The organism is Bradyrhizobium erythrophlei, from assembly GCF_042430365.1.
Classification (GTDB): Bacteria; Pseudomonadota; Alphaproteobacteria; order Rhizobiales; family Xanthobacteraceae; genus Bradyrhizobium; species Bradyrhizobium erythrophlei.
The window spans coordinates 594-41,157 of the sequence record NZ_JBHMET010000138.1; the positions used below are offsets into that span (position 1 = coordinate 594).

At 63.2% G+C, this 40,564-nt stretch carries 44 protein-coding genes, 2 tRNA genes and 1 pseudogene; 24 read left to right on the forward strand and 23 right to left on the reverse strand.

Going from position 1 to position 40,564, the window contains the following annotated elements:
* Positions 1-152: 152 nt before the first annotated feature.
* From ACFFWD_RS20440 to ACFFWD_RS20455, 4 genes are all read right to left on the reverse strand, one after another.
* On the reverse strand, positions 153-998 hold the full coding sequence (locus ACFFWD_RS20440; protein WP_376968291.1) for a carbohydrate ABC transporter permease: 846 nt from the start codon (positions 996-998) through the stop codon (positions 153-155).
* 1 nt (position 999) lies between these two features.
* The gene (locus tag ACFFWD_RS20445; RefSeq protein ID WP_376968292.1) at positions 1,000-1,815 is read right to left on the reverse strand and encodes a carbohydrate ABC transporter permease; all 816 of its coding nucleotides are present in this window, start codon (positions 1,813-1,815) and stop codon (positions 1,000-1,002) included.
* 116 nt (positions 1,816-1,931) lie between these two features.
* Positions 1,932-2,969 carry an ABC transporter ATP-binding protein gene (locus tag ACFFWD_RS20450; protein WP_376968293.1) on the reverse strand — a complete coding sequence of 346 codons (1,038 nt, stop codon included), beginning with the start codon at positions 2,967-2,969 and terminating at the stop codon, positions 1,932-1,934.
* Positions 2,970-3,128: 159 nt separating this feature from the next.
* Positions 3,129-4,523 (reverse strand): ABC transporter substrate-binding protein, encoded by a 1,395-nt coding sequence (locus ACFFWD_RS20455; RefSeq protein WP_376968294.1) that lies wholly within the window; start codon positions 4,521-4,523, stop codon positions 3,129-3,131.
* 848 nt (positions 4,524-5,371) lie between these two features.
* Here ACFFWD_RS20455 and ACFFWD_RS20460 point away from each other — a divergent pair.
* The gene (locus ACFFWD_RS20460) at positions 5,372-6,370 is read left to right on the forward strand and encodes an aldo/keto reductase (RefSeq protein WP_376968295.1); all 999 of its coding nucleotides are present in this window, start codon (positions 5,372-5,374) and stop codon (positions 6,368-6,370) included.
* A 186-nt stretch (positions 6,371-6,556) separates the two neighbouring features.
* On the opposite strand, the gene ACFFWD_RS20465 is transcribed toward ACFFWD_RS20460, so the two are convergent.
* Both ACFFWD_RS20465 and ACFFWD_RS20470 read right to left on the reverse strand, forming a co-directional pair.
* Positions 6,557-7,789, reverse strand: coding sequence for a lytic murein transglycosylase (locus tag ACFFWD_RS20465; RefSeq protein WP_376968296.1), 1,233 nt, complete (start codon positions 7,787-7,789; stop codon positions 6,557-6,559).
* Between the two features lie 54 nt (positions 7,790-7,843).
* The gene (locus ACFFWD_RS20470; RefSeq protein ID WP_376968360.1) at positions 7,844-8,422 is read right to left on the reverse strand and encodes a MarR family winged helix-turn-helix transcriptional regulator; all 579 of its coding nucleotides are present in this window, start codon (positions 8,420-8,422) and stop codon (positions 7,844-7,846) included.
* A gap of 94 nt (positions 8,423-8,516) precedes the next feature.
* Between ACFFWD_RS20470 and ACFFWD_RS20475 the strand changes: the two genes are divergently transcribed.
* The 3 genes from ACFFWD_RS20475 to ACFFWD_RS20485 all read left to right on the forward strand — a co-directional run bounded on the left by ACFFWD_RS20475 (position 8,517) and on the right by ACFFWD_RS20485 (position 10,097).
* Positions 8,517-8,999, forward strand: coding sequence for a carboxymuconolactone decarboxylase family protein (locus tag ACFFWD_RS20475; RefSeq protein WP_376968297.1), 483 nt, complete (start codon positions 8,517-8,519; stop codon positions 8,997-8,999).
* Between the two features lie 49 nt (positions 9,000-9,048).
* Positions 9,049-9,549 carry a cupin domain-containing protein gene (locus ACFFWD_RS20480; protein ID WP_376968298.1) on the forward strand — a complete coding sequence of 167 codons (501 nt, stop codon included), beginning with the start codon at positions 9,049-9,051 and terminating at the stop codon, positions 9,547-9,549.
* 125 nt (positions 9,550-9,674) lie between these two features.
* Complete coding sequence (locus ACFFWD_RS20485; RefSeq protein ID WP_376968299.1) at positions 9,675-10,097, forward strand: chorismate mutase; 423 nt, start codon at positions 9,675-9,677, stop codon at positions 10,095-10,097.
* 51 nt (positions 10,098-10,148) lie between these two features.
* Here the strand turns inward: ACFFWD_RS20485 and ACFFWD_RS20490 are convergent, their stop codons facing one another.
* Positions 10,149-11,732 (reverse strand): M23 family peptidase, encoded by a 1,584-nt coding sequence (locus tag ACFFWD_RS20490; RefSeq protein ID WP_376968300.1) that lies wholly within the window; start codon positions 11,730-11,732, stop codon positions 10,149-10,151.
* Between the two features lie 42 nt (positions 11,733-11,774).
* The gene (gene efp / locus ACFFWD_RS20495) at positions 11,775-12,341 is read right to left on the reverse strand and encodes an elongation factor P (protein ID WP_376968301.1); all 567 of its coding nucleotides are present in this window, start codon (positions 12,339-12,341) and stop codon (positions 11,775-11,777) included.
* Between the two features lie 507 nt (positions 12,342-12,848).
* Here efp and epmA point away from each other — a divergent pair.
* From epmA to ACFFWD_RS20510, 3 genes are all read left to right on the forward strand, one after another.
* Positions 12,849-13,901, forward strand: a complete 1,053-nt coding sequence (epmA, locus tag ACFFWD_RS20500) for an EF-P lysine aminoacylase EpmA (protein WP_376968302.1) — start codon at positions 12,849-12,851, stop codon at positions 13,899-13,901.
* Complete coding sequence (locus tag ACFFWD_RS20505; RefSeq protein WP_376968303.1) at positions 13,898-14,989, forward strand: lysine-2,3-aminomutase-like protein; 1,092 nt, start codon at positions 13,898-13,900, stop codon at positions 14,987-14,989. Before epmA ends, ACFFWD_RS20505 begins: the two co-directional genes overlap by 4 nt.
* Before the next feature lie 247 nt (positions 14,990-15,236).
* Positions 15,237-15,485, forward strand: coding sequence for a hypothetical protein (locus ACFFWD_RS20510; protein WP_376968304.1), 249 nt, complete (start codon positions 15,237-15,239; stop codon positions 15,483-15,485).
* Positions 15,486-15,551: 66 nt separating this feature from the next.
* On the opposite strand, the gene ACFFWD_RS20515 is transcribed toward ACFFWD_RS20510, so the two are convergent.
* The 3 genes from ACFFWD_RS20515 to ACFFWD_RS20525 form a co-directional block, all read right to left on the reverse strand.
* Positions 15,552-16,637: a 3-deoxy-7-phosphoheptulonate synthase gene (locus tag ACFFWD_RS20515; RefSeq protein ID WP_376968305.1), complete on the reverse strand. Its 1,086-nt coding sequence runs from the start codon at positions 16,635-16,637 to the stop codon at positions 15,552-15,554.
* Between the two features lie 232 nt (positions 16,638-16,869).
* Positions 16,870-17,448 carry an HdeD family acid-resistance protein gene (locus tag ACFFWD_RS20520; RefSeq protein ID WP_376968306.1) on the reverse strand — a complete coding sequence of 193 codons (579 nt, stop codon included), beginning with the start codon at positions 17,446-17,448 and terminating at the stop codon, positions 16,870-16,872.
* A gap of 49 nt (positions 17,449-17,497) precedes the next feature.
* On the reverse strand, positions 17,498-18,535 hold the full coding sequence (locus ACFFWD_RS20525) for a PrsW family glutamic-type intramembrane protease (protein WP_376968307.1): 1,038 nt from the start codon (positions 18,533-18,535) through the stop codon (positions 17,498-17,500).
* Positions 18,536-18,822: 287 nt separating this feature from the next.
* On the opposite strand from ACFFWD_RS20525, the gene ACFFWD_RS20530 reads away from it, so the two are divergent.
* Both ACFFWD_RS20530 and ACFFWD_RS20535 read left to right on the forward strand, forming a co-directional pair.
* On the forward strand, positions 18,823-20,697 hold the full coding sequence (locus ACFFWD_RS20530; protein WP_376968308.1) for an autotransporter family protein: 1,875 nt from the start codon (positions 18,823-18,825) through the stop codon (positions 20,695-20,697).
* A 215-nt stretch (positions 20,698-20,912) separates the two neighbouring features.
* Positions 20,913-21,818: a sulfite exporter TauE/SafE family protein gene (locus tag ACFFWD_RS20535; RefSeq protein WP_376968309.1), complete on the forward strand. Its 906-nt coding sequence runs from the start codon at positions 20,913-20,915 to the stop codon at positions 21,816-21,818.
* 22 nt (positions 21,819-21,840) lie between these two features.
* Here the strand turns inward: ACFFWD_RS20535 and ACFFWD_RS20540 are convergent, their stop codons facing one another.
* Complete coding sequence (locus tag ACFFWD_RS20540) at positions 21,841-23,073, reverse strand: Zn-dependent hydrolase (RefSeq protein WP_376968310.1); 1,233 nt, start codon at positions 23,071-23,073, stop codon at positions 21,841-21,843.
* Positions 23,074-23,753: 680 nt separating this feature from the next.
* Here ACFFWD_RS20540 and ACFFWD_RS20545 point away from each other — a divergent pair.
* Complete coding sequence (locus tag ACFFWD_RS20545; protein WP_376968311.1) at positions 23,754-24,104, forward strand: hypothetical protein; 351 nt, start codon at positions 23,754-23,756, stop codon at positions 24,102-24,104.
* Between the two features lie 781 nt (positions 24,105-24,885).
* On the opposite strand, the gene ACFFWD_RS20550 is transcribed toward ACFFWD_RS20545, so the two are convergent.
* Positions 24,886-25,338 carry a hypothetical protein gene (locus tag ACFFWD_RS20550; protein ID WP_376968312.1) on the reverse strand — a complete coding sequence of 151 codons (453 nt, stop codon included), beginning with the start codon at positions 25,336-25,338 and terminating at the stop codon, positions 24,886-24,888.
* Positions 25,339-25,414: 76 nt separating this feature from the next.
* Positions 25,415-25,489 (reverse strand) — tRNA-Glu (locus tag ACFFWD_RS20555).
* A gap of 238 nt (positions 25,490-25,727) precedes the next feature.
* On the opposite strand from ACFFWD_RS20555, the gene ACFFWD_RS20560 reads away from it, so the two are divergent.
* Positions 25,728-25,985, forward strand: coding sequence for a PilZ domain-containing protein (locus ACFFWD_RS20560; protein WP_376968313.1), 258 nt, complete (start codon positions 25,728-25,730; stop codon positions 25,983-25,985).
* Between the two features lie 31 nt (positions 25,986-26,016).
* On the forward strand, positions 26,017-26,262 hold the full coding sequence (locus tag ACFFWD_RS20565) for a hypothetical protein (RefSeq protein WP_376968314.1): 246 nt from the start codon (positions 26,017-26,019) through the stop codon (positions 26,260-26,262).
* 12 nt (positions 26,263-26,274) lie between these two features.
* On the opposite strand, the gene ACFFWD_RS20570 is transcribed toward ACFFWD_RS20565, so the two are convergent.
* A complete protein-coding gene (locus ACFFWD_RS20570; protein WP_376968315.1) occupies positions 26,275-26,919 on the reverse strand; it encodes a glutathione S-transferase family protein in 645 nt (214 codons plus the stop codon).
* Between the two features lie 179 nt (positions 26,920-27,098).
* Complete coding sequence (locus tag ACFFWD_RS20575) at positions 27,099-27,551, reverse strand: VOC family protein (protein ID WP_376968316.1); 453 nt, start codon at positions 27,549-27,551, stop codon at positions 27,099-27,101.
* 101 nt (positions 27,552-27,652) lie between these two features.
* Between ACFFWD_RS20575 and ACFFWD_RS20580 the strand changes: the two genes are divergently transcribed.
* Positions 27,653-28,201, forward strand: a complete 549-nt coding sequence (locus tag ACFFWD_RS20580; RefSeq protein WP_376968317.1) for a hypothetical protein — start codon at positions 27,653-27,655, stop codon at positions 28,199-28,201.
* 115 nt (positions 28,202-28,316) lie between these two features.
* Here the strand turns inward: ACFFWD_RS20580 and ACFFWD_RS20585 are convergent, their stop codons facing one another.
* Positions 28,317-28,697, reverse strand: a complete 381-nt coding sequence (locus ACFFWD_RS20585) for a hypothetical protein (RefSeq protein WP_376968318.1) — start codon at positions 28,695-28,697, stop codon at positions 28,317-28,319.
* 272 nt (positions 28,698-28,969) lie between these two features.
* On the opposite strand from ACFFWD_RS20585, the gene ACFFWD_RS20590 reads away from it, so the two are divergent.
* Complete coding sequence (locus tag ACFFWD_RS20590; protein WP_376968319.1) at positions 28,970-29,155, forward strand: hypothetical protein; 186 nt, start codon at positions 28,970-28,972, stop codon at positions 29,153-29,155.
* Positions 29,156-29,627: 472 nt separating this feature from the next.
* Positions 29,628-29,930, forward strand: coding sequence for a hypothetical protein (locus tag ACFFWD_RS20595; protein ID WP_376968320.1), 303 nt, complete (start codon positions 29,628-29,630; stop codon positions 29,928-29,930).
* Between the two features lie 69 nt (positions 29,931-29,999).
* On the opposite strand, the gene ACFFWD_RS20600 is transcribed toward ACFFWD_RS20595, so the two are convergent.
* Entirely contained in the window at positions 30,000-30,161 is a 162-nt protein-coding gene (locus tag ACFFWD_RS20600; protein ID WP_376968321.1) for a hypothetical protein, read from the reverse strand.
* Positions 30,162-30,332: 171 nt separating this feature from the next.
* Between ACFFWD_RS20600 and ACFFWD_RS20605 the strand changes: the two genes are divergently transcribed.
* The 5 genes from ACFFWD_RS20605 (at position 30,333) to ACFFWD_RS20625 (ending at position 33,110) form a co-directional block, all read left to right on the forward strand.
* Positions 30,333-30,569 (forward strand): hypothetical protein, encoded by a 237-nt coding sequence (locus tag ACFFWD_RS20605; RefSeq protein ID WP_376968322.1) that lies wholly within the window; start codon positions 30,333-30,335, stop codon positions 30,567-30,569.
* 86 nt (positions 30,570-30,655) lie between these two features.
* The gene (locus tag ACFFWD_RS20610; protein ID WP_376968323.1) at positions 30,656-31,417 is read left to right on the forward strand and encodes an SIR2 family NAD-dependent protein deacylase; all 762 of its coding nucleotides are present in this window, start codon (positions 30,656-30,658) and stop codon (positions 31,415-31,417) included.
* A 199-nt stretch (positions 31,418-31,616) separates the two neighbouring features.
* The gene (locus tag ACFFWD_RS20615) at positions 31,617-32,282 is read left to right on the forward strand and encodes a cold-shock protein (RefSeq protein ID WP_376968324.1); all 666 of its coding nucleotides are present in this window, start codon (positions 31,617-31,619) and stop codon (positions 32,280-32,282) included.
* 118 nt (positions 32,283-32,400) lie between these two features.
* The gene (locus ACFFWD_RS20620) at positions 32,401-32,880 is read left to right on the forward strand and encodes a DUF192 domain-containing protein (protein WP_376968325.1); all 480 of its coding nucleotides are present in this window, start codon (positions 32,401-32,403) and stop codon (positions 32,878-32,880) included.
* A 153-nt stretch (positions 32,881-33,033) separates the two neighbouring features.
* Positions 33,034-33,110 (forward strand) — tRNA-Pro (locus ACFFWD_RS20625).
* 336 nt (positions 33,111-33,446) lie between these two features.
* On the opposite strand, the pseudogene ACFFWD_RS20630 reads toward ACFFWD_RS20625, so the two are convergent.
* Positions 33,447-33,599, reverse strand: a pseudogene (locus tag ACFFWD_RS20630) (SAM-dependent methyltransferase); the annotation flags it as partial.
* Positions 33,600-33,685: 86 nt separating this feature from the next.
* On the opposite strand from ACFFWD_RS20630, the gene ACFFWD_RS20635 reads away from it, so the two are divergent.
* Entirely contained in the window at positions 33,686-34,462 is a 777-nt protein-coding gene (locus ACFFWD_RS20635) for a cyclase family protein (RefSeq protein WP_376968326.1), read from the forward strand.
* 122 nt (positions 34,463-34,584) lie between these two features.
* Here the strand turns inward: ACFFWD_RS20635 and ACFFWD_RS20640 are convergent, their stop codons facing one another.
* Entirely contained in the window at positions 34,585-34,857 is a 273-nt protein-coding gene (locus ACFFWD_RS20640; protein WP_376968327.1) for a hypothetical protein, read from the reverse strand.
* Between the two features lie 367 nt (positions 34,858-35,224).
* On the opposite strand from ACFFWD_RS20640, the gene ACFFWD_RS20645 reads away from it, so the two are divergent.
* Positions 35,225-37,048 carry a carbamoyltransferase family protein gene (locus ACFFWD_RS20645; protein ID WP_376968328.1) on the forward strand — a complete coding sequence of 608 codons (1,824 nt, stop codon included), beginning with the start codon at positions 35,225-35,227 and terminating at the stop codon, positions 37,046-37,048.
* Between the two features lie 38 nt (positions 37,049-37,086).
* Here ACFFWD_RS20645 and ACFFWD_RS20650 read toward each other — a convergent pair whose 3' ends face one another.
* On the reverse strand, positions 37,087-38,235 hold the full coding sequence (locus ACFFWD_RS20650) for an OpgC domain-containing protein (RefSeq protein WP_376968329.1): 1,149 nt from the start codon (positions 38,233-38,235) through the stop codon (positions 37,087-37,089).
* Positions 38,236-38,458: 223 nt separating this feature from the next.
* On the opposite strand from ACFFWD_RS20650, the gene ACFFWD_RS20655 reads away from it, so the two are divergent.
* Entirely contained in the window at positions 38,459-38,764 is a 306-nt protein-coding gene (locus ACFFWD_RS20655) for an ETC complex I subunit (protein WP_376968330.1), read from the forward strand.
* 9 nt (positions 38,765-38,773) lie between these two features.
* Here the strand turns inward: ACFFWD_RS20655 and ACFFWD_RS20660 are convergent, their stop codons facing one another.
* On the reverse strand, positions 38,774-39,271 hold the full coding sequence (locus tag ACFFWD_RS20660; RefSeq protein ID WP_376968331.1) for an Lrp/AsnC family transcriptional regulator: 498 nt from the start codon (positions 39,269-39,271) through the stop codon (positions 38,774-38,776).
* 5 nt (positions 39,272-39,276) lie between these two features.
* Positions 39,277-39,927, reverse strand: coding sequence for a TetR/AcrR family transcriptional regulator (locus ACFFWD_RS20665; protein ID WP_376968332.1), 651 nt, complete (start codon positions 39,925-39,927; stop codon positions 39,277-39,279).
* Between the two features lie 193 nt (positions 39,928-40,120).
* On the opposite strand from ACFFWD_RS20665, the gene ACFFWD_RS20670 reads away from it, so the two are divergent.
* A partial coding sequence (locus tag ACFFWD_RS20670; protein ID WP_376968333.1) for an acyl-CoA dehydrogenase family protein occupies positions 40,121-40,564 on the forward strand: 444 nt, incomplete at its 3' end.

A 40,564-nucleotide genomic window follows, 5' to 3' on the forward strand; every position in this document is an offset into this window, starting at 1 on the left:
GCGTCATTTCGGTGCCGCGCGGCAACCACGCCGCTCTAGGAGTGACGCGGACATCAGCTCCGGCACGTCATACCAGCCGAGTGATCCACCGCGTCCGCATTGCTGTCGGCGGCCCCGGATGAGGTTAGTTGCTCGGCGTCGGAAACGGCCGACTATTTGACGGCGCCGCCCGTGATGCCGCTGATGAATCGGTCCAAAAAGAGATTATAGGCGATCGCCACCGGGACGCTGGAAATAAGCGCCGCCCCCATCAATTCGCCCCAATAAAAAATATCTCCGCGGATCAAATCTGTCGCGACTCCCAAAGTAACGGGCTTCTCGCTGGAAGAGGAGATGAAGGTCAGCGCGTACACGAACTCTTGCACCGTCAGCGTGAACGCGAAGATCACCACGGTCAGAATGGCAGGCACCGAAAGAGGGAGGACCGTTTTCACGAATGCCCCCACGACAGTGCAGCCGTCGACGATTGCGGCCTCCTCGATCTCCCGCGGCACCGACTTGAAGAAGCCCATAAGCAGCCAGGTGCAGAACGGGATGGTGAAAGTGGGATAGACGACGACAAGAGCCCACATGCTGTCCTGCAATCCGAGCAGCGTAACCACTCGCGCGAGAGGCAGGAACAGAAGCGTCGGCGGCACTAAATAGGTCAGGAAAATGCCGATGCTCAGATTTTCACCGCTACGGCCCGGCATGCGCGCTAGTCCATAGCCGGCCGGCAGGGCCACGAGAAGAGTGATAGCCACGACACAAAGCCCGATAAGGGCGGAGTTGGACAGCCACTGCACGAACAGCGTGTCTTCAAACAAATACTTGAGATGCTCGACCGTAGGCGGCGCGTTGAACCAATAAGGGATGGACTTGAGATTGTAGAGGTCGCCGTCCGTCTTGAAGGTGGTAATCAGCATCCAATAGAAGGGAAACGCGGCGAATACAACCAAAGTAACCACCGCGCCATAAAACGAACCCTGCCCAACTATTTTTCCGGCAAGGCGCGGCATGTCAAATCTCCCGCCGCCGCAGCGACCGCAAGAGCAGGATCACTGCGACCAGGAGGAAGGGGAACAGGAACAGACAAATGGCCGCTCCGTGAGCGACATCGCCCGAGAGGATGCCCACCTGAAACGCAAGCGTGCCGAGCACCTGCGTGCTATTGATCGGTCCGCCCTTCGTCAGCAAATAGACGACGCTGAGATCCGTGAAGGTGAACACGGTGCCAAAGATCAGAGCGATCATGATGATCGGGGCGATGATTGGCAGGATGATTTGATAGTTGCGGCGCCAGAAGCCCGCACCGTCGATCGTGGCGGCATCGAGCACATCCTGCGGCACCGACGTAAATCCGGCAAGGAAGATCACGACGCCGAAAGGAAACAATCGCCACGCATGCACGGTCGCCACGGCAATCATCGCCAAATCCTCTTGCCCCAGCCATTGTGGCCGGTGTGCCGGATCGATCAATCCTGCCGCCACCAGCGTCCAGTTGATGACGCTATAGAGCGAGTCGAACATCCACACCCAGGCCAGCGTCGCCAGTGACACCGGTACTGCCCAGGGCAGAACGATAAGCGCACGTGCAAGCCCGCGCCCCGGGAACTTTTGCAAGAGGAGCATGGCGCCGATCTTGCCCAGCAGCAGGCCGATGATTTGGGAACTGATCGTGAAGATGAGAGTATTGGCCAGCGTCCGCCGGAAGATCTCGCTGTCGATTACCTCACGGAAGTTCCTCAACCCGACAAACGTCCAGCTCGGATTGAAGATGCTGTAGGCGCTGACGCTGTAATACAGGGCAAGCAGGAATGGCAGTCCGACGAGCACGACGACATAAAGGATCGCGGGGATGATGAACAGCGGCCCCAGCACCTCGAGCCGATCGAACGCGGCAAACCGCGATCGTGTCGGTCGACGGGGCGCGGTTGCCTCGGCGATCGCGCTCATCGAGCTTGCTCCTTGGGGCTCACGGTACACCGACCGTCCCGGTCGAAATAGCGCAGCTCGGCTTCCCGAACGGCAAATTTGTGCCATCCACCTGCGCGGATACCCGACAACGGAACGTGGGCGGGCAGCTTCGCCGTGACTTCGCGCTTCGCCTGGAAGCCATCCAGTGCGCCGTACAAGATGCGCTCCGATCCGAGATACTCCATGCGATCGATGCGGAAGGACAGCTCGGAGAGAGCGGCTCCGTCGAGCATTTCCCGCGGCAGGAAATGCTCTGGCCGAAAACCCAAGAGTCCATCGTTATGTTCGACCAAGTTCATGGGCGGGGTCCCGAGGAAACCCGCGACAAAATCGTCAGCGGGATGGTCGTAAATCTCGCTTGGAGTTCCGACTTGTCGGAGCTTGCCATGGTCGATAACCGCGATGCGATCGCCCATGCCCATGGCCTCGACCTGGTCGTGCGTGACGTAAATGGTGGTCGTTCCCACCTTCTGCTGGAACTGCTTCAGCTCACTGCGCGCGCTTGCCCGTAGCTTCGCGTCGAGATTGGACAGCGGTTCATCCAGCAGGAACACGGTTGGATTGCGTACGAGCGCGCGGGCCAGCGCCACGCGCTGGCGCTCGCCTCCCGAAAGCTGGCGGGGACGCCGGTGAAGCAGATGGTCGATGCCGAGCAGGCCGGCGGCCCAATCGACCTTGCGCTTGATCTCGGGCCGTGGCGTACCCTGCGTCCTCAGCGGAAATGCAATGTTGTTGGCGACAGTCAGGTGCGGATAGAGGCCGTAGCTCTGAAACACCATTGCGACCCCACGCGCGCGCGGCGTGATGTCATTGACGATTTCGTCGTTGATCAGGACGTCGCCGGACGTTTGCCGCTCAAGACCGGCGATGATCCTCAGGAAGGTAGTCTTGCCGCATCCCGATGGACCGAGCAGTACCTGAAACTCGCCGTCGCGGACCGATAAGCTCACGCCATCGACGGCAGCGACATCACCGAAATCCTTCCTGATTTCTTTGGTAACCACCGCGGCCATCTCGACTTCCTCCTTGCCTTGGGCAGGGAGCGCCTAAAGCTGCCCTCAGCGGCCGGCAGGCTGCAATTGCCTTGCCCGATCGATACCAACGTTCGCCAGCATAGAAGCCCTGACGTTTCGCGAGGCGAGCAGCTCTATCCGCCCGCCCCGCTGTTGGGTTCACAATATCTCCGACCACTTCTTGTAGATCAGCTCGATCTCTTTCTGCGCCCAGGCGACCGCTTCCTCTGGCGTCGCTTTGTCGGTTGCGGCCTTGGCCATCATGTCGACGACGATGAAATTGTCCGCGACCTCGTCCGAGGCCGGTCCGGCCGGTCCCGGATAGCCATAAGTAGCGTGCCACTCATTGGCGGTCTCCAGCACCTGCAGCTTGTCGGCGGGGTGCGAGGTTGGGTCGTTCGACAAGATCGGCATGGGCTTGGGCACGATGTTCTCGAACAGCGGATGATTGTAGCCCGTGCTCGCTTCGAAGGAGGCCACCCAATTGTCAGTCCAGTAGCGCAGGAACTCGATTGCCGTGTCCTTGTTGCGCGCGAAACGCCAGACCACGTAGGAGTTGGGCGCCCCACACGCCAACCTGCGAACAGGGCCGGTCGGCGTCTTCCAGACGGAGATCTTGTCGGCCAATTCGGGGTTGGCCTTCTGTATCGACCGGTATGCGGAGATCGGGTTGTGAATCCATGATCCTCGACCGGATGCGAGATATCGGTTGTTGCTGGCATCGTCCCAGGACAGGACTTCCGGCTCCATGGCGTCTCTATAGAGGGCGCGAACCAGCTTCACGACCTCGAGCGTCGCTTTGGAGTTGAGGGTGACGCGCTTGCCCGTCTCGTCGCATTCAGACGCGCCATAGCTCCACAGCATGCTGCGGTAGGAAAGGTTCGGGTCGACGGAGTGCCCAAGCCCGATCCCAACCGGGGAGCCCTTCGCCTTCAGCTTGGTCCCACCGACGCGGATATCTTCCCAGGTATCGGGTTTCATCCCGATCTCGTCCCACAGGTCCTTCCGGTAAAGGCCGGGAAACCGGATGTAGTAGGCTGGAAGGGCGCTCCAGACCTTCGTACCCTCGTTGTACGCAATCTGGCGACCGATCTGCTGGACCTTGCCGTGCTTCTTTTCCACCTCGCTGACGAGACTGCTGAGATCGACGACATGTTTTTCGTACAAATGCGGGCCACCCGATCCATTGAAGGCAAAAATGTCATGTCCGGCTCCCGCAGCAACCTCGGCCGCGGCGCGCGCCGGCAGCTCCAGATGCGGGATGTGATCAACGGTTACGGTGACGCCGTTATTCTTGCCCCACGCCGTTGCGAAACTATCGAACCATTTATCGTACTGAGGCACGAAATGGCTCCACTGAAGGATCTTTAGCGTCCTGGTCTGTGCAAGAGCGGTAGACACAAACGGCATCGAAGCCGCCGGCGCCAGGCCCGCCGCTCCGGCCGCGGCGCCCACCTGTTTCAAAAACCCGCGTCGTGTGACGGCGGATGTGGAAATTTCTCGTTCTGGCCGCATGTGTGTCTCCTCCTGACAGTCGTTGCCTTGACCGACCACATTGCGTGGTGGCGCTCTTTTTCAGGCTGGCGCTGAAAAAGGCCTTAGCCTGGTTCCTCGACTGCAGTGGGCGCGTATGAAAGAGCCCCGCCCCCTAGGTCGGCAGGCGCGCTCCAAAACTGACCTCCTGGTTGGTTCGGCCACCAGCTGGTCCAAAGATGGTTATTCGGGCCGCGGTAGAATGCATCGCTACCCTCCGGCCACCAGCAATGGCAGTTGGTTCTGACGGATAGCTCAACCCGCCTAAGTGAGGTCACCGGGCGGTGAATATGATACTCCCTCTTCTGCACAGCCACAAAACAAAAAGGAATGGCCGACGTGCAGAGACATTCCGCCACGCGAGGTTGCTGCACCGCGGCCAACGCGCGATGCGCGCCTCTGGGGCGACCGAGGCAGGAGCACCGAAGCCCGCGATCACCTCGCTCCAATCTACGGCTGGTTCACCGAGGGTCTTCGGCACACTCGACTTGAAGGAGGCCAATATCTTACTCAACGCGCTGGCGCCATGAGAACGCTTATGGCCGCGAGGCCCGGTAAGGAAACGTCGACTCTTGGCACTTCGGGACATGTCCGGGTGCTCATAAATGTCCGTGGATTGGAGTAGGTAGGAAATCAGCGGCCCACGTCGAAATCGGCGTTACTTGACGCTTACCGGATATCTGGCTCGATTAGCACTTGATACGGGATGTGAGCCATGTCTCACGCGTCCGCCAGTCGAAAAGTGCTAGTCTTGAAAGACTGCGCAAGGCCCGGTTCTTACGAACACATGCGACGGCGGCAATTCGTCAAGCTGTTGGAAGGAGCGGTAACCGTTTGGCCGCTCGCTATATGCAGTCGGAGGAACAGCGATGCAATTGCGGGTCTTTGGGCGTACGGGGATGCAGCTCTCGGTGCTGGGCTTCGGCTGCGGCGCAGTGGGCGGGCTTATGGTACGCGGCGATCCTGCCGAGCAGGAGCGTACCATCGCGCGGGCGATCGCCGCTGGCGTGAACTACTTCGACACCGCGGTGCAGTACGGCAATGGAGAATCGGAAAAGAACCTTGGCAGCGTCCTGCAAAGGCTGAAACCAGCTAACGCGGCGGTTGGCACCAAAGTCCGGTTGCTGCCCAGCGAGTTCGGTCGCATTGCCGACGCCGTAACGATGTCGCTCGAAGGTAGTCTGGAACGACTACGTCTTGACCAGGTCGACATCTTTCACTTGCACAATCCGATTACCGAGACAGGAGGTGGATTGGCGCTGAGCGTCCGACAGGTGCTCGGCGACGTAGTACCAGCGTTCGAGCGCCTGCGTCAGCAGGGGAAGACTCGTTTCCTCGGGATTACGGCAGTAGGCGACACCGCGGCACTGCATCAAGTGATCGATTCACGCGCCTTCGACAGCGCGCAAGTCGTCTACAACATGCTCAACCCATCTGCCGCCGAGGAATTGCCGACGAACTATCCGGCCCAAGACTACGGACGATTATTCGACCACACCAAGGCGGCCGGCGTTGGAGTAGTGGGTATCCGCGTGCTTGCCGGCGGCGCATTATCGGGCTCAGCCGAGCGTCACCCGATCGCAGGTCCGGCGCCCGAGCCGATTGGTTCTGCTATGAGCTACGATGCCGACGTCGATCGCGCACGCCGTCTAGTCCCGCTGGTCAAGGAAGGGTTCGCCACCAGCCTGACCGAAGCCGCCACGCGGTTTGCGCTGTCGCACCCGGCGATGGGCACCACCTTAGTTGGCATAGCGACGCTGCAGCAGTTCGAGGACGCACTCGCGGCGGTTCAAAAAGGCCCACTACCGCGAGCTGCATTCGACCGGCTATCAGCGCTGTGGCAGGAATTCTCTGGCGAACCACGATGATTGCCCAGGTTGCTCATACACGATTGCAGCTAGAAATCTGCTGCTACCGCCTCCAATTTAGGAAGCGATGACTTCCGAGTTTGGCCCATCGCGTCATTTCGGCGCCGCGCAGCAACCACGTCGCTTCAGGAGTGAAGCGGACATCAACTCCGGCACGTCATGCTGCCGGGACTATCGGTCGACCGCCTAGCCGCCCTGGCGCAACCGCGCCAGCACCTTGAGCCCGCCGTAGCCGTCGGCGGGCAGCAGGCCCATCTTGGTCTGATAGTCCTTGACCGCCTTCATGGTGTCGTTGCCGACGCGGCCGTCATTGCCGCCGGTGTCGAAGCCGGCCTTGGTCAGGCGGGTCTGCATCTCCTGCACCTCGGCCAGCGTCAGCGCGCGCTCCGAGCCGGGGAAGGGCTGGATGAAGGGCGGTCCGCCGAGGCAGCGGTCACCGAGATGGCAGATCGCCAGCGCATAGTTCATCGACGGGTTGTAGCTCTTTACCGAATAGAAATTCGGCCCGAGCAGAAACGCCGGACCGCCGGCAACGGGAATCCAGAGTTGCGCCGACGCATTCGGCTGCGGGAAGGGTTGGCCGTCGGCGCGGGTGACGCCGGCGCTGGCCCACGCGGCATAGGTGCGGCTGCCGCTGGCGCCGCCGCCGGGCGCGCGGACTTCGTAACCCCAATGCTCGCCACGGTGCCACTTGCCGCGATTGACCAGGTATTTCGCCGTCGAGCCCAGCGCGTCGTCAGGCCGGCCGAACGGGGAGACCTTGCCGTCGCCGTCATAGTCGAAGCCGACATTGAGCCAGACTTCCGGCATCCACTGCGAATGGCCCATGGCGCCGGCCCAGGAGCCGTTCATCTCTTCCGGCGTGCTCCAGCCGCGCTGCACGATCTTCATCGCGTTGATCAGCTCGGTCTCCCAATAGGCCTTGCGGCGCGGCTCGTTCCAGGCGAGCGCCGCAAGCGACGGGAACACCGGCGTCATGTGGTTCTGCTGCACCAGCGGATCGCCATAGGCTGACTCGACGCCCCACAGCGCGAGCAGCGTGCCCCGTTCGACGCCGAAGTCGCGCTCGATCCGGGCGAACAGCGCCTCGTTCTTTTTCAGCGCCTCGCGGCCGTGGATGACGCGCCAGTCCGAGACGCGGCGATTGATGTACTGCCAGATCTGCTCGTGGAATTCCGGCTGATTGCGCATCTGCCGGAACACGCTCATGTCGGGCTCGACCCGCGCCATGCAGCGATTCCAGGTCGCCTCAGTGATGCCTCTTGCGAGCGCACGGGCGCGGAAATTGTCGCGCCATTGGTCGAAGCCGGCAGGTGCCGCCAACGCCGCGAGCGGATTGACGAGCACGGCGCCGGCTGCGGCCCCCGCTTTCAGCAGGACGCGGCGGGCAGGGGATTTCAGGGAATCAGGCTGTTTCATGCCGCCAGTCTAGCGGCGCCGATCGTGTGGGCCAAAGCCATGACGCCGCGGGAATTAGCTATCCTGCAAATCTGTGGCGATTTTTGACAACCAGCGCCGGACCACGAGTTCCGCCCTAGGGGGCAGGCCATGGGCGAGGCGACGCTCGTGCGCATGGGCGATGCGGCGGCATTTGTCGAGCAGCGTGGTTCCGCGTCGGGTCAGCGTCCACTGCAACACCCGGCCGTGGACGGGGTGCGGGGATTTGCGGATCGCGCCGTCACGCTCGAGGTTGCGGATGATCACGCCGACCGTCTGCGGCGTCAGGATCGCAACCCGCGCCAGATCCGCGCCGGAGAGGCCGGGATAGGCCCTCAGCATCGTCAGGACGACGAATTGCGGCGTGGTCACGCCGAGGCCAGCGAGCGCGCGCTCCAACGAAAGCCGCGCTGCGGCCTGGGCCTGGCGGAGCAGGTAGGCGAGGTAGCCCTGCTCGCCACGCTTGCCGCGGCCGGGTGGCGGCGGGACCGAGAGCGCGAGGACAGGATCCTCCGCGGACGATCTTTGACGGCTTGCCGACTTCGTCCCGGTTCGGCTCTTCGCAAGGCGTTTTTTTGCGGCAGCGGATTTCCGGCGTTTTCGCATTCCGGCCATGCCGCTCAATTCCGTCTTCGCCGAGGTCCGTGTCTTGCTCATGTATCAGTGCTCTTATAACGTATCAGGACTCTGATAACATGAGGGCAGGCCAATGTCACACGCTCGCAAGGAATACGTTGATTTCGAGAAGCTCGCGCCGGATGTGTTCGCCGCCGTACGCTCGCTCGGCCAGTTCGCGGCGAAGGCCGGCCTCGACAAGCAGCTGATCGAGCTCGTCAAGCTGCGGGCCTCGCAAATCAACGGCTGCGCCTTTTGCGTGCAGTATCACATCCTGCTGGGCGAGAGCCTCGGCGTTCCCGTCGACAAGCTGAACCTCGTCGTTGTGTGGCGCGAGGCGCCGCAGTTTTCTGCGCGCGAGCGTGCAGCGCTGGCCTGGACCGAAGCGCTGACGACGCTGCCGAACGGCGTCAGCGACGACGTCTATGCGCAGGCGACCGCGGAGTTCTCCGAGGTGGAGCTCACCTATCTGACCTCGGCAGTCGCATCGATCAATGTCTGGAACCGGTTCGGCGCCGCCTATCGCTGGACGCCGCCGGCGCGGAAAACGACGGCGGCGGACGCGGCTGCATCGTGAATCGGCTCGTCGGATCGACTGAACAACAGGATTGAAGGGGAGAAGATCGATGACGTCGATGACAATGCCACTGTCCGTTCCACCGCTGCGGCCGGCCTCGCTTGCAGTCGTTGCCGGGCTCGCTTGCGCGTTGGTGATTGGCAGATCATTGCCGCTCAACATGGATGCGATCGCCACGGCCATCATGCCGCTGTGCGCCGCCGCCAATGCGGAGGGCTCGGCGCTCGACAAGGTCGAGCTGATCACCTCGCACGCGCTGCCGAACGTGCCCGGCAAGCGCGTCACGATCGTCCGCGTGACCTATGGCCCCGGCGGCTTCTCGCGTCCGCACCGCCACGCCGGTTCGGTGACGGCCTATGTCACCAGGGGCGAGATCCGCTCGCAGCTTGGCGGCGGGCCGGTCGAGACGTTCAAGGTCGGCCAATCCTTCTTCGAGCCGCCCGGCTCGACGCATCTGGTCTCGGCCAATGCGAGCACGACGGAGCCGGCGGAATTGGTCGCCGTGTTCGTCGCCGACGAGGGCGCACAACTCACGACGTATCTCGAGTAGCGATTGACGCTCGCCTGCGCCGACGAATCCGCGCGGAGGCCTTTCGCCGCCGTTTCACACTCTGCTGGATCATGCTCTAAGTCGGCTTGGCGAAAGAGGATGTGATCGCTGGCAGGAGGCGCTCGATGCGGTTGATGGTGGTTCTGTTCATGCTCCTTGCTCCAGCCCTGGCTTGGGCAGAGGAGCCCGCAACGACATCGGCTGCTCTGTGGGGCAGCCCGACGGTCAACGGTGGCGCCTGCTGCAAGACGCTCGCGGAGGTGCGGAGCAATATCGACCGGCTCGATCGTGAGATCGTGCGTCTGATGGCCGAGCGCGGCCGCTACGTTCACGAAGCCGCGCGTTTCAAGGCCAATCCGGCGCAGGTCGAAGCGCCGGAGCGGGCCGAGGCGGTGGTCAAGAAGGCGATGGCGCTGGCCGAACAGGATGGGCTGTCGCCGAAGGTCGCGGAAGCCGCCTATCGCGCGATGGTGCGCGCCTTCATCGATTACGAGCAGGACATCTTCGCGGCCGCCGCGGCGCGCGGTGATGCGCCCTGGAAGAAATAGCCGGAAGTGCGGTCGAAACGGCGGAATGGCGCCGAGTATCACCAAGGCGCTTTAGTTGCCGCCACCTTCCTGCCTGTCGATGCGACGCGTCACGTCGTCGGGCAGGACGTGGGCCACGGCGGCGGCCGGTCCGGCATCCGGTCCAATCTCGCGGCCGCGGCCGCGTATCCGCCGTTCATAGGCTGACACCAGTGTGGTGTAGGGATTGACCCAGAGCCAGCCGTCGCGCGTGAACACCTGTACGTCGAAATGCAGGTGCCGCGACGTGCCGTTGGGGTGGTCGAGATAGTTCGAGACGACACCGATGTTCTCGCCTTCGGCGACGCGGCGGCCGTTGAGCAGGCCATCGGCATCCATGGCCGACGGGTTCATATGCATGTAGCGAAAGCGGACGTGCTCGGTCTCGGTGTTGACCTGCAGGGTCGCCGACTGCTGCTGCGGCGCGCGGATCACGATGCTGTCGCGCACGGCGATGACGGCCTGCTGCTTGGGGTCGCAACCGCTGTTGCCGTCGGCCGGGCATCGCGCGGGCCTGAGGTCCTGGCCTTGATGACCGTAACCGCTGTCGCACTGTCCGACCTCGAAGCTGCGTGCCTCGCAGAAATTGTCCTGCCAGGGATACTCGTCGGCGCGCCCGTCGGATTTACGCGTGGCGAAGGATTGCGAATGGGCGAAGGCTGGCACCTTCGCGAGCGGAAAGCGGATCTGCGAGTAGACGGTGAGGTCGGCGTGGCCGCCCTGCTTGCGTCCGCCGCTGTTGGCGGCGATGTCGCCGCTCGATCGGTAGGTGAAGTCGGACGCTGTCGTCGCAGGCCGTTCGGCGACGCTGGCGGCGATGTCGCTGCGCGGCCGCGACGGCTGGCCACCGGCGACGCGCAACGCCCTGAGGAACCGTTCAGCCACCGGATAGGCCTCGCGGCAGGCCAGCCGCCTCGGCCGCGGCACACTGTCGAGGCACTGGATCGACACCACATAGGGGATGCCGAAGCGGGTGAAGGCGTAGCGCAGATAGCCTTCGCGGATGAAACGGCGCAGGTCCGGGAACTGGCTCGCGAGCGCCTTGACGGGCTCGCCCTTGCCGCCGAGGCGGTCGGCGAGGTCGTAGACCAGGATCGAACCCGTGATCTGCACCTCGACCGGCCGGGCAAAGGTCCGCTGCGGCATGCCGTCGCCGGCACCTGATACGAGCGAGAACACCGCGTCATAGCCGGACGCGCCGGCGTGGAAGACATCGGCCGCGCGGAAGTCCGCCTGAAAGCGCTGTAGCGACAGGCCGTCCGGAGCACCGTGCTGCCGCGCGTCGAGATAGGCCGCAGTGTCGAACGGCAGCAGCACGGGAATCGGGCTGCTGACGATGCCCGGGAAGATCGGCGCCGTCACCGCGTTCAATTGCACCAGCGCTGGCGTCGCGCGCGGATCGGATCCTGCGACACGGCGCTGGCTGGCGAAGCTGAAATTGGCGGCAACGGCCGGCTGGGTGCCGATCTCCTGCCGGAGCTGGTCGAGCGCTGCGCGCCACTCGACCCGCATCGCCGAGATCGATGGTGTCCTGAACTCGTCGGCGGAGGCACCGGGCAGGGGCAAGAGCAGCGCTGCCAGCCAGCAAATGGTGAAGCTGACAGTTGTCCTGCTCAAGGCACCCCTCGACTCATGCGCGACCGCCAGAAAGACTAGCGTCTAGTCCTTGGCTCTTTCAACGTAGGAGCCGTCTTCGGTCATGACAACGATGCGCGTGCCGGTGGTGATGTGCGGCGGCACGCCGGTGCGCAGGCCGTTGGAGAGCACGGCGGGCTTGTAGGATGAGGAGGCGGTCTGGCCCTTCGTGACCGGCTCGGTTTCCACCACTTCCAGCGTCACGCGCTGGGGCAGCTGGATCGCGACCGGATTTCCTTCATGAAGCGAGAGCTTCACGGTCATGTTTTCCTGCAGGTAGGGCGCCGACGTTCCAACGATCTCCTTGGAGACCTGGACCTGGTCGTAGTTCTCGTTGTTCATGAAGTGGAAGCCGTCGCCGTCTTCATAAAGATAGTTGAAGTTGTGGTCTTCGACGGTGGCCTTCTCGACCTGGTCGGTGGTCTTGTAGCGCTCCGAGACCTTCACGCCGTCGCCAATGCGACGCATTTCGATCTGGCTGACCGGGGTGCCCTTGCCGGGGTGAATGTTTTCGGCGGACAAGACCACATAGAGCCGGCCGTCCTGCTCGATGACATTGCCCTTGCGGATGGAACTGGCGATGACTTTCAAAGGTGTTTTCCTGAATTTGGCGGCCGGGGACGCAAACCGGATGGGAGCCCGTCGGCCATGGCGGCGATTTCGGGCTGCAACATACTGATTTGTCCCTGAGATGCCAGCCTTTTGCGGCCGGTTTTGCCAGGTTGCCAACCACCTGAATGGCGGGTCGGCGAACCCCTATTTCCGACCGGGTTCTGGAGTTTTGACTGCCTTCGGGCGTGGCCGGCAGGGCAGCCCAACAGCAGCTGAAATCCGGGTCCTCGCAATCGGCCGAACATGCGCTTATCCCGTTGATGAGTCTCCATGGGACGTACGGCCGGCCGGGTTCAGCTCGATGGACAAGGCCGGCGTCTTTCGACATGAAGGGGCGGACGTCGGCGTGCCGCCGTAAGATGAATGTTGTGCCGACTATCTATTGTTTTGATATCAATGACTTGTGTCGGCTTTTTAAGCAGGCGAATCGACTCGCTGATGTCGATTCTGTGCTGATGTCGATTCTGTGGAGACGGAGATGACGGAATGACCGGGCAGGACCAGCCATCGCCGTGGTGGAGACCGGCCCGCTATGCCGACCGGCGGCCATTCCTGCAAGCGCGGAGCGCGATCACCAGGGCGCTCAGGGACTGGTTTGAAGAACAGGGGTTTGCGGAGGTCGAAACCGGGGTTTTGCAGGTCTCGCCCGGAAACGAGACGCATCTGCATGCCCCACGCACCGAACTAATCCGTGCCGACGGCTCGCAGGTCACACGTTATTTGCGCACCTCGCCGGAATTCGCTTGCAAGAAGCTGCTCGCGGCAGGCGAGCCGAGAATCTACGAGTTCGCCCGTGTGTTCCGCGACCGCGAACGCGGCGATCTTCATCTGCCCGAGTTCACCATGCTGGAATGGTACCGCGCCGATGCGGGCTATGACGCCATCATGGCCGACACCATCGTCGTGATTGCCCACGCCGCGCAGGCGACCGGGATCGGGACGTTCGCGTTCCGCGGCAGAACGGCCGATCCCTTCGCCGAGCCGGAGCTCTTGACCGTCGCTGGCGCCTTCACACGCTTCGCCGGGATCGACCTCCTGTCCACGATCGTCGACGGCGAGGGCGATCGCGCGGCGCTGGCGGCTGCCGCCGGCGCGCGCGTGCGGGTCACCGACGACGACACCTGGTCCGATATCTTCAGCAAGGTGCTGGTCGAGCATGTCGAGCCCGATCTGGGACAGGGCCGCCTCACCGTGCTGTTCGAATACCCGGCGCCGGAAGCGGCGCTGGCGCGGACCAAGGCCGGCGACCCGCGCGTCGCCGAGCGTTTCGAGGTCTATGCCTGCGGCGTCGAGCTCGCCAACGGCTTTGGCGAGTTGACCGATGCCGGCGAGCAGCGCCATCGTTTCACCGCAGCGATGGATGAGAAGGCCCGCCGTTACGGCGAGCGCTATCCGCTGGACGAGGATTTCCTGGCCGCGGTTGGCCAGATGCCGGAGGCAAGCGGTGTCGCGCTTGGCTTCGACCGGCTGGTGATGCTCGCAACCGGCGCGCCCCGGATTGACCAGGTGGTGTGGACACCGCCTGCAGGAGAACCATGAACAGGATCGATCCCAAGTTGGCGGCCACCTTGCGCAGGCCGAGCGAACTGGTCGAGGCCGGTCTGGCGCCGGCCGCGGCGCTCGCTGGGCTGGAGAAGGTCGCCGCGCGTTACGCGGTTGCGGTCACGCCCGCCATCGCCGCGCTGATCGATGCAGCCGATCCCAACGATCCGATCGGGCGGCAGTTCATCCCAAGCGTCGACGAGCTCGTGGAGCAGCCCGGTGAAAACGCCGACCCGATCGGCGACGATGCCCATTCTCCGGTGCCCGGAATCGTGCACCGCTATTCCGACCGGGTGCTGTTCAAGCTGGTCCATGTCTGCGCGGTGTATTGCCGGTTCTGCTTCCGCCGCGAAATGGTCGGACCGGGCAAGGCGACGGCGTTGTCCGACGAGGCCTATCGCACGGCGCTGGACTACATCCGCAGCCATTCCGAGGTCTGGGAAGTGATCCTGACCGGCGGCGATCCCTTGATGCTGTCGCCGCGCAGGCTGTCGGAGATCATGGCCGATCTGGCGCGGATCGATCACGTCAAGATCATCCGCATCCATACCCGCGTACCCATCGCCGATCCGGGGCGGATCGATGACGACATGATCGCGGCGCTGCGGGTGGGGGACGCGACCACCTGGATCGCGATCCATGCCAATCATCCGCGTGAATTGACCGGGAATGCCCGCGCGGCCTGTGCGCGCCTTGCCGACGCCGGCATACCCCTGGTGAGCCAGTCGGTGTTGCTGCGCGGCGTCAACGACGACGCGGCCACGCTGGAAGCATTGATGCGGGCGTTCGTCGAATGCCGCATCAAGCCATATTATCTCCACCACGGCGATCTCGCGCCGGGCACCGCGCATCTGCGCACCTCGATCGAGGCGGGCCAGGACCTGATGCGCGCTCTGCGCGGCCGGGTCTCCGGCCTGTGCCAGCCGGACTACGTGCTCGACATCCCCGGCGGTTACGGCAAGGCGCCGATCGGGCCGAATTATTTGTCGCAGCCGGCTTCGCTTGACGGTGAAGGTTTGCCGGAACAGCAGTATCGTGTCGTCGACTATTGCGGGGACGTTCACCTCTATCCGCCGAAATCGTGAGCCGGCGATGGGCGGGGCCGGGGACGGACGACAGGAGCCACCCGATGACGAGGGCAATCGGACCGTCGAAAATGCTGTGATGCTCGGCTTCTTTGTGGTGCTGGTGGCTGCGGGAATCTGGCTACTTGGCACCATGGCCGATATACGGAAGGTTCAGGATTGTGCGGCGCAGGGGCGTCGCAACTGCGCTACCATCGATGTTCCGGAACGGACGCGATAAAAAGGGCTGAGAGGCGGGAGACGCAAGATGCGGAAAGCAGTTTTGTTGATGGCGTTCATGGTTGCGGTCGGCGCGCCCGAGGCGTTGGCGCAGGGCGGATCGTCGAATGCCCCGAAGAACTCGGACAAGCCGGTCATCCAGGCGCCGGTCGGCCACCGGCAGCCACGTGCCAGCGACGTGCCGAGCGAAAGGAATCTGAGCGACCCGAACACGCCGGCGAACAAGGAAGACGCCGCGCTCGACAAGAAGATCAAGAGCATCTGCCGCGGCTGCTAGCCCGTGCAGAAAGCCGACGGAGCGCGCTCTCGCGCGCCCCGTCGCTCCGCGCTCAACCGTGCAGCATCAGGCCGAGCGTTCCCGCAGACCGGCGCGACGTGTCGCGCGCCGCGCTTCGACGGAGGCAGCCAGCTCCCTCAGCACGTCGGCCGTGGTTGCCCAATCGATGCAGCCGTCGGTGATGCTCTGGCCGTAGGTCAGCGCCGTGCCGGGGACGACATCCTGGCGTCCGGCAACCAGATTGCTCTCGATCATCAGGCCGACAATGCGCTGTTCGCCGCCCGCGATCTGGCGGGCGATGTCGGTCGCGACCTTTGGCTGGTTCTCCGGCTTCTTGCTTGAGTTGGCGTGGCTGGTGTCGACCATCAGCCGCGGCGCAACGCCGGCACGGCCGAGTTCGGCCGCCGCGGCATCGACGCTCGCAGCGTCATAGTTCGGCACGCGGCCGCCGCGCAGGATGACGTGGCAGTCTTCATTGCCGCTGGTCGCGGCAATCGCGGAACGGCCGCCCTTCGTCACCGCCATGAAATGATGCGGGTGGGAGGCCGACTTCACTGCATCGGCCGCGATCCGCAAATTGCCGTCGGTGCCGTTCTTGAAGCCGACCGGGCAGGACAGTCCCGAGGCCAGCTCGCGATGGATCTGGCTCTCGGTGGTGCGTGCGCCGATCGCTGCCCACGACACGAGGTCGGCGATGTATTGCGGCGTCGTCATATCGAGGAATTCAGTGCCGGCCGGCAGGCCGAGGTTGTTGACCGCAGACAGCACGCTGCGCGCCAGGCGCAGGCCCTTGTTGATGTCGAAACTGCCGTCGAGATCGGGGTCGTTGATCAGCCCCTTCCAGCCGACCGTGGTGCGCGGCTTCTCGAAATAGACGCGCATCACGATCTCGAGGCGGTCGGCAAGCTGTTCGCGCAAGCCGGAGAGGCGCTCGGCGTAATCAACGGCCGCGGCGGGATCGTGGATCGAGCAGGGACCGACAACGACCAGCAGGCGGTCATCGGTTCCGTTGAGGATCGCGTGGATAGCGTTGCGCGCGCCCATCACGACGCGGGTCGCCGTCAGGGTGCGCGGAACTTCCCGCATCACCTCTTCGGGCGTACTCAGCTCCTTCAGTTCCTTGATGCGAAGATCGTCTGTGGTGCTCAACACGGCTGGCTCCTTTAAGGGTGGGACCTGCCGGCACACAAAAAAGCCGCCAGGTCTGGCGGCTTGTTCGGACTTCTGCTGCAATTCTTCAGATTGAGCGCGATCCTCCTGCCGCCAGCAAGCTGTCGTAGCTAAAGTACCAAAAATAGCTGGTGGCGACGGTGATCATGGGCCGGCTCTATAGCCTATCGATTTTGGCTTGTCACCCCATATTCCGACCGGCGCAGGCCGACCGTTATAGGCTGCTGTTGCGCGCTGCGAGCGCCATTCCGATCAAAGTGGCGCCGCCAAACATCAGATTGATGCCGACGAGGAGGCCGATCGCCCACTCCGCCGAGCCCGGCAGGCCCGCGATGATGAAGAAGGCGACCACGATATCCATCAGGCCGGCAACCAGGAGCCACGACCAGCGCCCCGACAATTCGCGACGGTGTTCGAGCGCGTACATGATTGTGGCGACGCCTTCGGCGAGGAAATAGGCGCCGACCACAATGGTCAGCGTCAGCACGCCCTGCACCGGGCGCGCCAGCAGCACGAGGCCGGCAACGACGGCGAGCGCGGCCGAGATCAGCGACCACCAGAAGCCCGGCATGTTGCGCGCCCAGAACGTCACGATCAGCCCGCCAATGCCGCTGATCAGGAACATCCAGCCGAGGAAGATGGTGACGGCGAGGCCGGCGAATGTCGGCAACGTCATCGCCGCGATGCCGAGGATCACGAGCAGGATGCCTTCGAACAGGAAGGCCTTCCAGTGCTCCCTGACCGCGGCGCTCATCTCCGATTTCAGCCTGTCGAGATCGTTGGAAAGGCTCATCGCGGCTCTCCCGGTGCACGGCGTCGGACGTATCCTGGCCCTTGGTATCCTAGCCCTGGCCGGGTGCCGACGGAAAGCCCTCCGCCGACGCCCGCATCCGGTTGCGACCGAGAACATAGACCGCGGTCGTCGCGATCAGCAGCGCGAGGCCGACCAGGATCGACGTGAAGCCGATCGGCACCAGGATGAACGATGCGTTGCGCTCGGGATTGACGTACCAGTGATGGATCGAGGTGAGCAGGAAGGAGACGCCGGCAAAGCCTGCGCCGCCGCCGATCAGCAACAGCGCCCACATCCGGCGCAGCTGGCCGAGCCGCTCGCGCGCAAGCTCGGTGCGCGGCGCGTGATGTTTGCCAACCCGCCGCACCAGCCGCACCGCGAAGCCGATCGATGAGAATCCGATCAGTACGCTCGCGGTCCCGAGCAGCAGCCGCGTCGTCGACCCGAGGTCAGGAATGCGCTGAAGCGAGAGCAGCGGAAAATCGAATGCCGCATGCAGTGCGATCGGCGCGAACAGCACCAGCGCCCAGCTCGAGATGCGCTGCCAGTCGCGGTTGCGCCGATGCGCGCCGAGCGCGCCGCCGGATCGAGCAATCGCAAGATAGGCGCCGGCGACGATACCGAGCGCACCGTGAAACGGCACGGTCAGGACGCTGCGCAGCGCGGCCAAGGCGCGCCACATATCCTTGTGTTGCACGAGATAGGCGAGGTTCTCGTAGGCGGCAAAGCCGAGTCCCGCGGCCGCGCCATAGACCACGGTGTCCATCGGGTTGGCGAAGGCGCGGCGCCGTGCCGACACCGCCACGATGACCAGGACCTTGACGATCTCTTCGGGCGCGGCAACGCCGAACACCGCGCGAATGGCCTGCGTCGTCCAGGGATTCCCGGGAATGGCGAGTAGGGCATTGAACGGCGCCCGCGCGAGCCCGAGCAGCGAGATGCTGGCGGCGCCGAGCACGAAAGCGAGCCACACCTGTACGGCGGGTCCAGGTCGCTCGTCGGCCGCGATGACGAGCCACAACACCAGCAATGCGGGGGCAATGGCGGCGGCGCCGATTACCGTTGGAAGCGACTCAAGCAACAACATGAGCCGGACGGCCCCTTTGATGGCACCAAAGCGATGCGTGCCGAAGAAATGGCAGCAAGTTCAGCGGATTGCAAATCGGCGACGGCGGTCGGGCCGGCCGGCACGGCTGAATCCCCACCCAGCGCCGTGGCCAATTTGCCACGGTGTCGGCTGAAGCGTGGCCAAACCGTGGTGCATTCGTTGTCACCGGTTCCATCTCTCGTCTAGGTTCCACGCGCTTTCACTGCGCGCTTCCGTTTTTCGATCTCGCTTTTCGTCACAACGCTTCATTTTCAGGATACTCCGCCATGAATTTTGCGGCCCCGGCAAACAACGAAGCTCGTTCCAGCTGGGTGAAAATGTCGCGTCGTCACTTGATGGCTGGGGCCGCGCTGCTTGCGCTCGGTGCCCCGGCCGGCGCACAGACCATCGACACCATCCCGCAATGGAACGGACTTAGCTTCATTTGGTCCTGGGGCACGCCGAATACCGCGACCTACGGACAGACCTTTACCCCGACGGCAAGTCAGACCCGTTTGAACGGGTTCACCGTCGAAATCGGCTTCGGCGGAGCGCCCAACCAGGCGCAGGCCTACGTTTACCAGTGGGATAGCGTCAACAAGCACATCACCGGCTCCGCATTGTACACCTCAGGGGTTTTCACTGCGACGCCGGGGGCCAGCTACTCGGCCTACAGCTTCAATTCCGGCGGCGTCACGTTGACGCCGGGGCAGCAATACGTGCTGTTCATTTCGACATCGAACCAGCAGGTCGCGCCAGGCAACCCCGAAGCGGGCTTCCGCTGGGGGGCGCTTACGAACAACACCGCCATTCCCAACGGTCAGTTCGTTTTCCAGAACAACGGCAGCAATTTTGCCGAGTTGAGCACCGTCGGCTGGTCCTTCATCCCCGAAGATCTGGCGATCACGATTGCACTGTACGGCTTCTTGAATCCTCTGCTGCCCGCCAACACGCCGATCAACCCGACCAATGTGGCTGCGGGGATCGACAAGGCGATTGCCGCCGGTCTGACGCTGCCGGCCGGCTTCAACAACCTGTTTTCTCTGCCGCCAGCGCAACTTGTCGACGCGCTGGGCGCGCTGTCGGGTGAAAATCACACCCAGGCGCAGCAGGGCGCTTTCCAGCTCGGCAACTCCTACCTCTCGCTGCTGACCGATCCGTTCGCGACCAACCGCATCGGCACCGCGACCGTGACCGGCTTTGCGCCGGAGCGTGAGAGCATGCTGCCGTCCTCGCTCGCGTCGGCCTATGCCAAGTACATCAAGGCGCCGCCGCTCGCGGTCTACCAGCCGCGCTGGGATGTCTGGGGTGCGGCCTTCGGCGGCGCCAACAACACGAGCGGGGACGCCGCCGTGGTCGGCAGCCACGATGCCTACACCCGCGTCGGCGGCGTTGCGGCAGGCGCCGACTATCGCTTCTCTCCAAACGCGCTGATCGGTTTCTCGCTGGCCGGCGGCAACACCGCGTGGACGGTCAGCGGCAACGGGTTCGGTGGCAATGGCGGCGGCAACAGCGACGCATTCATGGCCGGCATCTACGGCAAGTACAGCAACGGCGCAGGTTACGTGTTGGGCGCCCTGACTTACGCCAACTACTGGATGTCGACTTCGCGCACCGTGACGGTCGCAGGCCTCGATCAGCTCAAGGCTGATTTCAACGCCGAAAGCTGGGGTGGGCGCATCGAGGGCGGCTACCGGCTGCCGGGCCAGTTCCTGACGGCGGATTGGACGCCGTACGCGGCGTTCCAGGCGCAGAGCTTCCGCACCCCGAACTACGGGGAAGTGGCGACCGTGGGATCCAACCATTTCGCGCTGAATTTCGCGAGCCGCACGGCGACGGCGTATCGCGGTGAGGTGGGCCTTCGGTCCGGCAGAGTGACCGCAGTGGACAATGGCGGCCAGCTCACCCTGTTCGGCAAGTTGGCCTACGCCCATGACGAGATCACCGATCCGCAGGCTGCTGCGAACTTCACGGCGTTTGGCCTCGGCGCCGCGCCCTTCGTCGTCTACGGCGCCAAGCCGTCGCGCGAGCTGGCTCTGACCACGGCCGGCGCCGAATGGCGGCTGACCAACGGTATCTCGTTCCTTGCGAAGTTCGACGGTGAGTTCGGCGATCGCTCGCAGACCTATTCGGGAACTGGACGCATCCGCTACACGTGGTGATTGGCTGGGGGCGCAAGTCGCCCGTGTGGTCAGGGCCGGCGCGATGCGCCGGCCCTGTTTGCTGAGCGACTGAGAGGTGATCTGCGGACACGGCGAGCACGGATCCTTCGCAAAGCCAACAGCCGCCACGTGCGCAAGTTTCGGCACCGCGCCGCTTTCGTTGGGCTATAATGCCGCGGGCAGAGCGACTCTAGCCGATCCGGTGTAAGCCAAAGATGCCTTCGATTGACGCCGCTGTGATCGTTCTTGCCGTGATCGCCCTGTTTGCGGCCTTTGTGAACGGTGCGCTCGGCTACGGGTTTTCGTCACTCACCGTGCCGGTGGCGCTCGTCTTCTACACCAACCGCGTCCTCAATCCGGCGGTTGTTATCATCGAAGTCTTTGTCAATCTGTACGTCCTGTGCATCAACCTGAGCGGCGTTCCGGCCGTTTGGAGGCGGGTGCTCCCGATTCTCGTCGGCATGCTGCCCGGCATTGCTATCGGAGCCGTTGCTCTGACCTCGCTTCAACCCGGCTGGACCAAATTCGCCACCTACTCGATCATTCTGCCTCTTATCCTGCTGCAGGCAGCCGGTTGGCGGAAGCCGATCCAGTCGAAATGGCTCGTTGGTCTGCCCTTTGGAACGACGCTCGGAATCCTGTACTCGGTCACGACCATCTCGGGACCGCCGCTGGCTATCCTGTTCAACAACCAGGGCCTCGTCAAAGATGAGTTTCGGGCCGGTCTCGCGCTGGTTCGGGTGACAGAGTCCAGCTTGACTGCAATTGCCTATTACAAGCTCGGTCTGTTCATCGAAGAAAGCCGCAACCTCCTGTTCGTGCTCGTTCCCTGCGTTCTCATCGGCATACCGCTCGGCTCCTATCTCATTCGACGGCTGGATGCAGTCACGTTTCGCCGGATATGCATGAGCTTTGATGCGTGGATCGTGGGATTCGGTCTGTCTCGCGTGTTGATCGAGCTGAATCTGATGGAAAGCCCGTGGGCCTACAGCGTGATGGCCGGCACGATCATGATCGACGTCTGTTTGTTGTACGTCTTCTTCACCGCGCGCAGAGGGACCCTGAAGAGCTCGCAAGTGTTGGCTTCGCAGAGATCCGGCAACCGGGGCGGTCCGACGTGATGGCGATGGGAACGGCGTCCGGTTAACCGGCCAGCAGACGCCTGCAAGTCTCGACAAAGACCTCGGCGCCCGTGACGATGTCGGCATCCGCGGTATTTTCGGTCCAGTGATGGCTGATACCGCCGATCGACGGCACGAACAGCATGGCCGACGGCATCAGGGTGGCGAGGACCTGCGCGTCATGGCCGGCGCCGCTCGGCATCCGGATTGATTTGCCGTCGGCACAGGCCGCACTGGCGGCCTCGATCGTGTCCTGGAACGCGGCGTTCATCATCGCGGGCACGCCGGTTCTGATACGCTCGACCTCAACGCTGCAGGGGCCTCTAGCGGTGACATCGGCCGCCATGCGGCGCAGTTGCGCCTCGAGGCGCTCGATCACATCAGGATTGTCATCGCGGATCTGAAACAGCATCTCGGCGCCGCCCGGGATGATGCTCGGCGCGCCGGGATCGAGTGTGATGCGGCCGGTGGTCCATACCGTGCGCGGTCCGCACAGGGCAGGGAAGGCGGCATCGATCGCGACACAGAATTTTGCCAGCGCGAGGCCGGCATCCTTGCGGATCGCCATCCGCGTGGTGCCGGCGTGGTTTTGCTCGCCGGTGAACGTGATCCGGTATTGCCAGATGCCGACGATCGAGGTGACGACGCCGATCTTGAGACCTTGGCTCTCGAGCGTCTCGCCTTGCTCGATATGCGCCTCGAGATAGCCGATATGGCATCCCGGCTCCGCCCGCAGGCGTGCTCGGCCGGCCAGTCCCGCATCGCGCAGCGCGTCGCGCATCGTGCGGCCGCTGCTGCGGTCGCGCGCGGCGTCGATGTCGGCTTCGGTCACGGCGCCGGCATAGGAGCGACTGCCGAGGAAATGGCCGAAATGCCCTTCCTCGTCACACCAGGCCGCGACCTCGACGGCGCCCGATACGTTCGGGTCGGGATTGATCACGCGGGCCGCCTCGAGGGCGTAGACGACGCCGAGCGGTCCATCGAGCCAGCCGGCCTGGTTTTGACTTTCGAGGTGCGAACCTGCGAGCAGTTTCGGTCCCGCTTTCGTGCTCGTGCCAAGGACGTTGCCGATGCCGTCGATCGTGGCCGCAAGCCCGGCGTCGGGCAGCCGCGCTGCCAGCCATTCGAGCGAGCGCATATGCGGTTCCGAGAAGGTCGGCTTGTGCACGCCGGTCTTGAAGGTGCCGATCGAGCGCAGCGCATTGAGGTCGGCGAGGACGCGCGCGCCGTCGAAGCGGCCGGTGAGGTCAGGCATGCAGGTGACTCCGTATTGGCTTGTTCGCGCCCATCATTCGTCTTTTTTCGCTGGCCTGATCGGCCGCGGCCAAGAACGGTTTAATAGCGGTTCCTGCGCTAGGTCCAAGCACGAGTTGGGGCGGAGTACAATCATGTCTGATGTTCGGAACCGCGTGAGCCGGATCGCCATCCTGCTTTTGCCCCTCGCACTGGGGGCCTGTGCCCAATACGCGCAATACGGAATGAACAGTCCGGCTCCGATGGGAACGGGGCCGCTGGCTTGGGATGGCGCGGGGCGCGATCCGAACCTCCCGCAGCCGGCACCACGGCGTGTGCGGAACGCGGCGCCAGCCGTGGCGCAATCGTCCGATGACGGCGACGCTCTGAATATCGACGCGGACGAAAGGCTGGCGCGGAAACTTGTGATCTGTAGCACCTGCGTCAGACCGCAGGAGGCGCCGGCGGACCGCACCGACGTCGCGCACGTCGCCAACCGCTGAGCAAGGCTTGTCCCCCGCAAAAAAAAACGGCAACGCAGTCGGCTTTTGCCCAAGCTGGTCGCTGGCTTTCGAGAGGCGCTCTGCGCGCGCGCTGCATTGCGGCCGCATTGGCTCCACTGAATGGTCGCATCGGAATCAGACGCTCACCAAATTTCGCGGATAGCAGTGTCGTTCGTCTTCCACTTGGAAAGGAACGACCATGCGCATCCTCACGGCATCCGTCATTGCCACAGCCGTCTTCTTCGGGACGCCGGCCTTCGTGTTGGCGCAAGGAGCGCCCTCGCAGTCCGGGGCGCCGACACCACCGGCTCAGTCCAGCACGGTCATTCGGAGCATCGAGGTGGTCAACATCAAGGAATTGAAACCGGACGTGCGCGCGAAGATCGACCAGATCGTCGCGAACACGAGTGACAAAGACATGCAGTCGCTTCGACAGTCCATCGACGCAACGCCGCAGGCAGCATCGGTGCTGAAGGCGAAGGGCTTAAGCTCGGCGCAAGTCGTCGCCATCAACATCAGTGACGGCGTTCTGACGATGATCACGGTCTGACATCGGGGTTAGACGTACGCGAGCGGCGCGCCTCCCGCCGCATGACAGTTGCGCCCAAGAAGCCTGCCGGCCTGAGCCTACGGGCTGGGCGTTTTTCGGGATGGTCGTTCCCGTCGCGAGATTGCCAATCGGCGAGCCAACCGGAGCAGTTCGGGATTTGCGTACACACGGGTGGCCGAGGCTAGAGACTGGCCCCCGATAACATCAGAGCTGCACCGATTGCCATAAGGAGAATGCCCGGCCAGTTCGGTCCAACCCCCAGGAATCCCACGCCGCGCCGTGACGGCTCCAGAGTATCGCCAGCCGGCCGACTAAGCGGTCCCCGCCAAATAGCAGCGTGTACCATGTACAAGACGCCGCCGAGAACGAGCAGCGCGCCAAGTCCCATCAGGAACATTCCCGCCTCCTCAATTCATCGCGGCTATGCATAACGAACCAGGATTCAAGCGCCAGGAGGTGCGATTCGTTCCGGGGGACGGTTGAGGCGGTGAGAGAGCAGGGGCGCGGGGCTTCGGTCCCTGCGCCCACTCCGCTGGTGAAGGCTTCAGCTGACCGTTTCAATACGACGGGTTTTTTCTTGGGCTTCGTCGGGCGCAGCAGGTTGTTCGGCCTGGCTTTCGTACTGATGCTTTTCGGGCGCTCCCGTCGGAGCTGGCTGCGCAAATCTGGCAGCCCACCGCTGTTCAAACTTTCTTTGAAGGTCCCGAGGAACGTCACACACAACCCACCTCCGGGTTCTGCCCCTCGATGAGGCCTTAACGCGCGAGGCGCTCCAAAGGTCCTAGACGGCGCCACCGGGAGTCTGATCCGCGCCATTTGGAAAATCGATGAGCAGCGACGTTTCGAGCGGCTGTGCCTGGAGTAGGTGGAGGCAGGGCTTCGGTCCGCATCCCCTGGCGGGGACCGGAAGGCCCGGTAGGACCGAAAGGACCACCGGCCGGCCCGTCAGGCGCCTTTGGTCCGTCAGAACCAACAATGACGAGCTTGGGCGCGACGGCGCCGCAGCGCTCGCGCCAGCGACGGGTGAGGCATACACATAATCTGCTTCGATTTTCAGGCGAGAGCCTGTCCTGAGATTCCATACCTCACGAGATTTCTCCGTCAGGTTTTCCACGAACCGGTCCACTGCTCGCTGAATCAAGACTTGGCGCGGAAGGTCATCGTGGCAGAGTTCGGCCTGTTCCAGGCAGCGCCGCTCCATGTCGCGCAGCTCGGCTTCCGCGGCCGGTACCATGTCGGTTGTCCACCCGCTTATGTGGGACAAGCGTTGGACACATCGGAGGAGGGGTGAGGTAAGTGCTTGAAAACACTGGCGCTCCCTAGCGGAATCGAACCGCTCTCTCCACCGTGAAAGGGTGGCGTCCTAACCGATAGACGAAGGGAGCAAAACTCCCGGCAAATCAATACGTTAAACGTGAGATGGGCCGGATCGGCCGCTGCCGGTCAAGGCGGCGACGGGCGAACGTATAGTGGCGATTGGGCGGGCGGGCAAGCGCCCAGAGCGGGCTTTTCCCGACTTGCGAGGCACGTCAGCCTGCGGTCCGCGGACTGCTGGAATCCGCCCTGAATTCGCAACTCCTTTTTAAGCCGCAGGCGATAGGGCTGTGTTTTGGGGATCGTGTGATGGCTTTAGGGACAAAAAAGCGCGAAGCGCGCAAATCGCTGCGCCAATCCGGTTGGATCACACTCGATGGCGGATTCGCCGCGCGTCCCTGCGTGGTCGAGGACATGTCCTCGACCGGTGCCAAGATCACGGTCGAGGACAACAATACATTGCCCGCAAAGTTGCGGCTTGCATTTGCGCGCGACGCGCGCACGGGGCGGCCCTGTGAAGTGGTCTGGCGCCGCGGCAGGACGTTCGGGGTCAAATTCGTGCGCTAGCTGTATCGCGCCTGACGCGATAGAAGGCCTCATGCGCACCATCGCCACTCTCTTCGCCATCCTGATTCCGGCCGCTGCGTTCGCGCAGCAAGGCAACAGCCGAAATTCCGACAAGTCACCGGATGCCGGCAGGATGCTGCCGTCAAAGACCACGACGCGCAGCAATCCCTGCGCGTCGTTCGGTCCGGGGTTCGTCCGGGTCGAGGGCACCGACACCTGCGTGAAGGTCGGCGGCAGCATCAGCGTCGGTGGTGCCGTTTCCGCGGGCGGGCGCTGAACGCATCTTTGCTCAGGACATCGGCGGCGCGACGAAGCGGGAGAATCCCGGCCGGTTCGCGAACTCGCCGAACCAGCGCTCGAGGTTAGGCAACTTCACCTTGGTGACACCCTCGACGCCGAGCCAGCGACGCACGAAAGTCCCGACCGCGATGTCGGCGATCGTGAACTGATCGCCCTCGATGAAGCGGCGGTTCGCGACCTGCGCCTCGACGACGCGCCACACCGCGCCGGCGGCGTCGGCATCCTTCTGGATCTGCACCATATCGCGCTTCTCCACCGGCGTGCGCACCAGCCCCCAGAACACCGGGCGGTCGACCGGTTGCAATGTCGACAGCGTCCAGTCGAGCCAGCGGTCGACGCCGGCACGCGCCTGCGGCGACTGCGGATAGATCGGTGAACGCTCGCCGTAGGCGAGGCAGAGATAGCGCATGATCGAGTTGGATTCCCACAGCACGTAGTCGCGATCGACCAGTGTCGGTACGCGGCCATTGGGATTCATCGCGAGATATTCAGGCTTGTCGTTCACGCCGAACTGCATGCCGGCGTCGATGCGCTCGTAGGCGAGATCGAGCTCGGCCAGGCACCAGAGAACCTTCTGCACATTGACCGAATTGACCCGGCCCCAGATCGTCAGTTGCTGCTTGCCGTCTGTCACGCGTTCGCTCCCGCTGTTGCTATTGGGCGGTGTTCTATCGGAATTTTCGCGGGAATGCGCTGCCATCAGCGACGTCGACCAACAAAAAATCGAGCCCGGCCGCGTAACGGCAGGGCTCGATGGAGCGTAAGGCGCAGCGTCGCGCATCAGGGGCCACGGCCGAACGCGCGCCGCAAGGCCTACCAGTGGCCGGTGTTCGGCATCGAGGCCCACGGCTCGGCCGGCGGCTTCGGCTCGCCCTTCTGCAACAGCTCGATCGAGTGCAGATCCGGCGAGCGCACGAACGCCATGTTGCCGTCGCGCGGCGGACGATTGATGGTGACGCCCATCTTCATCAGCCTCTCGCAGGTCGCGTAGATGTCGTCGACCTCGTAGGCGAGGTGGCCGAAATAGCGGTCTTCGCCGTATTTCTCCTCGTCCCAATTGTAGGTGAGTTCGACCAGCGGCGCGCCGCGGGTCTGCGGCAGCTTCTTCAAGAGATCGAGATCCTCGGCCGCGCAGAGAAACACCAGCGTGAAGCGCCCCTTCTCATTGTCGATGCGGCGCACTTCCTTCAGCCCCAGCGCGTCATGGTAGAATTTCATCGCGGTATCGAGGTTGCGGACGCGCAGCATGGTGTGGAGATAGCGCATGGTTGTTGCTCCCTGGAGTCTTGTCGGAGGCGGATTTGGTTGGAGTGGTTCGGGGCCCTCAATAGCAGCAATTGGCCGGGAGGGGCAGGGTGTCACGGGGCTTGCGCGTCATCGTGGCGGTCACGATTTGGACAGTGAATGCCCGACAGGTTGTGCCCTTGGAAGCGATGGCCGAACTGCTGGCTCTCTTGACCGGATTCGTGCTGGGCAAGATCAGGCGCTGGCTGGACCAACTGCCGGATCGGATTTTTCGGAGGCCGCGACGCTGCAGAAGATCAGGCTCAAAGCCTTCGTCATTGGGGGGCGGTTTATCCTTCAGTAAGCATGTGGTGCGAGGGTCGAGCAGTGAGTTGCGTTGGAGTAGCCAAGTGATCGATTTTGATGAGCTGCGTAGTCTCGCAGCAGACGTCCGGATATTCATCGAGGCTTCCGAAGACAAGGCCGGTGCACTCAAGGCCGTGGTGAACGCCTACGATGTCGTGCTGGGCATATTCCCGTCTGGCGCAGGAATGGACCTGCACGTGGTCAAGGGAAGCGACATCCTCAATCTCATCGCCAGGACGCAAACCTCCGGCGACTTCACGCATACCGCGATTGCGTTCCAGAACCGGGAGCATGCGATAGCTCTCCAACAGGCGATGGCGGCGTAGTTGCGCGTCGCTGCTGTCGCACGCTCGGGCCTGTTGTAAGCCTCAGCGTGGCGGATTTATCCCCTGCGCCGCGCGAAAGCGCAGTGTTCCAAGCGCCGTGTCGGCCTCGGTGCTGTCACACCTTGATGTCGAGGATGGTCTCGACCGCGTCGCGGTCGGCCTTGTTCTTGGCGGCGAAGACATCCAGAACGTCTTCATTGATGACGTGGGGCAGGGCCTTCGCCGTCTGGTCGACGAGGAGCTGCACTCGGGCATGCGTCACTTCGACAGGTACGGGGTAGATGAGCATGGCTCGTCCCTCCTTGGCCGACCTTGTCAGCGCTTTCTTAATGCCTTGTAAACGAATTGGGTTAAGTGCTCGGAGATTCGTCGCGGCGCTCGGCAGGAGTTTGACCAAGTCCAGATCGCCTCCCTGGCCGGTTCCCGCACCGCCCCGCTTCAGCTCGCAGTTCGGCACCGTGCTGGTGGGAACCCGCAGCCCGGGCTCCCGCGCCATGCTCGAGCGTCCGGCCGATTTTCGGCCTCTCGGATCCGTTGCATGCCGGCTGTGGATTTGTGCGCAGCAAGATCTCGGATTTGCTTGAGGAAACGTGATTGGCGGCCCTGTGGATTTGCTGCGGATAATCCGTGGACATTGCGGTGGAGAATGCGCGGTGGAGGACGTCGTCGCCGGTCTCCTGCAGCGATAACCCTACCCAGTTAGGTTAAGCTCAATCCCGCATTGCCCCGACCTGTGGTTGCGCTAGGGATGGCTCCCGGATCGCAGCCATGATGCCTTCGTTTCACAGTGCGGATCGACCGGCCCACCGACGCGTGATGGTGGTGGGGCTATTGTTCTGCGCCGCGTTTGTCGCGATCAGCTTCGCGTTGCGGCCTCAGCCGGAGAGCGGGCACGTGCTGGTGAAAGCAGACCGGTTGGTTCGCACGGCCGGCGAACCGCGCAAGGCCAATTAGAGGCGTCGCTGCGGAACGTTCAGTCCGGCAGCTTTTCGTTTGGGCGCTTGTGATACTTCGCGATGCCGATGAAACCGGCAAAGAAGATCACGTTGAGCAGAAGTTCCATCCACGCCGGCATGATGCCAACCTTCCTTCGGCGCGAGTCTATCGCGTAGGTTGTCATTTGGTTCCTGCACTAACCGATGGTAGCTCTGCACAATCGCATGGCTGTGGAACCTTGGGGCGTTTGCATCCGGCGCCAGCCCTAACGACAAAAACCCCGCCAGCATCTCGCGATGCCGGCAGGGTCTTCATGCACTCACCTCATTCGAGGTTCATGCACTAGTTCATAAAACGCAGCAACGCGAATTCCGTTCCAGCGCCCTGTTCTTTTTTTGTGAAAGCCCGTCGGTTCCGCGCGCGACGATTGGAACTGCAACCATCGCAAATTGCATGCGTTGATCTGCCAGACCTATGTGAGGAGGTAGCCATGAAAAAGGCAGTGGCTGTTCTGGCGACGGTTGCGACGGTTGGCGCAGCGGCGCTGAGCTCGCCTGCAGAGGCGCGCTATCGCGGCATCGGCCCAGGCCTCGCCTTTGGTTTGGCTGCGGGCGCGATCGCTGCCGGCGTGGCGGGTGCGTACGGGCCTTACTACTATGGCGGGCCTTACTACTACGGGCCGAGCTATTACTATGGTCCGCGCTACCGCTACTACGGCTATTACGGTCCGGGACCGTACGCGTACTATGGCGGACCGTACTACCGGCGCCACCATTATTGGCACGACTGGTAACGACAGAAGCCCGGAGCGCTCGCTCCGGGCTTTTCAATCGCGCTCAATCACGCGCAGCGTGACACGAAGTCACGCTGTCTTCTGCTGAAAACCGCTCCAGGCATTGCCGAGGGTGCTCGCGTAATATTCCTGGCGCTCGCGCTGGAATCTTTCCTGCGTCGCCTTGAAGCTGGCAACACGCGCGGCGATCTCTTCGCGTTCACGCGCGAGGCGGTGTTCGTTGTCGGTCATTGCCCATCCTGTTCTTGGTCTTGTCCCGACAGGCATTGGCGTCGGTGATTTGGGCACCAATGGGGAGCCGGCGTTGCAGGAATGTGATCACTCGAAGGCGGTGGAAAAGGCGCGTGCCGCCTTGTCGCTTGGAGGGCTTCCCGGTAGCCAAAGAAAAAACCGGAGGCCGCAATGGCAAAGATCGATCTGGACTCGCTCGGCATCGAAGAACTGGCAAGCCTGCGCGACCAGGCGACCGAGAAGCTCTATGAGAAGGTTGCCGCGCGGCAGGCCGAACTCGAGGCCGAGCTGCTCAGGCTTTCGCAATATGCGAGACCGGTGAAGAAGGCGCCGGTCGCGCCGGTTGCCAAGGTCAAGAAGAGCGACGAGGTCGGCGCGGAGAAGGAGTCGGCGGCCAAGGCCGCCTGATCGTCCACACGTCTTCCGGGCAACGCGTCGACCTAGCAATCGATGTGGCCGTGCTATAGTCGGTGCGGCCAACCGGACGAACTCCCGTGATTGCAAAAGATCTGCGCAGCGGCGTCGAGCGGCTCGGCAACATGATTGCTGAGGCGTCCTCGATCGTTCCCTTCACCGGTGCCGGCATCTCGACCGAATGCGGCATTCCTGATTTCCGCTCGCCGGGCGGGCTATGGACCCGCAACCGACCCATTCCGTTCGACGAATTCGTCGCGAGCCAGGATGCGCGTGACGAGGCGTGGCGCCGCCGGTTCGCAATGGAACCAACCTTCGCCGCGGCGATGCCAGGCCGTGGACATCGTGCGTTGGCGTCGCTCTATCGCGCCGGCAAGGTCCCCGGCCTCGTCACGCAGAACATCGACAATCTGCATCAGGCGTCGGGCTTCAGAGCCGATGATGTCATCGAGTTGCACGGCAATACGACCTACGCGCGCTGCATCGGCTGCGGCCGGGCATACGAGCTGTCGTGGGTGAAGCAACGTTTTGATGCAAGCGGCAGTGCTCCTGACTGCAGCGACTGCGGCGATCCGATCAAGACCGCGACCATCTCGTTCGGACAGGCGATGCCGGAAGATGCGATGCGCCGCGCGACGGAACTTGCACAGCATTGCGACTTGTTCCTGGCGATCGGATCCTCGCTCGTGGTGTGGCCCGCCGCAGGCTTTCCGATGATGGCGAAGAACCGCGGTGCGCGGCTCGTGATCATCAACAACGAGCCGACCGATCAGGACGACGTCGCCGATCTGGTGATCCGGCACGACATCGGCGAGACCCTCGGGCCGTTCGTGGGCAACTGATGCCTATTCGATTCGCGGCTGTGCAAGCCTGTTCATAGTTCCCGGCAGATTCGTTTTTTAGCTATGCGGCGCAGGCGGGAGTGTTATCTTTTAATCGAGAGATTCGCGCAGCGTTATCGTGAGTTGGTCATGGATAGGCGCGTGTTTGGGCTTGGCCGCAACGACGGCGAGCAGCAATTGACGTGTGGGGTCCGGGGTCATGGGGTCGGACGGATTTGAGTCCAAGAAGCTCGGCGGGCTGCCGGCTGGCGGGACTGGGCAAAACAGACTTGGACCGCGCGAGTACGCAAGCGGTGCGCCGCGCGATCCGGCGATGGACGCATTCTCCGGCCTCGGCGATACCGCTGCCAACCTCGTTGAAATCTCGGGCGTCATCAAATGGTTCGACGCGTCGAAGGGCTACGGCTTCATCGTACCCGACAATGGTTGGCCCGATGTGCTTCTGCACGTCACTGTGCTGAGACGCGACGGCTATCAGACTGCTTATGAGGGCGCGCGCCTCGTCGTCGAGTGCGTGCAGCGCGCCAAGGGCTACCAGGCCTTCCGCATCGTCTCGATGGATGAGTCGACTGCGATCCATCCGGCGCAGATGCTGCCGCCCAGAACCCATGTCACGGTCACCCCGACCAGCGGGCTCGAGCGGGCGCAGGTCAAGTGGTTCAACCGGCTGCGCGGCTTCGGCTTCCTGACCTGCGGGGAAGGGACGCCCGATATCTTCGTGCACATGGAGACGCTGCGCCGCTTTGGCATGACCGAGCTGCGCCCGGGCCAGTATGTGCTGGTGCGCTTCGGGCCCGGCTCCAAGGGCATGATGGCCGCCGAGATCCACCCCGAGACCGGCCCGTCGGCGCTGTCCTCGCACTGACCCTTCGCCGGCCGCCCTGACGGAAACGTGAGGCGCGGGGCGCCCGCCAAAGCTCTGGCATTTGCCGCAGTCGTCGGGTTAGGGTCCGCCGAAAATTGGTCCGGCGTGAGTATCGTCCATGCATTTCGCTTCCATTGTCGCGCGGTTTCGCCCGTGGCTGATGGCGTCGCTCGTCATCCTGCTCAGCACGTTGATTGGTCCGCGCGTCGAGGCGGCGACCTTCCAGCCGCTGGAGATCGTGACAAAATCAGGCGTCCACGTCTTCTCGGTTGAGATGGCGACCACGGACGACGAGAAGCAGACCGGTTTGATGTACCGGAAGGAGCTGCCCGACGGTAAGGGCATGCTGTTCGACTTCTCGCCGGAGCAGGAGGTGTCGATGTGGATGAAGAACACCTATGTGTCGCTTGACATGATCTTCATCCGTGCCGATGGCCGTATCCTCCGGATCGCCGAAGCCACCGAGCCGCTGTCAACCAAGATCATCCCGTCGCGCGGGCTCGCCAAGGGCGTCCTGGAGGTGGTCGCGGGGACTGCGCAGAAATACGGCATCCAGCCTGGGGACCGGGTGGCGCATCCGCTGTTCAACGGCCGCTAGCCGTTGTTTCGGCGCGCATTTTCCTGGCGCGGGCGGGGGCGATCCCTGGTCAGGTCCGGGACAGGCGTCACCCAGGATCGCCACGAAAAGGTCCGTAGCGGTGCCTTGCTGGCGCCGGCCTAAGCGTGTATCGACATCGCTTCACGGAAAATCCGGGGTATAGCGCAGCCTGGTAGCGCGGCAGTTTTGGGTACTGCAGGTCGTTGGTTCGAATCCAGCTGCCCCGACCAAATCCAGTCCGGTTCAATCTGGCGATCTGCTCGGCGCGAAGCTGCGCGGTCGGCTTTGCGGCTGCGGCGTCCGGACAAAGAAAACCCCGCAAAGCGGGGCGGGGTTTCCAGCCGGCGGCGATCGGGATTTAAGGGCAAGCGCCCCGGCGTACTCTTAAACTAGAGATTGAATTTGGAAATGCAACAGCGCCGCCTGGACGGAATATGTTCGTCTCGGCGGCGCCGCGCTAACCACTGGGCCCTTAAATCCCCAGTGCACATGGGTCGCGGTCGCCGGGAAAAGGTTCAAGGAAACCACAACTATTTTCAGCTGCTTGACGATCGATTGCGCCGCGCGCGGCCCTGCTTGTGCGGGCTGCGATCCACCGTGAACGGGATCAGGTCAGTGGTGGTGCCACAATAGTTGAGCAGCGTATTGCCTTTGGCCGGAGCGCCGTAGGCCACCACGGACTTGCCGGCACGACGGATGCCAACAAGGACGTCCATGATCGCTGTGAGCGGATGTGGCTTGCCGATTGAGCGCCAGTACTGGCAGGCTAATCCTGCCTCACAAAAACAATCCGCGAGGAGACGCCATGGCGCGCAAACTGATCGATATTTCCGTCCCCCTCCAGAACGACGTACCCGCCGATCCGCCGGGCAATCATCCGACCATCCAGTACATCGATCACCAGCAGGGTCTGCCGCGCATGCTGCAGTTCTTCGAGGGGCTGAAGGCGGAGGATCTTCCCGACGGCCAGGGCTGGGCCGTCGAGCAGGTGTCGCTCTCAACCCATAACGGCACGCACCTCGACGCGCCCTGGCATTTCCATCCCACCATGAATCGTGGTGAGCGTTCCTGGACGATCGATGAGGTGCCGCTGGAGTGGTGTTTTCAACCCGGCGTGAAGCTCGACTTCCGGCATCTGCCTGATGGCTATGTGGCGACGGCAAAGGACGTCGAGGCCGAGCTGAAACGCATCGGCCATACGCTGTCGCCGCTCGAGATCGTCGTCGTCAACACCAGTGCCGGCGCCAAATATGGCCGCCAGGATTACGTCACGTCCGGCTGCGGCATGGGGTGCGAGGCGACGATGTATCTGCTCGAGCGCGGCGTCCGGCTGACTGGCATCGACGGTTGGAGCTGGGATGCGCCGTTCGTCTACACGGCGAAGAAATACGCCGAGACCAGGGATGCGAGCCTGATCTGGGAAGGCCACAAGGCCGGCAGGCACATCGGCTATTGCCACATCGAGAAGCTGCACAATCTGGAGCAACTGCCGTCGACCGGGTTCATGGTCTCGTGTTTCCCGGTGAAGATCGAGCGCGCGTCGGCGGGTTGGACGAGGGCGGTCGCCATCCTCGACGATTAGAGCGGCGGCAGGTCTCGCCCGCCGACCTGAGGCCCATGCGTCGCGCAAAGAAAAAGGTGCGCCGGTTGTCCGGCGCACCTGATGCTTCTGTTTCGATCCTGCCTGGGCGGATCGAAGAAATATCACCAGCGGCAAACGCGGACGCCGCGAGGGGTCCACCAGCAACGCGGACCGGGCGCGTAGTAGCCGTACCCGTAGCCGCGGGGATAGTAGCCGCCGCGATAACCCCATCCACGGCCCCAGCCGCCGCGATAGCCATAATAGCCGCGTCCACGCCAAGCCTGTGCCGGCGACGTCGTCGCGCCGACGAGGATGGCAGACGTGCTGGCGACATAGACGAACAACAAAGCGACCGCTGCCAAGCAACGCGTCAGGATATTGTAGCGTTTAGTCATTCGAGAATCTCCGGGTCACTTCCAGCACCAGACCTGATGCTGGTTGTCTCGCTTAGACGCGCGAGACCCACATTCGGTTCGGACGCGCTAAGGCAATATTTTCACTAAGGTTCTTGCGAGCTTTAACGACTCTATTGAGAGCGGCAGGTAAGGTCAAGTTACAGTCCCGGCTGCAACTGATGACCGGAATGCTGCGTTCATCTTGTCATTCATCTGGCGTTCATTCTGTTCATCTTGCTGCGCGTGAATCTCATGGTGCGCCGCAGAATCTGAGAATCTCAGGCCATCGAAATTCGCAGCCCAAGAACTTGAAGTCGACACGATCGTAATTTCTCAACGCTGAGAGTCTCCTCCCTGACGAGTGCCCATGCCCAAACAACACACCTACGTGCTTGGTCTCAACACCTACGACCATGATGTGAGCGCCTGCCTGTTGCGCGACGGCGCGATCGCGTTCGCGATCTCCAAGGAAAGGATCACGCGGGAGAAGCATGCATCCGGCTTCTACAAGGAGGTGATCGACTACTGTCTCGAGGCTGAGGGCATCACGCTCGACGCTGTCGATCTCGTCGTGAGCAACAGCTACATCCTGCCGGTGCCGGAAATGGAGGAGCGGCTCGTCCACCAGGACATGCCGGGCTTCCTCCCGCTCGCCGAGCGCGAGCAGGCGACCAGGCATCCGCTGTTTCGCTCGACGTCCGAGAAGGTGGTGTCGATCTCGCATCATCTCGCGCATGCCTACAGCGCATTCGCAGTCTCGCCGTTCAAGGACGGCGTGGTGATGGTCGTCGACGGCGTCGGCAACTATCGGTCCGACGTGATGGAGCCGTATCCGTCCGCCGATGCGGCAACCCCGCTGGCCCGCGAGTCCGAGAGCTACTACCGGTTCGACGACACCAGGCTCGACTGTCTGAAGAAGGTCTGGATGGAGCCGGCACGCGGCCTGCTCAGCGACGAATTCTACAACATGCCGGGCCTGGGGGCGCTGTACAGCCGCATTTCGACCTATGTGTTCGGCGACTGGAACAAGTGCGGCGAGCTGATGGGGCTCGCGCCCTACGGCCGCCGCGAGCAGGTTGGTCATCTCCTCGAAATGACCGACGGCAAATTGCACGTGCCGTTCTGGACGCCGGACAACCGGCAGCCCTATGTGCTCGACAGCGGCAGCTGGGAGAAGAATCCGGCGATGCGGCATTGGGAGGACATTGCCTGGCGGGTACAGGACGACACCGAGAACGTGCTGCTCGCCCGCGCGCGCTGGCTGCGGGAGACCACGGGAGCCAAGAACCTCTGCATCGCCGGGGGCATCGCGCTGAATTGCGTGGCGAACGGGCGCATCGCGCGCGAAGCCGGCTTCGAGAACATCTGGATCCAGCCGGCCGCCGGCGACGACGGCATCGCCATCGGCTGCGCCTACTACGGCTGGCTCGAAATCCTCAAGCAACGCCGCTCCTTCGTGATGGACCACGCCTATGTCGGGCGGCCCTACCGCGACGCCGAGGTGGCCGCCGCGCTGCGGAACTTCCTGGTGCGCATCCAGATCGAGGCGCACCGCAGCGACAATATCTGCCGCGACACCGCAAGGCTGCTCGCCGACCAGCGTGTGATCGGCTGGTTTCAGGGGCCGTCGGAGTTTGGTCCCCGCGCGCTCGGCAACCGCAGCCTGATCGCCGATCCGCGCCGCGCCGCGATGAAGGATATCCTCAACAGCCGCGTCAAGCATCGCCAGGCGTTCCGCCCGTTCGCGCCGATCGTGCTGGCTGAGCGTATGAAGGAGATCTTTGAAGGCGACGAGGACTCGCCCTTCATGCTGATCGCAAAGCCGGTGCGGCCGGAGTGGCGCGACAAGATTCCGGCAATCGTGCATGTCGACGGCTCGGCGCGGGTCCAGAGCGTGCGGGAGGCGACCAACCCGATGCTCTACCGCCTCCTGAAGGAGTTCGAGGCGCTGACCGGCGTGCCCGTGCTGATCAACACCTCGTTCAACGTCAAGGGCGAACCGATCGTCGAGACGCCGCAGGACGCCGTGAGCTGCTTCCTCACCACCGGAATCGACAACCTCGTGCTGCACGACACGCTGGTGTCGAAGACATGGATGCACAAGGTGGTCGCGCCGGTCATGACGACGTTCGGTGACGTCGCGACCATCGTTGCGTCAACGACGTCGCAGCAGGGCGGCCGCGGGGGCTAACTGGCGGCTCTCCGCGACACGGCGAGCGGCCGCCGCACCTAGGTCGCCGGCTTCGGCGCCGGCGGCTTGATCGGCTTGTCCTGCCGCTTCGACCAGGAGATGTAGTAGGCCACGATCGTCATGATCGCGATCCCGGAGATGCTGACGAAGATCTGCGCGAACAGCGAGCCCGAGCTCATCGACAGCTCGAAATGGCCGACGAAGGACAGGAACACGCCGACGCAGAACACCGCGAGCGATTGCTGGCCGCAGACGATCACCGGATCGAAGATCTTCCACTCCAGCGCCGGCCAGTCCTTCGGGATGAAGCGGATCACCAGGATCACGATCACCACAAAGTGCAGGAAGCGATACGGCGCCAGATTGGTCTTGTCGTTCGGATTGAAGGCCGCATAGAGCCAGTGCGGGAACATGGCGCCGAAGTCGGGGAAGCGACCGGCCATGGTCATGACCAGCGCGAAGATCATATAGGCGATGCAGAAATACAGCGTGTAGGGCGAGCTGATGATGTGCATGTTCTTGCGCGCGCCGCCGAGCGCGCACCAGGAGCCAAATACGAACAGCACCTGCCAGCAGAACGGGTTGAAGTACCAGCTTCCGGCCGGATAGGCCGGCAGGTTCCAGCCCATCTGCCGCGACACCAGCCACAGCACGATCGAGGCCGCCATGGTCCAGTTCGGCTGCCGCAGCGTGATCCACAGCACAGGCGGGAACAGCCCCATCAGCACGATGTAGAGCGGCAGCACGTCGAGGTTGACCGGCTTGAACTTCAGGAACAGGCCCTGGCGCAGCGTCTCGGTCGCGTTGTCGACGAGGCCGGCGACGTTGAACTCGTTGATGATCTCGGAATCGCCGAAGCGCAGCGCCAGGTAGCTGATCGCCGCGATATAGATCACGAAAAGGATGATGTGAGCGACGTAGAGCTGCCAGACCCGCTTGGTCAGCCGGGTTGCGCCGACGATGAAGCCGCGCTCGATCATCATCCGGGCGTAGACGAAGGAGGCGGTATAGCCGGAGATGAAGACGAACAGGTCGGCGGCGTCGCTGAACCCGTAGTTCCGCGTCGTGATCCAGTTCACGACATTGTCGGGGATGTGGTCCAGGTAGATGTACCAGTTGGCGACCCCGCGAAACAGATCGAGCCGGAGGTCACGTCCTTTTTCGGGCAGGGTGGCGTGGATTTCCATGGGGTCCCGCTTCGAGGTGATGCTTTCGGGGCTGCGCTGTGGACGCCTGGCAGGTCCGGAGGCCCAGATTGTCACAGCGCGGTAGAATGACTATACCGGTCCGGCAAAGGTAACATCCGCGAGTACGGAATCACCGATCAGGTCCCTGAAAGGTGTCTCTATACTATCCCGGCGGTTTCCTCCAATCGCTTCCATGTCGCACATCCAACAGGGCCGATCCTCCATGACCGCACGCATTTTTAAGCCTGCCAAAAACGCGATGCAATCGGGACGGGCCAAAACCAAGGATTGGCAACTGGACTACGAGCCCGAGCAGCCCCGGAGCGTGGAGCCCCTGATGGGCTGGACGTCGTCCACCGACATGAAGCAGCAGCTCACGCTCCGCTTTGAGACCAAGGAAGAGGCGATCGCGTATTGCGAGCGCAAGGGCATCGCCTACCAGGTGATCGAGCCGAAGAACTCCGCCTACCGACAGGTCGCCTATGCCGACAATTTTGCCTTCCGCCGCTGGGAGCCGTGGACCCATTAGAGGGTAGGGTCAGGTCGCCGGTTTTGGCCCGGCCAGGTGTCCGGGGATCGGCAGCGGCGCGTCCTTCGAGGTGCCGAGCACCGGGAAGCTTCTAATTTTACGGACATTCGGCAGGCCTGCGAATTGCAGCAGCTGCTGGCGCATCTCCTCGACATCAGACGCGACGCACCTGAGCATGAAGTCGGCGTCGCCGGAAATCCGCCAGCATTGCAGGAAGTGCGGCACGCCCGCCACCGCGGCTTCGAACGCCTCGATCGCCGAAAGCGTCTGACTCTCGAGCTGGATCAGGACAAAGGTGGTCACCTCGTAGCCGAGCAGCCGCTCGTCGAGCGTGGCGCGGATCGCCCTGATGACGCCGCGGCTGCGCAGCGCCCTGACCCGGCGGAGGCAGGGCGGGGCGGTGATGCCGACGCGGACCGCCAGTTCGTTGATCCTGATCCGGCCGTCCTTCTGCAATTCGGACAGGATCCGAAGGTCGATGTCATCGAATTGTTGACGGTCCGTCATGGCGACTATTCAGCTGCGACACCGCGTGGCCGCCTGACGCTCTTGCGCGCCTGAGCAGCCGCGGCGAGTGGCGCGACGCCCGACAGCACGAGCTTCTCATGGGCGGCGACGATCGCCTCCCTGGTCAGTCGGCCGCCGGGGCGATACCAGGTGCAGGGCCCGGTCAACAGTGCGAGGATCGCAAAGGTCGCGACCTGGACGTCGACGACCTCGAACACGCCTTCCGACACGCCTCGGTCAAGGATCTGCGCCAGCCGCTGCTCGTAGGCGCCGCGTAGCGCCACCACCGCGTGGTAGTTTTTCGGCTCGAGGCTGCGCAGCTCGGAATTGGCGATGAAGGTCTCGCGCTTCCGCGTCATGTGATAGGTGACATGGAAAGCGACAAAGGCGCGCAACTGTTCGACCGGATCGGTCTTTCCCTCCAGCGCGAGGTCGAGCTGGCGGAGCAGGTCGTTGATGTGATCCTGCACCAGGTCGAACAGCAATTCCTGCTTGGTGCTGATATGATTGTACAGCGAGCCCGCCTGGATGCCGACCTCTGCGGCGAGCTGGCGCAGGCTCATCGCCTCGTAGCCGTGCTCGAAGATCAGGCGCACGCCGGCCTTGCGGATCGCCTCCAGCGTCTTGGGGCCGTGTGAGCCGATCGTGCGTGCCATCAGAGCCTCAGGGGTGGCGCTCGCCGGTTGCGGACCGCAGGAAACAAGCGAACGACCGTATGTTTATTGCACAAAATCCAAGCAGATTCAATGTGCTATGGACGCGGCTCCCGCATCCTACCACGCACCCTTGCGATTGCGATAAAAAAACGTATGATCGTTTAATTGCAGGATGAATCTCACGGGAGGGATCATGGCCTCGAACCGGGCGGCAGTTTTCAATTTTGACCTCGGCGAAACCGCGGATGCGATCCGCGCGACGGTGCAGGAGTTCTCCCAAAACGAGATCGCGCCGCGGGCCGAGGAGATCGACCGCTCCAACATCTTCCCGCGCGACCTCTGGCCGAAGATCGGCGCGCTCGGGCTGCACGGCATCACGGTCGAGGAGGAGTATGGCGGCAGTGGCCTCGGCTATCTCGAGCACTGCATCGCGGTCGAGGAGATCTCGCGCGCCTCGGCGTCGGTCGGGCTGTCCTATGGCGCCCATTCCAACCTCTGCGTCAACCAGATCCGCCGCAACGGCAATGAGACGCAGAAGCGCAAATACCTGCCCAAGCTGATCTCCGGCGAGCATGTCGGTTCATTGGCGATGTCGGAGCCCGGCGCCGGCTCCGACGTGGTCTCGATGAAGACCCGC

What these genes read in the sequence shown, in the direction of transcription:
- ACFFWD_RS20560 (WP_376968313.1), top strand. Translation starts at nt 25,728, where the DNA reads ATGGCTTTAGGGACAAAAAAGCGCGAAGCGCGCAAATCGCTGCGCCAA.
- ACFFWD_RS20600 (WP_376968321.1), bottom strand. Translation starts at nt 30,161, where the DNA reads ATGACCGACAACGAACACCGCCTCGCGCGTGAACGCGAAGAGATCGCC.
- ACFFWD_RS20575 (WP_376968316.1), bottom strand. Translation starts at nt 27,551, where the DNA reads ATGCGCTATCTCCACACCATGCTGCGCGTCCGCAACCTCGATACCGCG.
- ACFFWD_RS20540 (WP_376968310.1), bottom strand. Translation starts at nt 23,073, where the DNA reads ATGCCTGACCTCACCGGCCGCTTCGACGGCGCGCGCGTCCTCGCCGAC.
- ACFFWD_RS20505 (WP_376968303.1), top strand. Translation starts at nt 13,898, where the DNA reads ATGAACAGGATCGATCCCAAGTTGGCGGCCACCTTGCGCAGGCCGAGC.
- ACFFWD_RS20615 (WP_376968324.1), top strand. Translation starts at nt 31,617, where the DNA reads ATGGGGTCGGACGGATTTGAGTCCAAGAAGCTCGGCGGGCTGCCGGCT.
- ACFFWD_RS20545 (WP_376968311.1), top strand. Translation starts at nt 23,754, where the DNA reads ATGCGCATCCTCACGGCATCCGTCATTGCCACAGCCGTCTTCTTCGGG.
- ACFFWD_RS20450 (WP_376968293.1), bottom strand. Translation starts at nt 2,969, where the DNA reads ATGGCCGCGGTGGTTACCAAAGAAATCAGGAAGGATTTCGGTGATGTC.
- ACFFWD_RS20590 (WP_376968319.1), top strand. Translation starts at nt 28,970, where the DNA reads ATGATGCCTTCGTTTCACAGTGCGGATCGACCGGCCCACCGACGCGTG.
- epmA (WP_376968302.1), top strand. Translation starts at nt 12,849, where the DNA reads ATGACCGGGCAGGACCAGCCATCGCCGTGGTGGAGACCGGCCCGCTAT.
- ACFFWD_RS20650 (WP_376968329.1), bottom strand. Translation starts at nt 38,235, where the DNA reads ATGGAAATCCACGCCACCCTGCCCGAAAAAGGACGTGACCTCCGGCTC.
- ACFFWD_RS20520 (WP_376968306.1), bottom strand. Translation starts at nt 17,448, where the DNA reads ATGAGCCTTTCCAACGATCTCGACAGGCTGAAATCGGAGATGAGCGCC.
- ACFFWD_RS20480 (WP_376968298.1), top strand. Translation starts at nt 9,049, where the DNA reads ATGACGTCGATGACAATGCCACTGTCCGTTCCACCGCTGCGGCCGGCC.
- ACFFWD_RS20640 (WP_376968327.1), bottom strand. Translation starts at nt 34,857, where the DNA reads ATGACTAAACGCTACAATATCCTGACGCGTTGCTTGGCAGCGGTCGCT.
- ACFFWD_RS20460 (WP_376968295.1), top strand. Translation starts at nt 5,372, where the DNA reads ATGCAATTGCGGGTCTTTGGGCGTACGGGGATGCAGCTCTCGGTGCTG.
- ACFFWD_RS20665 (WP_376968332.1), bottom strand. Translation starts at nt 39,927, where the DNA reads ATGGCACGCACGATCGGCTCACACGGCCCCAAGACGCTGGAGGCGATC.
- ACFFWD_RS20475 (WP_376968297.1), top strand. Translation starts at nt 8,517, where the DNA reads ATGTCACACGCTCGCAAGGAATACGTTGATTTCGAGAAGCTCGCGCCG.
- ACFFWD_RS20550 (WP_376968312.1), bottom strand. Translation starts at nt 25,338, where the DNA reads ATGGTACCGGCCGCGGAAGCCGAGCTGCGCGACATGGAGCGGCGCTGC.
- ACFFWD_RS20585 (WP_376968318.1), bottom strand. Translation starts at nt 28,697, where the DNA reads ATGGCGCGGGAGCCCGGGCTGCGGGTTCCCACCAGCACGGTGCCGAAC.
- ACFFWD_RS20635 (WP_376968326.1), top strand. Translation starts at nt 33,686, where the DNA reads ATGGCGCGCAAACTGATCGATATTTCCGTCCCCCTCCAGAACGACGTA.
- ACFFWD_RS20485 (WP_376968299.1), top strand. Translation starts at nt 9,675, where the DNA reads ATGCGGTTGATGGTGGTTCTGTTCATGCTCCTTGCTCCAGCCCTGGCT.
- ACFFWD_RS20465 (WP_376968296.1), bottom strand. Translation starts at nt 7,789, where the DNA reads ATGAAACAGCCTGATTCCCTGAAATCCCCTGCCCGCCGCGTCCTGCTG.
- ACFFWD_RS20525 (WP_376968307.1), bottom strand. Translation starts at nt 18,535, where the DNA reads ATGTTGTTGCTTGAGTCGCTTCCAACGGTAATCGGCGCCGCCGCCATT.
- ACFFWD_RS20535 (WP_376968309.1), top strand. Translation starts at nt 20,913, where the DNA reads ATGCCTTCGATTGACGCCGCTGTGATCGTTCTTGCCGTGATCGCCCTG.
- ACFFWD_RS20620 (WP_376968325.1), top strand. Translation starts at nt 32,401, where the DNA reads ATGCATTTCGCTTCCATTGTCGCGCGGTTTCGCCCGTGGCTGATGGCG.
- ACFFWD_RS20470 (WP_376968360.1), bottom strand. Translation starts at nt 8,422, where the DNA reads ATGGCCGGAATGCGAAAACGCCGGAAATCCGCTGCCGCAAAAAAACGC.
- ACFFWD_RS20565 (WP_376968314.1), top strand. Translation starts at nt 26,017, where the DNA reads ATGCGCACCATCGCCACTCTCTTCGCCATCCTGATTCCGGCCGCTGCG.
- ACFFWD_RS20655 (WP_376968330.1), top strand. Translation starts at nt 38,459, where the DNA reads ATGACCGCACGCATTTTTAAGCCTGCCAAAAACGCGATGCAATCGGGA.
- ACFFWD_RS20440 (WP_376968291.1), bottom strand. Translation starts at nt 998, where the DNA reads ATGCCGCGCCTTGCCGGAAAAATAGTTGGGCAGGGTTCGTTTTATGGC.
- ACFFWD_RS20510 (WP_376968304.1), top strand. Translation starts at nt 15,237, where the DNA reads ATGCGGAAAGCAGTTTTGTTGATGGCGTTCATGGTTGCGGTCGGCGCG.
- ACFFWD_RS20645 (WP_376968328.1), top strand. Translation starts at nt 35,225, where the DNA reads ATGCCCAAACAACACACCTACGTGCTTGGTCTCAACACCTACGACCAT.
- ACFFWD_RS20660 (WP_376968331.1), bottom strand. Translation starts at nt 39,271, where the DNA reads ATGACGGACCGTCAACAATTCGATGACATCGACCTTCGGATCCTGTCC.
- ACFFWD_RS20530 (WP_376968308.1), top strand. Translation starts at nt 18,823, where the DNA reads ATGAATTTTGCGGCCCCGGCAAACAACGAAGCTCGTTCCAGCTGGGTG.
- ACFFWD_RS20605 (WP_376968322.1), top strand. Translation starts at nt 30,333, where the DNA reads ATGGCAAAGATCGATCTGGACTCGCTCGGCATCGAAGAACTGGCAAGC.
- ACFFWD_RS20595 (WP_376968320.1), top strand. Translation starts at nt 29,628, where the DNA reads ATGAAAAAGGCAGTGGCTGTTCTGGCGACGGTTGCGACGGTTGGCGCA.